Below are 57,406 nucleotides of genomic sequence, written 5' to 3'. Positions count from 1 at the left end.
GCGCGCAGGGCGCGAACACGTCCACATCGAGACGGTAGATCTCATGCTGACCGACCGCAGTAGCGCCCAACTGGCTGACGGCGCGCTGCACGTTGGCCTCGACGATATCCGTCACCCACAGCTGCGCCCCGGCCTCCTTGAGCAGTTTGGCCAGGCCGAAACCGACCTGGCCGACGCCCTGGATAGCCACGCGAATGCCCGTAAGATCCTGGCGACCAAGGCGATGCGCCACGGCCGCCTGAATGCCGATGAACACGCCATAGGCGGTCGAAGGCGACGGATCGCCGTCACGGCTGCCGCCATCGAAGGCTTCACGCTGCCCGGCGCCGGCCACGTGGCGGGTGCGCTCGGCCATGATGCGCATCTCGGCCACGCCGGTGCCTGAATCCGCCGCCGTGACGTAGCGCCCGCCGAGGCTGTCGACGAAATCGCCCATGGCCTGGAACAGCGCTTCGCTCTTGCCGGTGTGTGGGTCGCCGATGATCACTGCCTTGCCGCCACCGAGCGGTAAGCGGGCCAGCGCCGATTTGTAAGTCATGCCGCGCGACAGGCGCAGCACATCGCGCAGCGCCTCCTCGTCACTGGCGTAGTTCCACATGCGGCAGCCGCCCAGCGCCGGGCCGAGGGTGCTGTCATGAATGGCGATGATGGCTTTCAGGCCACTGGCCTTGTCGTGGCCGTAGACCACCTGTTCGTGCTGATCGAAGTCGACGTGATTGAAAACGGACATCGGATTACCTCGGATATAAAAAGCCGCCCCTCCCCCGCACGGGAGAGGGTGGCAAAGGGGATGGGTTTGCGGCCTAGGCAGCCGGCTCGAACAGCTGCACCGCAGCGATCTCGCTGACGGTCAACCGCGCCTTGAGCTGACTCGCCTGCTCGCGCGCCTTGGCCAGCGCCGCTTCCTTGACGTGGCCGTAGCCGCGGATCTGCTCCGGAATCTCGGCCAGCGCCACCGCCGTGCGGTAGTTACCGGCGTTGAGCTCAGCGAGCAGGTAGGCCACGTTGGCCTCGTACTCCTCGATCAGCTCGCGCTCCAGACGACGCTCGGCACTGTGGCCGAACGGATCGAAGGCGCTGCCACGCAGGAACTTGAAGCGCGCCAGCACGCCGAACGCCTTGAGCATCAAGGGGCCGAAGCTGCGCTTGCGTGGCTGGCCAGTGACCGCATCGGGCTTGCTCAACCAGCTCGGCGCCAGGTGGAACTGCAGTCGGTAGTCACCTTCGAACTGCGCTTCGAGCTGCTTGCGGAAGGTGGCATCGCTGTACAGCCGCGCCACTTCGTACTCGTCCTTGTAGGCCAGGAGTTTGAAGTAGTAGCGCGCCACGGCCTTGCTCAGACGCTGTTTGGCATCGGTGTCAGCCTTGCGCACACGCTCGACCAGCTCACGATAGCGCTCGGCATAGGCGGCGTTCTGGTAGTCGGTCAGACGCTGCACACGGTCGGCGACGATCTCCTCCAGCGTGCTGCAATGCGGCGCTTCGACCACCTTGGGCGCGGCGAGTTTTTCCACCGCAGCCAGGTCATGCGCAGCACGACGGCCCCAGAGGAAGGCCTGCTGGTTTAGCTCGATAGCCACGCCGTTGAGTTCGATGGCTTTGTTGATCGCCTCCGCCGAGACCGGTACCAGGCCCAGCTGGTAGGCATAGCCGAGCATGAACAGGTTGGTGGCGATGCTGTCGCCGAGCAGTCGAGTGGCCAGACGGGTAGCGTCGACGAAGCGGGTCTTGCCCTCGCCCACCGCCTCACTGATCGCTTCGCGCATGGCCGCGCCAGGCACCTGGGCATCCGGGTTGCGGGTGAACTCGGCAGTGGCCGCCTCGTGGCTGTTGATCACCGCATGGGCGATCTTGTCGTTGAGTTTGGCCAGCGCCTCTTCACTGGACGACACCACAAGATCGCAGCCCAGCAGCAGGTCGGTTTCCCCGGCGGCGATGCGCACCGCGTAGATGTCGCTTTGCCGCGCGGCGATGCGAATATGGGTGATCACCGGGCCAAACTTCTGCGCCAGGCCAGCCTGGTCGAGCACGGTGCAGCCTTTGCCCTCGATATGCGCCGCCATGCCCAGCAGCGCACCGACGGTGGTCACGCCACTGCCGCCGACGCCGGGCAGGAGGATGTTCCAGGGCCGGCTCAGGGCCGGTTGCTTCGGCTCCGGCAAAGCGATGAACAGCGCGCCCAGGCCAACGGCCTCGGGCTTACGCAGGCTGCCGCCATGCACGGTGACGAAGCTCGGGCAGAAGCCTTCCAGGCAACTGAAATCCTTGTTGCAGGCGCTCTGGTCGATCTCGCGCTTGCGCCCCAGTTCGGTTTCCAGCGGCAGCACCGACAGGCAGTTGGATTTCACGCTGCAGTCGCCACAGCCTTCGCACACGGCCGGGTTGATGAACGCACGCTTGGCCGGGTCAACCATCTTGCCGCGCTTGCGCCGACGCCGTTTCTCGGTGGCGCAGGTCTGGTCGTAGAGGATCACCGACACGCCCTTGAACTCGCGCAACTCGCGCTGCACGGCGTCCAGCTCGCGGCGGTGATGGAAGGTCACACCTGGGGCGAAGGTGGCGCGGGTCGGGTACTTGTCCGGCTCGTCGCTGACCAGGGCAATGCGCTTGACGCCTTCGGCATGCACCTGCTGGCTGAGCTGGTCGATACGCAGTTCGCCGTCGATGGGCTGGCCGCCAGTCATGGCTACCGCGTCGTTGTAGAGGATCTTGTAGGTGATGTTGACCCCGGCGGCCACGGCCGCACGCAGGGCCAGATGGCCGGAGTGGAAGTAGGTGCCATCGCCGAGGTTCTGGAACACGTGCGGCGTATCGGTGAACGGCGCCTGGCCGATCCAGGTGGCGCCCTCGCCGCCCATCTGGGTGAAGGTCTCGGTGCTGCGGTCCATCCACTGGGTCATGTAGTGGCAGCCGATGCCGCCGAGAGCGCGGCTGCCTTCCGGCACCTTGGTCGAGCTGTTGTGCGGGCAACCGGAGCAGAAATGCGGGGTGCGCACGGTCTTATGCTTGGGCGCGGCCAGGGCCTTTTCCTTGGCATCGAGAAAGGCCAGGCGCTCTTCGATGGTCGGGCTGCTGTAGATCGGCGCCAGGCGCTTGGCGATCACCCGGGCGATCATCGCCGGAGTCAGCTCGCCCAGATTCGGCAGCAACGAATTACCCTGCTCGTCGAACTCGCCGACCACCCGCGGACGCTTGCCCACCGGCCAGTTGTAGAGCTGACCGGTGAGCTGGTCTTCGATGATGCTGCGTTTTTCTTCCACCACCAGAATTTCGTCCAGGCCTTCGGCGAACTGGTGCACCGACACCGGCTCCAGCGGCCAGCTCATGCCGACCTTGAGCACGCGCAGGCCGACCTTGGCACACAGCGCCTCGTCCAGACCGAGGTCATCCAGGGCCTGACGCACGTCGAGGTAGGACTTGCCGGTGGTGATGATGCCGAGGCGCGGGTTAGGCGAATCGAGCTTGACCTGATTGAGGTTGTTGGCCAGAGCGAAGGCGCGCGCAGCGTAGATCTTGTAGACGTTGAGGCGCTTTTCCTGCGCCAGGGGCGGATCGGGCCAGCGAATGTGCACGCCGTCTTCCGGCAGTTGGAAATCCTCGGGGATCTTGATCTGGATGCGCAGCGGGTCGACGTCCACCACGGCCGAGGAGTCGACGTTCTCGGCGATGGTCTTCAGCGCCACCCAGCAACCGCTGTAACGCGACAGTTCCCAGCCGATGATGCCGTAGTCCAGCACTTCCTGAATGTTGGCCGGGTTGAGCACCGGCATCGACGCGGCGATGAAGGCATGCTCGCTCTGGTGGGCGATGGTCGAGGACTTGCAGCCATGGTCATCACCGGCCAGCACCAGCACGCCACCATGCTTGGAAACACCGGCCGAGTTGCCATGCTTGAACACGTCACCGCTGCGGTCGACGCCCGGCCCCTTGCCGTACCACATGGCGAACACGCCGTCGTAGCGGGCGCCAGGGAACAGGTTGGCCTGCTGGCTGCCCCACACCGCCGTCGCGCCCAACTCCTCGTTGACACCGGGCTGGAAGTGGATGTGGTTTTCCTTCAGGTACTCGCGCGCATCCCACAGGCTTTTATCCAGGCCGCCCAGGGGCGAGCCGCGATAGCCGGAGATGAAGCAGGCGGTATTGAGTCCGAAGGCGGCGTCACGCTGCTTCTGCAGCATGGGCAGGCGGGTGAGCGCCTGAGTGCCAGTCAGGTAGAGGTGACCCGTGGCGAGGCGGTATTTGTCATCCAGGCGGATTTCGGCCAGTGACATGGAGCGCTCCTTTTATTGTTATGGCGAGCACAGGGAGCGCGACGGTAAACACGCTCCGTTGAGTCCTGCCGCAGGATCACTGCGACGGATTTGCCTAAAGCATGACTGGAGGGTTCCGCTTTTTTCTTTCTATTTTCGAGTAGCGAAGGCGATACTTCGCATGATCCTTCCAACAATCACAATAAATTGGAAACAATCATGCAGGACAAGCTCAACCCCATCGACCGGCGGATTCTCCGCCTGCTGCAGCACAATGCCGACCTATCCGCCGCCGAGGTGGCCGAGAAAGTCGAGCTGTCGCAATCCCCCTGCTGGCGGCGTATTCATCGTATGCAGGAAGACGGGCTGATCGAGCGCAAGGTCGCCCTGCTCAACCACAAGCGCCTGGGCTTCGGCATCACGGTATTCGTCGACATCAAGCTGTCAGCCCACGGGCGCGGCAATCTGGATGAGTTCGAGCAAGCCGTGGTGGGTTACCCGCAAGTGCTGGAGTGCTACAGCATGGCCGGCGGCTCGGACTATCTGCTCAAGGTGGTGGCCAAGGACATCGCCGATTACGAACGCTTCCTGCGCGACCATCTGCTGCAGCGCCCGCACGTGCACGAGGCGCATTCGCATATCGCCATGAGCGAGGTCAAACGCACCACCGAGCTGCCGCTGGATTGAACCCTGCCCTGCAGGGGTGCGCCGCGCGCACCGGGATACCGGCGCAGCGTCACAGGTGCGCATGGCGCACCCTACAAGAGACGCACAGCCTTAAATGATCAGCATCAGGCCTGGCGCCTGGCCTTGCGTGCCCGCATTGCGGCCAACAGCGATGGGCCAAGCGCGGTCAGTGCCGAACCGAGCACGACGACCACCGCGCCAGCGTAGGCGATCCAGTTGACCTGCTCGGGCAGCACGTGATCCGGCCACCAGCTAGAAGCCAGTGCCACGGAGACGAAGGTCACCAACGGGGTCAGCGCCAGGGTCGCGCTGACCCGCGAAGCCTCCCAGTGCGCCAGCGCCTCGGCGAACGCGCCGTAGGCGACCAGGGTGTTCAGGCAGCAGGCCAATAGCAGCCAGCCCTGCAGCGGGCTTAGTTGCAGTGCCTGCCAGGGATGCGCCCAGGGCGTCAGCAGCAGCGCGCACGCCAGGTAGATGACCATCATCACCTGCACCGAATTCCACGAGGTCAGCAGTTGTTTCTGCGCCAGGCCATAGAAGGTCCAAACGAAGGCAGCCGCCAGCACGGTCAGCACGCCGGTGGTATAGGTGGTCAGCGAGGTCAGCAGCTCACCCAGGCGCTGATTGAAGAACAGGCCGAAGCCCAGCAGCATCACCATCAGGCCAATCGCCTGGCCCAGGCTGAAACGTTCGCGAAAGATGAACAGGCTGCTGATCAGCAGCAGGATCGGCGCGACCTGGATCACCAGTTGCGTGGTCCCGGGACTGAGTAGATTGAGCCCGACCAGATACAGCACGTAGTTGGCCGTCAGCCCGCCGATAGCCAGCGCCAGCAGCCAACCGCCCTTGCGTCCCAGCGGCCGAAAACGTGGTAACCGGCGACTCGCAGCGAGATAGGCAAACAGCAGAGAACCGGCCACGGCCAAGCGATACCAGGTGACCGTTACCGGGTCCATCACCTGCAGAACTTCTTTCAACTTGATGGGCAGGATGCCCCAGAGCACGGAAGTGATCAGGGCGAGCAGCAGGCCGTACATCCAACGGCCGGAAGAAATGTGCATGGCAACCTCTGGCAGGCGGCCAACAGAGCATGTCGACCGCAGCGGGTCATTCTAGGAGAGGTATGCACACCTACACAGCAACAGTTCAGCCCGGTTGCCGAGCGAAACTGTACTGCTCAGCATCAGCAGGACGCCAGCCGACCGGCGCCAATAATCCATAAAATCCGCCAACAGACGCTAACAGGCTGCCAAAATCTACCATCTGTCGTTTTGCCAAGCACATCGCATTGGCCACAGTAGACTCAGATTATCCAGAACCTGCAGATGGAGCTCTCACCATGTTCGGCCAACGCGATATCGACCCCCAACCGGGCACGCATTACCGCAGTTCACGTCTGAGCGCCGTCAACGGCCAATACTTCTTCGCCACTCGCGAAGGCACGCTGGAAGGCCCCTTTATCTCCCGCCATGACGCCGAGCAGAGCATCACGCGCTATATCGAGCGCATGACCATGGCCGACAAGCTGCTGCGCCACAGCAGCGAGCACATCGACCATCTGCAGCGACGTGAAGCGCTCAAGCACAATCAGGAGCTGTGAGCGCTCGCCTTACAGATGCGCCAAGCCCAAGTCGCCCCGATGCGCCGCGAGATGCGGCAACACCGCAGCCAGCAAAGGCTCCTTGAAGGCATCCTGAAAGCGATGCGCCAGGCCCGGAATCAACTTGAGCTCTGCACCCTTGATCCAGTGCGCGGCAAACCTCGCCCTTCAGGGCGGGGAAGGATAGCGCGGACGGCGTAGCCGTCCCCGTTTTTGCCTTTAATGAGGCGTCTGCTGCTGTTCGATGTACTGGCGGATGACTTCGATGGGCGCACCTCCGCAGCTGCCGGCAAAGTAGCTGGGCGACCACAGCGCGCCGCCCCACAGCTTTTTGCGGATGCTGGGGTAACTTTTCCTGCGGATCATGCGGCTGGAGACGCCTTTCAGTCTATTCACGAGGTTGGAGATGGCCACCTTCGGCGGATAGTTCACCAGTAGGTGCACATGGTCATCCTCTCCATCTAACTCAACGAGTTCCGCTCCGAAGTCGGCGCATACGCTGGCGAAGACGACGCGAAGGTCGTCGAGAATGGCTTGGGTGAAGACCTCGCGCCGATATTTCGTCACGAAGACCAAATGTACATGCATCAGGAAGACGCAGTGTCTACCGCGTCTAATATCGTTTTCAATGCCCATAGACCAAGAGTATAGTGCTGGGCATGCAGCGACTCCAAGCTTTCAAATACGAACTGATGCCGACCGGCGAACAGCAGCGCCTGATGCACCGCTTCGCCGGCTCCTGTCGGTTCGTGTTCAACCAGGCCTTGGCGTTGCAGCAAGCCAACCGCGAAGCCGGCGGCAAGTTCATCGGCTATGTGGCGATGGCCAGGCAGCTGACCGCCTGGCGCAACAGCACCGAAACGGTCTGGCTGAAAGAAGCGCCCGTTCATCCGCTGCAACATGCCCTCAAAGACCTCGAAAAAGCCTACAGGAACTTCTTCGAGCAGCGCGCCGACTTCCCACGCTTCAAGCGCAAGGGCCAGCGCGACAGCTTCCGTTACCCCGACCCGAAGCAAATCAAGCTGGATCAGGCCAACTGCCGGATCTTTCTGCCCAAGCTGGGCTGGCTGCGCTATCGCAACAGTCGGCCGGTGCTCGGCGAGCTGCGCAACGTCACCGTCAGCCTGAGCGCGGGCAAATGGCATGTCTCGATCCAGACCCGCCGTGAAGTGGAAACCCCGCTGCCGCAGGGCAGAGCCGTTGGCATCGACCTCGGTATTGCCCGCTTCGCCACCCTGAGCGATGGCACGGTCTACGCACCGCTCAATAGCTTCAAACGCCACGAAACCGCGCTGCGCAAGGCGCAGCAGGCCATGAGCCGCAAGGTGAAATTCAGCGCCAACTGGAAGAAGGCCAAGGCCCGAGTCCAGCGCCTTCACGCCCGCATCGGCAACGCCCGGCGCGACTACCTGCACAAGACCTCGACCGCGATCAGCCAAAACCACGCGATGGTGTGTATCGAGGACTTGCAGGTACGGAACATGTCCAAGTCAGCAGCAGGCACGACCGAACAACCGGGTAGAAACGTTCGGGCCAAGTCTGGCCTGAACAAGGCCATCCTCGATCAAGGCTGGTTCGAGTTCCGCCGCCAACTGGACTACAAGCTGGCATGGCGGGGCGGCTGGTTGGTGACGGTGCCGCCACAGAACACGAGCCGCACCTGTCCGTGCTGCGGCCATGTGTCGGCGGACAACCGCCAGACACAGGCCCGGTTCGCGTGTGTGGAATGTGGCTTCGAGGACAACGCCGATGTGGTCGGCGCGATCAATGTGCTAAGGGCGGGACACGCCCGGTTCGCCTGTGAAGTGAGCGGTGAGGTAATGCCGCCAGCAGCAGGAACCCACCGAAGCGACTCAGGGGCGGCTCAATGCCGCGCCTGAGCGCCGTAGGAATCTCCGGCCTTCAGGCCGGGGAGGATGTCAACCTGAGGAGATTGCGGACAATGCGAGCCACGACGCCATTACGATCTACGAAGCGCTTCAAGAAGACTTGGGCAAGATGAGCGAAGGCATGAACCAGGACTGCCTCATGATTTCGCACTTCTCTTTCGAGCCGCCCTACAGAGGTACTACGGCTGAGCTAGGTGCTCTGCGAGCAGCGTTGATTGGGCTGAGCTCTGGCGTCTCTCGCGCGTTCCTTCCCATGGGCGTTGTCGTCCCCGATATCAGACTTGCGACTGCCAAGGATTTGAATGCCACTGCCTTGTACTTCGACAAGATCGGCTTCAAACCGCTGAAGCTAGGTAGCGATATCCTTTGGCTGGACATGGAAGCGGGCAGTTTCTGGAGAAGACAGGCCTCAAGCCAGTGACTTCCCACCCGTCGCCCACCTATCCCCTAGTCGTATAGTCAGATCGACCATCATGGTGGCACTATGCAACCTTTTCAGGCATGGAGGTCGGAATGCATAACTCCCATCAGAACATCGCGTCAATCGCAACCAAGGCCCTTCTGGCGCTGATCGCAGCCATTACGATCACAGGCTGTGCAACCAAGAAAGACTTCTATGCGATGGGCGGTAGCCGCGCCGACGGTACGGTCGACATGGCCTATGACTTCCGCCAGTTCGAATCCCCAGTGGTGAATCCCGCTCAGGCCCAATCGATCGCGAAGTCGAAGTGCCGCGTCTGGGGCTACAGCGACGCCGAGGCGTTCGGCGGCATGACGCAGAACTGCCATCAGCGTGACGGATTCGGGACTTGCGTGGCCGGCCAGGTCGTCCACACCTACCAGTGCATCGGGAACCTCAACGAAGCCGCACAAGCCAAACCCGTTAGCACTCAAGCCCCCGCCTCGCTATCGGGCGCCCTGTCAAAAGACCAATGGCAGCAGCAACAACTCCAGCAGTTGCAGAGCGAAACTGGTCTGTCCTACGAGGAGTACACCCGCCGATATCGGCAGATCATGGGGCAGTGAATTGGTTGCGCTTCTTGAAGGCACAGGCTAGGGGGTGCACGGTGGTCTGTGCGTTGGCTGATGATATGGATAGCTTGCGCCCTGGCATTCCTTGCCTTAGCTGCCACGGTCTATGACGGTTACAAAATTTGATCTACGCGTCATTGACTGTCGTGTTGACTAAGGGATAATCGCCGGCCACAGTTTGTCAAAGGGTTATGCACAATTTGTTAACAGCATACCCGCACAAGGAGGACTCCGAATGAAGCCTATCGAAATTTTGCTCCGATGCTACATGGAGAAAAAGAATGGCTACTGGCAGGCGTTCTGCATCGACCTCAGTCTCGCCGTCCAGGGCGATACGATGGAGGAGGTCAAGGGTAAGCTCCATGAGCAGATCTATGACTACCTCAATGATATTTTTGAGGGCGAAGATCGCCCCTACGCAAGCCAGCTGCTGAACCGCAAGGCCCCGCTGTATCAGCGCGCCAAGTATCATTTCTACAAGCTTCGCCATGATATTTCAGGCCGCTGGGATGGCATTAAGAACAGCTTCACCTTTCAGGACACCTTGCCGGTCAAGCTTGCCTAATGCCGAGGCTTCACCCGCTCACTTGCAAGCAAGTCAAGGATGGTCTGGCCGACCTTGGCTTTGAGGCTAGGCCTCGCACAGGGACATCGCACGAGAAGTGGGTGAAGACAACCGCCAAAGGGCGGTGGATCGTAACCGTAGACTGCCCGAAAGCGCCTTTCAGCAACGACCTGATAGCATCAATGGCGCGCCAAGCAGGTATGAGTACCAGACAGTTTCACGCGCACTGCGCGAAGTTTTAGCCCCGCCCTCGCGGGGCTTCTTCATTTCCACCCTCCCCCAACCTCTCTTCGAAGCCGTTCGCTTCCGTCCTCTCATTTCAAACCTCAAAAACCGTTTTCTAATTTTGACGGCGCGAAAATTTGGCTCCCCCCGTCGTTCGGGCAGTGAAATCGCTCAAGGTTTCGACCCGCCCTCCCCATTATGTCTGCTCGCAGTGCGGCCCGACGTACTCGCCAAGCACTGAGCAACCCTGGGGCGCCGAACCACCTCGCGAACCTTCCTTCACCCTCTCCCCTCAAAGTGAGGAAATCCCACTGTACAGTGGGATTTTCGGGGCAGACCTGGTTACGCAGACGATGGCGCAGATCAGCGCCATCCTGATTGATGAGATTGCCTGCGTTGCAGGAGATCATCCGCGCTGTTCTCCCTAGCGAAAACAAGAAGACCCCGCGCCAGTGTCGCTGGGCGGGGTCTGTACATACCCGGAAAAACGGGAGTGTTAGCGCAATCGAGTACTCCCGAACTTCATCCGTGCGCGCTTCGCTCCCAAAGGGAGTACGAGATCAGCTGCAGAGCGCTCAAGAGGCACCCGGTGCTGAACTCGTTGAGGAAGTCATCACCGGTGCCTGACTCCTTGCGCAGTTGGTCTTCCTGCATCAGTTGGGAAATACCGCAAACAGCGTCACCAGCTTGATTGATGAGCTTGCTGACGGATTCGATGTGGCCCTTCACGGCCGCGTTATAAAGCGGTTCTTTGAGCTGCGTGCGGATTCCACGGTCATCTGGCCACCCATTCCATGAACATCTGACCACCGATTCCACGCTGATCCGGCCACCCATTCCACGCGCATCCGGCCACTGATTCCACGGCCATCCGGCCACTCAACCGGGCAGGCAGCTACGCAGGATTTCTTCACTACCATCGACCTCTTTTTCGAAGCAGAGAGGTCGTCGTGGAGCGTTTATCCATGCGTAAGATTCGCGAAGTACTACGTCTCAAGTTCGAGGTCGGACTATCAGCTCGCCAGATTGCGGTCAGCGTGCAGGTCGGTCGTGTCACCGTCGGCGACTACCTCAATCGTTTTGCCGCCAGTGGTCTCAGTTGGCCCTGTTCGTTGTCCGATGCCGAGTTGGAGCAGCAACTGTTCCCGCCGGCCCCGGCGGTTGCCAGCGAGAAGCGGCCTTTACCCGATTGGGCATGGGTGCATGCCGAACTGCGCCGCCCCGGGGTGACCCTGGCGCTGCTCTGGCAGGAGTACCGCCTGAGCCAGCCGCAGGGCTTTCAGTACAGCTGGTTCTGTGAGCATTACCGAGCCTGGCAGGGCAAGTTGGACGTGGTGATGCGTCAGGAGCACCGCGTCGGCGAGAAGCTGTTCGTCGACTATGCCGGCCAGACGGTGCCGGTTATCGATCGCCACAGCGGCGAGATCCGCCAGGCGCAGGTGTTCGTCGCAGTGCTCGGCGCGTCCAGCTACACCTTCGCCGAAGCCACCTGGTCGCAGCAGCTGCCGGACTGGCTGGGCTCCCATGCCCGCTGCTTTGCCTTCCTCGGCGGCGTGCCCGAGATCGTGGTGCCGGACAACCTGCGCAGCGCGGTGAGTAAGAGCCATCGCTACGAGCCGGACATCAACCCGAGCTACCGCGATCTGGCCGAGCACTATGGCGTGGCGGTGGTGCCGGCGCGGGCGCGTAAGCCGCGCGACAAGGCTAAGGCCGAGGTCGGCGTGCAGGTGGTCGAGCGCTGGATCCTCGCCGCGCTGAGGAACCGCCAGTTCTTCTCCCTGGACGAACTCAACAGCGCCATCTCCGTGTTGCTGGAGCGGCTCAACCAACGCCCGTTCAAGAAGCTGCCGGGCTCGCGCCAGACGGCCTTCGACAGCCTGGATCGTCCGGCGCTGCGCCCCCTGCCGGTGCAACCCTACGTCTACGCCGAGTGGAAGAAGGCGCGGGTGCACATCGACTACCACGTCGAGGTCGATGGGCATTACTACTCGGTGCCGTATCAACTGGTGAAGAAGCAGCTGGAGGTGCGCCTGACGGCGCGCACCGTCGAGTGTTTCCACGCCAACCAGCGAGTGGCCAGCCACCTGCGCTCAATGCACAAGGGCAGGCACAGCACGCAGGCCGAGCACATGCCCAAGAGCCATCGCGAGCATGCCGAGTGGACGCCGCAGCGGCTGATCCGCTGGGCCGAGCAGACCGGGCCGAACACCGCCGGCGTGATCCGGCACATCCTCGAACGGCGCATCCATCCGCAGCAGGGCTACCGGGCCTGCCTGGGCATCCTGCGCCTGGGCAAGACTCATGGCGAAGTGCGCTTGGAGCTGGCCTGCCGACGCGCCCTCAGCCTCGGCGCGTGCAGCTACAAGAGCCTCGAATCGATCCTGTGCCAGGGCCTGGAAAGCCTGCCGCTGGCTCAAGCCAACCTGCCGCTGCTGCCGGACGACCACGCCAACCTGCGCGGCCCCGGCTACTACCACTGAACCCAAGGAAACTCACCATGCTGCCCCATCCGACCCTGGACAAGCTGCAAACCCTGCGCCTGCACGGCATGCTCAAGGCGCTGAACGAACAACTGAAAACCCCGGACATCGACAGCCTGAGCTTCGAGGAACGCCTCGGCCTGCTGGTCGACCGCGAGCTGACTGAACGCGACGACAAGCGCCTCAGCAGCCGCCTGCGCCAGGCCCGGCTCAAGCACAACGCCTGCCTCGAAGACATCGACTACCGCAGCCCGCGCGGGCTGGATAAGGCGCTGATCCTGCAACTGAGCGGCGGCCAGTGGCTACGCGACGGCCTCAACCTGATCATCGGCGGCCCCACCGGCGTGGGCAAAACCTGGCTGGCCTGCGCCCTGGCCCACCAGGCCTGCCGGGACGGCTACAGCGTGCGCTACCTGCGTCTGCCGCGCCTACTGGAAGAGTTGGGCTTGGCTCATGGCGACGGGCGCTTCGCCAAGCTGATGAGCAGCTACGCCAAGACCGACCTGCTGATCCTCGACGACTGGGGCCTGGCGCCGTTCACCGCCGAACAGCGCCGCGACATGCTGGAGCTACTGGACGACCGCTACGGCCAGCGCTCGACCCTCGTGACCAGCCAAATGCCCGTGGACAACTGGCACGAACTGATCGGCGATCCAACCCTGGCCGATGCCATCCTCGACCGCCTGGTGCACAACGCTTATCGGATCAATCTGAAGGGTGAATCAATGCGCAAACGGACGCAGAAATTGACGACGCCAGCCAACCCGGACTAACAATGCCACCCCTGCGTCGCTGCGCTCCGACTGCCCGGCCGGATGGCCGTGGAACAGGTGGCCAGATGGCCCTGGAATGCCTGGCCAGATGAGAGCGGACTGGGTGGCCGGATGGCGTGGAATCCGCAAGCTGCGCGGCCTGGAAGGAGTCAAGGAGGGCTTGGGGGGTGGCTGCGTTCATTTGGCACCTCCTACAGCTTCCAGGGCACGAGCGCGCTGCATGGCTTCGTTGTAGCGAGCCAGGCGGACAGACAGGGAGGAATTGCCGCGCAAAGCAGCGAAGGCACGAGCCTTCCAGGCAGCGGCATGAGATGAAGACGGATTGAGAGCGTGTTTCATGGGTGGAGCTCCTAGAGTTGAGGAGCCATCACCGCTTGCGGCCAAGCAAGAAATGGTGACAGCTGTACGCGGGTTGGCCGACCGGGACTCTAGGCACCCGGCACACCCGAAGGTGTCCCACGCACAGCCGCCATAACACGATGCTGCTGGCACAAAAAAAGCGACTGCAATCGGGTGGTGGGCGCTGTAGCGCCTAGAGGTTGTCGACCGGCCAAGGTCGGTCACGTTATTTACCGTGACCGGCAAACCATAGCCCTGAGTGCGAGGAAGTGCAAGCGCGATCATGCTGCATCCCTCCCGGCCAGCTTGGCTTCCTGATACGCGGCGATTTCCCGGGCCGCGAAGTAAGACCGGGCCGAGCGCGCATGGCCATCCTTGATGGGCTTCGGGAAGTTGGAGTCGCTGGCCATCAGCTTGTACAGCCCGGAGCGCGACTTGCGCAGCAGGCTGCAGACTTCGCTGAAGCTCAGCATCTGCTCTACACCAGAGGCCTGGTGTGTTGGGTTTTGATCCAGTGCGCGGCAAACCTCGCCCTTCAGGGCGGGGAAGGATAGCGCGGACGGCGTAGCCGTCCCCGTTTTTGCCTTTAATGAGGCGTCTGCTGCTGTTCGATGTACTGGCGGATGACTTCGATGGGCGCACCTCCGCAGCTGCCGGCAAAGTAGCTGGGCGACCACAGCGCGCCGCCCCACAGCTTTTTGCGGATGCTGGGGTAATTTTTCCTGCGGATCATGCGGCTGGAGACGCCTTTCAGGCTATTCACGAGGTTGGAGATGGCCACCTTCGGCGGATAGTTCACCAGTAGGTGCACATGGTCATCCTCTCCATCTAACTCAACGAGTTCCGCTCCGAAGTCGGCGCATACGCTGGCGAAGACGACGCGAAGGTCGTCGAGAATGGCTTGGGTGAAGACCTCGCGCCGATATTTCGTCACGAAGACCAAATGTACATGCATCAGGAAGACGCAGTTTCTACCGCGTCTAATATCGTTTTCAATGCCCATAGACCAAGAGTATAGTGCTGGGCATGCAGCGACTCCAAGCTTTCAAATACGAACTGATGCCGACCGGCGAACAGCAGCGCCTGATGCACCGCTTCGCCGGCTCCTGTCGGTTCGTGTTCAACCAGGCCTTGGCGTTGCAGCAAGCCAACCGCGAAGCCGGCGGCAAGTTCATCGGCTATGTGGCCATGGCCAGGCAGCTGACCGCCTGGCGCAACAGCACCGAAACGGTCTGGCTGAAAGAAGCGCCCGTTCATCCGCTGCAACATGCCCTCAAAGACCTCGAAAAAGCCTACAGGAACTTCTTCGAGCAGCGCGCCGACTTCCCACGCTTCAAGCGCAAGGGCCAGCGCGACAGCTTCCGTTACCCCGACCCGAAGCAAATCAAGCTGGATCAGGCCAACTGCCGGATCTTTCTGCCCAAGCTGGGCTGGCTGCGCTATCGCAACAGTCGGCCGGTGCTCGGCGAGCTGCGCAACGTCACCGTCAGCCTGAGCGCGGGCAAATGGCATGTCTCGATCCAGACCCGCCGTGAAGTGGAAACCCCGCTGCCGCAGGGCAGAGCCGTTGGCATCGACCTCGGTATTGCCCGCTTCGCCACCCTGAGCGATGGCACGGTCTACGCACCGCTCAATAGCTTCAAACGCCACGAAACCGCGCTGCGCAAGGCGCAGCAGGCCATGAGCCGCAAGGTGAAATTCAGCGCCAACTGGAAGAAGGCCAAGGCCCGAGTCCAGCGCCTTCACGCCCGCATCGGCAACGCCCGGCGCGACTACCTGCACAAGACCTCGACCGCGATCAGCCAAAACCACGCGATGGTGTGTATCGAGGACTTGCAGGTACGGAACATGTCCAAATCAGCAGCAGGCACGACCGAACAACCGGGTAGAAACGTTCGGGCCAAGTCTGGCCTGAACAAGGCCATCCTCGATCAAGGCTGGTTCGAGTTCCGCCGCCAACTGGACTACAAGCTGGCATGGCGGGGCGGCTGGTTGGTGACGGTGCCGCCACAGAACACGAGCCGCACCTGTCCGTGCTGCGGCCATGTGTCGGCGGACAACCGCCAGACACAGGCCCGGTTCGCGTGTGTGGAATGTGGCTTCGAGGACAACGCCGATGTGGTCGGCGCGATCAATGTGCTAAGGGCGGGACACGCCCGGTTCGCCTGTGAAGTGAGCGGTGAGGTAATGCCGCCAGCAGCAGGAACCCACCGAAGCGACTCAGGGGCGGCTCAATGCCGCGCCTGAGCGCCGTAGGAATCTCCGGCCTTCAGGCCGGGGAGGATGTCAAATGCGCCGCCACGTGTACGCCATGCATCACCGGCAGTAACGGATCGGCCGTGCCGTGCACCACCAGCGTCGGCACGTCTAGGCGATTGAGTAGATCAACCCGGCTGGATTCGGCAAGAATCGCCAGCAGCTGACGCTGCACGCCTTCGGGATTGAAAGCGCGGTCGTAAGCCTGTTCGGCCTGATGCAAGAGCAAGGCACGGTCATCATGCACCGCAGGGCTGCCGAGGGCCGCCAGCAGGTCCGCCTGCTGTTGCAGTGCAGCCTCGCGACTACCGGCCTCACGCCTTGCCAATAGCGCCACCAACTCATCGCTCGGCGCAGGCAACCCTTGCGCGCCCGAACTGGTCATCACCAGCGTCAGACTGAGAACGCGCTGCGGCGCCAGATCGGCCAGATGCTGGGCGATCATGCCGCCCATGCTCGCGCCCAGCACATGGAAGTTGTCGACGCCCAGACGGTCCATCAAGCCCAGGGCATCACCAGCCATGTCGCACAGGTGATACGGCGCACCAAGCGACAGACCCAGGCGATAGCGCAGTACCTCGTAAGGCAGGTTGATGCTCGGCGCCGGCCGCCGCCAGGTGCTCAGCCCGACATCGCGATTATCGAAGCGCACGACGCGAAATCCCTGCTGACAGAGACGCTCGACCACCTCGTCAGGCCAGTGGATCAACTGCCCACCCAGCCCCATCACCAGCAGCAACGCCGGGTCGCGCTCGCTGCCGATACTTTGATAAGCCAGACGCACCTCACCGACATCCGCATAACGGGTCGGCTCGGACAAGTCGCAATGATTGGCTGCAAAAGCCTGCATACCGCACAGCAAAGCGGCCAGAAAAATGAATGCACGCATGAAAACACCAGAAACGCAGAACCCCACTAAAACGCGATTCTGGTGAAAATCGTTCGACGGCGCTGCCATACCAGCGTGACAGTTTGATGAAGGGGGACGAACGGCTGCCCAGGCAGTGACCAAAAGTGCAGCCCAGCGCGTCGCGAACGCCCCCTCTACTTACCGACTGACGGGAAATCAGGCCAACTCGGCGCGCAACTGCCTGGCGGCGGCCACCATGTTGACCAGCGCCGCCTCGGTTTCCGGCCAGGCGCGGGTCTTCAGGCCGCAGTCGGGGTTGACCCACAGGCGCTCGAGCGGGATACGCCGCGCCGCCTTGCGCAACAGCTCGGCCATCTCGACGCTGTCCGGCACCCGTGGCGAGTGAATGTCATACACGCCGGGGCCGATGTCGTTCGGGTAGGCGAACTTTTCAAACGCGGCCAACAGCTCCATATCCGAGCGCGACGTCTCGATGGTGATCACGTCGGCATCCATCGCAGCAATGGACTCGATCACATCGTTGAACTCGCTGTAGCACATGTGGGTGTGGATCTGCGTTTCGTCGCGCACGCCGCTGGCGGTCAGGCGGAAGGCCTCGGTAGCCCAGTCCAGATAGGGCTGCCAGGCCGCCTGGCGCAGCGGCAGCCCTTCGCGAAACGCTGCCTCGTCGATCTGGATGATCCTGATACCAGCTGCCTCCAGATCCACCACCTCGTCACGAATCGCCAGCGCCAGTTGCCGCGCCTGCACTTCGCGGGGCACGTCCTCACGCGGGAACGACCACATCAACATGGTCACCGGGCCGGTGAGCATGCCTTTCATCACCTTGTCGGTCAGGCTCTGGGCGTAGGTGATCCATTCCACGGTCATGGCCTTGGGCCGGCTCAGATCATCGACGATCACCGCCGGTTTGACGCAGCGCGAACCGTAGCTCTGCACCCAACCAAAGCGGGTGAAGGCGTAGCCATCAAGTTGCTCGGCGAAGTATTCGACCATGTCGTTGCGCTCGGCCTCGCCATGCACCAGCACATCCAGGCCCAGGCGTTCCTGTATCTGCACCGCATGGCGGATTTCGCTGTGCATGGCCTCGGTGTACTCGGCCGCGCTGAGCGTGCCCTGCCTGAACGACTGCCGCGCCAGGCGGATAGCCGAGGTTTGCGGGAAGGATCCGATGGTGGTGGTCGGTAGCAAGGGCAGTTGCAGACGCTCACGCTGCTGTTCGATGCGCTCGGCAAACGGCGACTGACGCTGGGCATGACGCGGGCGAATCGCCGCCAGGCGCGCCTGCACCTCAGGCTTGTGAATACGTTTTGAAGCTGCACGAGCGGCCCGTACCGCGCGGCTTGCCTCAAGTGCGGCGTGTACGACGGCATCTTCCGGCGCGGCCAGCGCCTTGCCAAGCAACGCCACCTCCTGGCATTTCTGCACCGCGAAGGCCAGCCAGCTCTTCAGTTCGGCATCGAGCTGATCCTCACGGGCCAGATCCACCGGGCTGTGCAGCAGCGAGCAGGACGGCGCCACCCACAGCCGCTCACCCAGGCGCTCGTGAGCGTGACGCAGCACCTCCAGCGCCTTGTCCAGATCACAGCGCCAGACGTTGCGCCCGTTGACCACGCCCAGCGACAACACTTTATAAGCCGGCAGCCGGTCGAGAATGGTCGGGTACTGCTCCGGCGCACGCACCAGGTCGATATGCAGACCGTCCACCGGCAGGTTGGCAGCCAGACCGAGGTTGTCTTCCAGGCCACCAAAATAGGTGGCGATCAGCTTCTTGCACGGTTCGCGCTGGATCAGGTTGTAGGCGCGCTCGAAGGCGTTCTTCCACTCCTGCGGCAAGTCGAGCACCAGGATCGGCTCATCGATCTGTACCCATTCCACGCCCTGCGCGGCCAGGCGCTGGAAGATTTCGCCATAGACCGGCAGCAGGCTTTCGAGCAGTTCCAGCTTGTCGAAGTCGCTCCCCTTGGCCTTGCCCAGCCACAGGTAGGTCAGTGGGCCGATCAGGACCGGTTTGACCTTGTGCCCAAGGGCATGCGCCTCAGCCACCTCCTCGAACAGCTGCTCCCAGCTCAGGGCGAACGGCTGATCCGCGCTGAATTCCGGCACCAGGTAGTGGTAGTTGGTATCGAACCACTTGGTCATCTCTTGGGCATGAGCACCGCCGCAGCACGTAACGCTGCTCTTGTTTGCAACGGCCCCACGGGCCATGGCGAACAGGGTATCCAGCGTCGGCTTGCCGGCAGCCGGGCGAAAGCGCTCGGGAATCACGCCAAAAGCCAGGGAATGAGCGAGCACCTGGTCGTACCAGGCGAAGTCGCCCACCGGCAGCAGGTCGATACCGGCGTCCTTCTGCAGTTGCCAGTGTTCGGCGCGCAGACGCTGGCCCACGGCGCGCAGGCCGGCTTCGTCCAACTCACCTTTCCAGTGGGCTTCGAGGGCTTTTTTCAGTTCGCGGTCGCGGCCGATGCGCGGGAAGCCGAGGGAATGGGACAGGGCCATGGCGTGAAACTCCAGAATCAATCGAGATGGCGCCATTCTCGGCATCGATACCGAGTGAGACAAACTCAAGATTTTCGTCTTGATCTAAAGATTTACTCATGTAGGCTGTATGAGCCATGTTCATCCAACCATGACATTGGATGAGTGAAACCTTCGCAGAGAACCGCCATGCTCGAGCTACGCCACCTGAAAACCCTGCACGCCCTGCGCGAAACCGACAGCCTGGTGGAGGCCGCCGAGCGCCTGCACCTGACCCAGTCGGCGCTGTCGCATCAGTTCAAGGAGTTGGAAGAACGTCTCGGCCTGCAACTGTTCGTACGCAAGACCAAACCCGTGCGCTTCACCAGCGCCGGCCTGCGTCTACTGCAGCTGGCCGACGCCACCTTGCCCCTGTTGCGTGGCGCCGAGCGTGATTTGGCACGCCTGGCCGGTGGCACCGCTGGCCGCTTGCACATGGCCATCGAGTGCCACAGCTGCTTCCAGTGGCTGATGCCGACCATCGACCAATTCCGCGACGCCTGGCCGGAAGTGGAGCTGGACCTGGCCTCGGGCTTCTCCTTCGCCCCGCTGCCGGCCCTGGCCCGTGGCGACCTGGACCTGGTGGTGACCTCAGATCCGATCGAGCTGGCTGGCATCACCTACGTACCACTGTTCACCTACGAGGCGATGCTCGCCGTGGCCAATCAGCATCGCCTGGCGCACAAGGCCTTTATCCAGCCCCAGGACCTGGCCACGGAAACCCTGATCACCTACCCGGTGGAACGTGATCGCCTGGATATCTTCACCGGTTTTCTCGAACCCAACGACATCGAGCCGGCACAGGTTCGCACCTCCGAGTTGACGGTGATGATGATGCAGCTGGTGGCCAGCGGTCGTGGCGTATGCGGCCTGCCCAACTGGGCGCTGCACGAGTACAGCTCGCGCGGCTACGTCAGTGCCAAGCGCCTCGGAGAAAAGGGCCTGTTCGCCACCCTCTACGCCGCGATCCGCACCGACATGCTCGACTCACCGTTCATGCGCGACTTCCTGCTCACAGCCAAGGACACCTCCTTCGCCAATCTCGAAGGCGTCAGCGTGGCGCGCTGAGCCTGGCCTGGCCTGGCCGAACATCTCCGGCAGGTTCGTACCGATCAAAAGCTTCGCCCCGGGGCGGGGCTCCTACACAAACCCCGCAGGCACCGCATCACTCTGTAGGAGCCGCGCCTCGCGGCGAATGAGGCAGTGAACGACCACCCGCCAATTGCCTTGTTACAACTCCCGCCTTGCCGCACCGTGACCAGCAGTCATAGCATGACCGCCGGTCAAACCTCTCGATGAAACGCCCATGCGCTATCAAGATCAACTTTTCCAGCAACGTGAAAGCGCCCTGCTCGAAGCCGCTCGCCAGCTCTTCCATGAACAATCCTGGGATCGCGTCACCATTGCCGAGGTGGCGCGTCATGCCGGCATCGGCAAAGGCACCGTGTACAAACACTTCACCAGCAAGGAAGCGCTCTACGCGCGCCTGGTGCTGGACTGCTCACGCCAAAACCTGGCCGAACTGCAGGAAATCGCCTGCAGCGCACCCGCTGAACAGGCGATGCGCCGCGTCATTCGTCGTTCTTTCGAGCTGCTGCAGGCCGACCCGCTGCAAGCGCAACTTTGCCTGCTGTGTGACCGCCCGGCTTTTCAGGAGCGCCTGGAACCTCCCTACCGCGAGCAATTCGTCGAGTTGGAAGGCCAGTACATGAATCTGTTCAGCAGCTTGCTGCAGAGCAGCTTCCGTGACCTGCCGCTCTCCCCGGCGCACTGCCAGGATCTGCTGTGGGGCGTGGAGGCCTGCGTCAACGGCGTCATGGCGCGCATCGCATCCGGCGGTTTCGCGCACTGGGCCGAATACATCGAGCTGGACGCGTACTTCGACCGCGTCACCGACTTCATCATCGCCGGCCTGCAGGGCCAGGCCGCCGCGCTGCTGGCAGCGCCCGCCACTCACGAGTAAGCCACCGCCATGTTCGCGCAACTGAGCAAACGCCCCTGGATCATCGCCGTTCTCATCACCGTCGTGCTGCTGCTCTGGCTGCTCAGCGGCGACCGCTTCGTCGCCCGCGACGAAGTACAGGCCGAGCCCGACAAACCGGCTACAAGCGCGGAATTGGCGCGGGTCGAGGTGACCTGGCTGGAAGCCCAGCCAATGCAGCGCCAGCATGTGGTGCAGGGCCAGATCGAGGCCTGGCGCCGCGTGGAACTGCGCGCCCAGGTCAGCGGCAGCGTGCAGAAGCTGGATCAGGACAAGGGCAACCGCGTCGCCGCCGATCAACTGCTGCTGAGCATTTCGCCGGATGACCGCCCGGCGCAGGTCGCACGCAGCGAAGCAGACGTACGCCAGCGCCAGAGCGACGTCACCGCCGCCAAGCGCCTGCGCGAACGCAGCCTGGTATCGGCCAACGAGCTGATGCGCCTGGAGAGCGAGCTGGCCAAGGCCCGCGCCGAACTCGACAGCGCCCGCCTGCAACTGCGCAACACCAAGGTGAAAGCGCCATTCGCCGGCATCTATGACCAGCGCATGGTCGAGCTGGGCGATTTCGTCCAGCCCGGCCAAAGCCTGCTGACCCTGGTGGACATCGACCGCCTCAAGGTCAGCGCACAGATCGCCCAGCAACAGGTGACCCAGCTCGAACTGGGGCAGTTGGTAAACGTTGAACTGCTCGATGGCCGCACACTGCAAGGCGAGCTGCACTTTATCGCCGCAGCCGCCGACCCGGGTTCGCGCAGCTTCCGCATCGAGGTCAAGGTGGACAACCCCAACGGCCTGCGCCTGGCCGGTGCCAGCGCCACCTTGCATATCCAGACCGGCGAGGCCATGGCCCATCGCCTGTCCCCCGCCCTGCTCAGCCTGGATGAAAACGGCCGCCACGGCGTCAAGTGGGTCAATGACACGCAGCGCGTGGAGTTCACCCCAGTCGAGCTGATCAGCGTCGACAACCAGGGCGCCTGGGTCAGCGGCCTGCCGCCGAAAGTGGCGTTGATCACCCTTGGCCAGGGCTTCGTTCAGCCCGGCCAACAGGTGACGGTGCAACTCGCCGCCGAGGGCAGTTGAGATGCATACACTGATTGCCGCCGCACTCGACCGCAGCCGCACCACCATCCTGATCCTGCTGTTCCTGCTCTGTGGCGGGCTGGTGGCCTACATTGCCATGCCCAAGGAGTCCAACCCGGATGTGGCAATTCCCATCATCTACGTCTCGGTGACCCTCGAAGGCATCAGCCCGGAAGACGGTGAGCGTTTGCTGGTGCGCCCGCTGGAACAGGAACTGCGCAGCCTGGAAGGCGTCAAGGAAATGCGCTCGGTGTCCAATGAAGGCCATGCCTCGGTGACCCTGGAATTCGACGCCGGCTTCGACGCCAAGGTGGCGCTGGCCGACGTGCGTGAGAAAGTCGACACCGCGCGCAGCAAGCTGCCTGAAGAGGCTGACGAGCCGACCGTCACCGAAGTCAACGTGGCGCTGTTCCCGGTGCTGTCGGTGGGATTGTCCGGCCCCATCGCCGAAACCGAGTTGGTGTACATCGCAAGGCGCCTGAAAGAGAACATCGAAGGCATTGCCGAGGTGCTGTCGGTGGAAATCGGCGGCGACCGCGAAGACCTGCTGGAAATCGTCGTCGATCCGCAGGTGCTCGACAGCTACGGCATCGACTACAACGAGCTGTTCAACCTGGTCAGCCGCAACAACCGCCTGGTCGCCGCCGGCAGCCTGGATACCGGCGCCGGACGCATGAGCATGAAGGTACCGGGCGTTATCGAAAATCTCGAAGACGTGATGAGCATGCCGATCAAGGTGGTCGGCGACAGCGTGGTCACCTTCGCCGATGTCGCCACCATCCGCCGCACCTTCAAGGACCCGACCGGCTTCGCCCGCATCAATGGCCAGCCCGCCATCGTGCTGGAAGTGGCCAAGCGCAGTGGCGCCAACATCATCGAGACCATCGATCAGGTCAAGGCACTGATGGAGCAGGCCAAACCCCTGCTGCCGCCGGGTGTTGAAGTCAGCTACATCATGGATCAGTCGCAGGAAGTGCAGAACATGCTCAGCGACCTCCTCAACAACGTGCTGGCGGCCATCGTTCTGGTGCTGATCCTGGTAGTGGCGAGCATGGGCATGCGTTCGGCACTGCTGGTCGGCCTGACCATTCCTGGCGCCTTCCTCAGTGGCATCCTGCTGATCTGGTTGCTTGGCTTCACTCTCAATATCGTCGTGTTGTTCAGCCTGATCCTGGTAGCCGGCATGCTGGTCGACGGCGCCATCGTCGTCTCCGAACTGGCCGATCGCTACCTGCAACAGGGCCAAACGCCGCGTCAGGCCTGGGCCAACGCCGCGACACGAATGGCCTGGCCGGTGATCGCCTCCACCGCCACCACATTGGTCGTGTTCCTGCCGCTGCTGTTCTGGCCCGGCGTGGTCGGCCAGTTCATGAAATACCTGCCGGCCACGGTGATTCTCTGCCTGCTGGCCTCGCTGGCCATGGCGCTGGTATTCCTGCCAGTGCTCGGCGCCGTCACGGGTGGCCAGGCTCGACCACAAGCGGCAGCGCCCAACGCCACAGGCAACGCCTATCGCAGCGTACTGATAACGCTGCTCAAGCGCCCCGGCCTGACACTTCTGGGCATGCTGACCCTGGTCGCGTTGATCTATGTCGGCTACGGCCGCTTCAACCATGGCGTGGAGTTCTTCCCAGACGTCGAACCGGAAAGCGCGCAAATCTGGCTGCGTGCCCGCGGCGATCTGTCAGTGCAGGAGAAGGACGCCTTGCTGCGGCAAGTGGAAAAACAGGTGATCGGCATGCCTGAGGTCAAGGCGCTGTATGCGCGCTCCCTGGCGCAGCCGGACGGCCAGCTCGGCGCCGACGTGATCGGCACCCTGCAGTTCCAGTTCGTCGACTGGCACCAGCGCCGCCCGGCCAATGACATCCTGGCCGAAATGAGCCAACGCACCGCCGGCATTCCCGGCGTGGTGCTGGAGTTCCGCAAGCAGGAACAGGGCCCAACCGACGGCAAGCCGGTAAAACTGCAGATCAGCGCGCTGGACCCGGCACTGGGCGAACAGTGGGTCGAGCGTGTGCGCAGTGAGATGCAGAAGCTTGGCGGCTTCGTCGACATCGAGGACGACCGCGCACTGCCCGGCATCGAATGGCGCATCAAGGTCGACCGCGAGGCTGCCGCGCGCTTCGGCGCAGACGTACTCAGCGTCGGCAATGCGGTGCAGATGATCACCAACGGCCTGAAACTGGCGACCTACCGCCCCGAAGATGCCACTGACGAAGTGGACATCCGCGTGCGCCTGCCCGGCAACTGGCGCTCGCTCGACCAACTCGGCCGCCTGACCCTCAACACACCGGCCGGCCAGGTGCCGCTGAGCAACTTCGTCGACCTGCAGCCGGCGCCCAAGGTCGGCACCCTGCGCCGCGTCGACGGTGACCGCACCATCACCCTGCAGGCCGACCTGGCCGAAGGCGCGCGCCTGGACGAACGCCTCAGAGCATTGCGTGAAGCGCTTGGCGAAGTGCCGGCCGAGGTCAAGGTACAGTTCGCCGGCGAAGATGCCGACCAGCGCGAGGCGGCCACCTTCCTGATGAGCGCCTTCGTGGTCGCCATCTTCCTCATGGCGATCATCCTGGTGACCCAGTTCAACAGCCTGTACCAGGCTGCATTGGTGCTGTCGGCCATCGTCCTGTCCACCGCCGGCGTGCTGATGGGCCTGCTCATCAACGGCCAGTCGTTCGGCATCGTCATGGTCGGCATGGGCCTGATCGCCCTGGCCGGCATCGTGGTGAACAACAACATCATCCTCATCGACACCTACAACCAACTGCGCAGCCAGGGTCTGCAACCCCGCGAAGCGGCGCTGGAAACCGGCTGCCTGCGTTTGCGCCCGGTATTACTGACGGCCGTCACCACGATCCTTGGGCTGATGCCCATGGTGCTCAGCGTCAACGTCGACCTAGTCACGCCGAGCCTCGGCTTCGGCGCACCCTCGACCCAATGGTGGACGCAACTCTCCAGTGCCATCGCCGGTGGCCTGGCCTTCGCCACGGTGCTGACCTTGCTGCTCACCCCCTGCCTGCTGGTACTCGGCGCCCGCTTCGAGCGCCGCCCGCCACCGCTGGAGACTTACGACACCGACCTGCTCGACCTGCCTGAACACCTGATCGCCCCTCGCCCGGCCAAGGAGCAACTGCTGCGCACCGACTGATGCAGCGATACAGGCCAATGGCAGAACGCCGGAGATCGACAGATCTGACCAGCCACAATGCTGAGGGTGGAAATGGCAAGGCAGCAGGGATAGTGTCGATCATCGGCCTTTCTTTGGAGCCCCGCCCCGGGGCGAAGCTTTGCAATTGCTCGTCACCCTGCTTCGCGACGGGGCGCCTCTCCACACGCTGCGCACCCTGCAGAATCGGGTAGGAGGCGGGGTCGCCCCCGCCGTCCTCCCACACCACCGTACATACGGTTCCGTATACGGCGGTTCCTGCCTACTGACAGACTGCGTCAGCGAGCTTGGTTCCGTTGATGTGTCGCCTGTGGTAACTAAGCGCCCAGACCGGCCCTCGGAGTTTCCGACTCCTACCTCATGATGGTCTCGACCGCCGCTGTTCATGACGTTTCTGCTTTACGCTCCAACAGAGAGCACACCTGACTATCCACTCATGACAGGTTCAGCCCTTCATCGCTCCGGTTCCGAGCAACTACTACGGCCTCTGCTGACTTCTGTTCGCCCATCCCGCCACCTCTCGGTGCCGGTAGCACGTGGCAGGCCAAACAGATCTCCCAGGGTAATTCGCGCGACCTTCCTGCTTATGCCTGTCGGATTTACGTCGTAGCGTTCCGTGCAAGTATCGGACTTTGGCAATCGTTGCTACCTCACCCAGCTACGCCGCCTCTATCCGCTTCCTGTACGTCAGACCAGCATTTTGCCTCGGGCTTCCTTCAGATTCGCGGTCACCCGCGACACCCTTGCCTTCAGCTAACACTTCCCCTTGCCGGGTGTGTAGAGGACTTTCACCTCCAAATCGTCCGACTCACCACCACAGTGAGCCGAACAGCGCCAGTCACGGCACTACGCGCCATGCCTGGCGCACAACAACAAAGCCCTCTTTCGAGGGCTTTACTTTCCGCTCGCCTCACCTCGGCCAACGGAAGAAAAATACCGAGCTAACGAAGTGTATGGGGTCGGCATCCTGCCTGTTGGCCACTTCGTTAGCCCGATAACCCGAGAGTAGTCCAGGCGCTGGCGCTGTGCCAAGCCCGACGTTCAAATTTAGCGCTTGTTAACACTGGCACGTTGCCAACCCCCGGCCAAGGCGCCACAGCCAGACCAACCATCGGTTCGGGGCATCGCAGCCAACCACCTGATAGCACACGAAAAAATTTCAAAATAAGCTTCGCCAAAGCCGATTCTGCTGTTATCATTCGCGCCGCTTGGGAAGATGCCGGAGTGGTCGAACGGGACGGATTCGAAATCCGTTGTGTCAGCAATGGCACCTAGGGTTCAAATCCCTATCTTCCCGCCATATATCAAGCTTGAGCCCCTGAAATTCCTAGAGTTTCGGGGGCTTTTGCTATCTGCGGCATGCAAGGTGTCGAAGAAGTGTCGAAAGCGGCTGAAGACTAAAGCTAGCTCTGGATCGGCGGCCACATCCTGGCGACGTGCACCAGGGCGAGAATCCAGACGGCGTCACGCTCAGCCTGATAGACAAGACGGTAGTTCTCGTGAGGGATCAGCTCGCGAGTACCGGCCACTGCTCCCAGCCTGCCCTTGTCGGGGAAGTCAGCCAGACTGGCGGCCGCAGCACTGAATAGCTCGTCCATATGCATAGCAGCACGTGGGTTGTCGCTTGCGATGTATTCCCAGATATCCAGACGGTCCTGCAGTGCCTCAGGTGTCCAAATGACCTGCATCAGTGCCCCAAGGCCTTAGCACGGCGAGCGGCAAATTCCGCCTCGACATCATCATTGGAGCGGCCACGACCAGCCTCTAACGATGCCCTGGCAGCAGCGACCTTGCGTTGCACGAATTCCTCATGCTCTTTGGCCTGTTGCTGCTGGCGAATGAAGTCGCGCATAAGGTCGCGCATGATCTGAGAGGCCGGCCGGTGTGCAGCTTGAGCGGCTGCCATGAAGCCTTCGCGCAACTCGGGCTCAAGCTTCAGATTGAAAACGGCTTCTTTGGCCATGGTCGTCACCTCATATCTTGGCTGTATCTACAACGTAGATACATTGTGTGCATCTTAAGCCAAGCACCTCACACAGGAAAGCACACAGCCGGCTGGGGTGATGATCGCCAGGAAACGTTGGTGATCACTAGCCGGGACGAATCTGATGGCATCCTGCAGGTGATCCGGGGCAAGATGAAGGTGCGAGGAAGGGACGGATTTATTTTTTGGCTGGCGACTATGCACTGTAAATAAATCCGTCCCCATTTTTCCATTATTTGTATCGCCTGGCAGGTATGGAAGGTATGCCACCACTTCGACAGAATGAAGTATTTACAGTTCTGATTAAGTCAATAACTTGATCCTCAACTTCATTAAAGTCAATCCTTGGAAGTCTTTCTAGGTAGAAGCCTTCTTCAGACAAGAGAAGAATCATCGCCTGCTGATGTTCCTTGTATCGATAGATGCTTCCATTTTTTTTCTTTGCTTGAATAGATTTTGCTAGATGATGAGATTTGTGCGCTAAGTCTAGTTATAAAGTCCGCATAAGTAGAAGAGATATCGAGGCTTCCGTTTATTGAGTCGGAATATATCAAGTTATACCACTTGAGGGCTTCAATCGTGAATCTTGATATTTTTGTTCGCCTCAAGGTTTCTGCATGCACATAGTTGGAGAACAAAGAAATATGAGAAAGGTGGTTTGAAATTGCGGATGAGCGAACAGAGCTTTGATAGCTCAAAAGAGCAATAATAATACCGCTTATCGTGACAAGACCAATAACGGCACCGCCAGTTAGCGAGAGAATAGCTATAGGATACTCGTTAACGGAAGACCAGTATTCAGTGCAACTCGGGGCTTTTGCTTTTCAGGGGCAGCTGGCTGCCCACCTGTTGATCCAGTGCGCGGCAAACCTCGCCCTTCAGGGCGGGGAAGGATAGCGCGGACGGCGTAGCCGTCCCCGTTTTTGCCTTTAATGAGGCGTCTGCTGCTGTTCGATGTACTGGCGGATGACTTCGATGGGCGCACCTCCGCAGCTGCCGGCAAAGTAGCTGGGCGACCACAGCGCGCCGCCCCACAGCTTTTTGCGGATGCTGGGGTAATTTTTCCTGCGGATCATGCGGCTGGAGACGCCTTTCAGGCTATTCACGAGGTTGGAGATGGCCACCTTCGGCGGATAGTTCACCAGTAGGTGCACATGGTCATCCTCTCCATCTAACTCAACGAGTTCCGCTCCGAAGTCGGCGCATACGCTGGCGAAGACGACGCGAAGGTCGTCGAGAATGGCTTGGGTGAAGACCTCGCGCCGATATTTCGTCACGAAGACCAAATGTACATGCATCAGGAAGACGCAGTTTCTACCGCGTCTAATATCGTTTTCAATGCCCATAGACCAAGAGTATAGTGCTGGGCATGCAGCGACTCCAAGCTTTCAAATACGAACTGATGCCGACCGGCGAACAGCAGCGCCTGATGCACCGCTTCGCCGGCTCCTGTCGGTTCGTGTTCAACCAGGCCTTGGCGTTGCAGCAAGCCAACCGCGAAGCCGGCGGCAAGTTCATCGGCTATGTGGCCATGGCCAGGCAGCTGACCGCCTGGCGCAACAGCACCGAAACGGTCTGGCTGAAAGAAGCGCCCGTTCATCCGCTGCAACATGCCCTCAAAGACCTCGAAAAAGCCTACAGGAACTTCTTCGAGCAGCGCGCCGACTTCCCACGCTTCAAGCGCAAGGGCCAGCGCGACAGCTTCCGTTACCCCGACCCGAAGCAAATCAAGCTGGATCAGGCCAACTGCCGGATCTTTCTGCCCAAGCTGGGCTGGCTGCGCTATCGCAACAGTCGGCCGGTGCTCGGCGAGCTGCGCAACGTCACCGTCAGCCTGAGCGCGGGCAAATGGCATGTCTCGATCCAGACCCGCCGTGAAGTGGAAACCCCGCTGCCGCAGGGCAGAGCCGTTGGCATCGACCTCGGTATTGCCCGCTTCGCCACCCTGAGCGATGGCACGGTCTACGCACCGCTCAATAGCTTCAAACGCCACGAAACCGCGCTGCGCAAGGCGCAGCAGGCCATGAGCCGCAAGGTGAAATTCAGCGCCAACTGGAAGAAGGCCAAGGCCCGAGTCCAGCGCCTTCACGCCCGCATCGGCAACGCCCGGCGCGACTACCTGCACAAGACCTCGACCGCGATCAGCCAAAACCACGCGATGGTGTGTATCGAGGACTTGCAGGTACGGAACATGTCCAAATCAGCAGCAGGCACGACCGAACAACCGGGTAGAAACGTTCGGGCCAAGTCTGGCCTGAACAAGGCCATCCTCGATCAAGGCTGGTTCGAGTTCCGCCGCCAACTGGACTACAAGCTGGCATGGCGGGGCGGCTGGTTGGTGACGGTGCCGCCACAGAATACGAGCCGCACCTGTCCGTGCTGCGGCCATGTGTCGGCGGACAACCGCCAGACACAGGCCCGGTTCGCGTGTGTGGAATGTGGCTTCGAGGACAACGCCGATGTGGTCGGCGCGATCAATGTGCTAAGGGCGGGACACGCCCGGTTCGCCTGTGAAGTGAGCGGTGAGGTAATGCCGCCAGCAGCAGGAACCCACCGAAGCGACTCAGGGGCGGCTCAATGCCGCGCCTGAGCGCCGTAGGAATCTCCGGCCTTCAGGCCGGGGAGGATGTCAAGCCAGGTGTTATTCGGTCAGACGCGTCAGCGCTTCGCGGTATTTGTCCGCTGTCTTCTGCGCCACGTCTGCCGGTACAGCCGGGGCCGGGGGTTGTTTGTTCCAGCCGGTGGATTCCAGCCAGTCACGCACGAACTGTTTGTCGAAGCTCGGCGGGTTGCTGCCTTCGGCGTAGCTGTCGGCTGGCCAGAAGCGGCTGGAGTCAGGGGTGAGCACTTCGTCCATGAGGGTCAGGGTGCCGTCTTCGTCCAGGCCGAATTCGAACTTGGTGTCGGCGATGATGATGCCGCGAGTAGCGGCGTACTCGACAGCCGTGGTGTACAGCTTGATTGCAGTGTCGCGCACCTGGGCGGCCAGTTCGGCGCCGATGATGGCTTCGCACTGCGCGAAGCTAATGTTCTCGTCATGGTCGCCCACGGCGGCCTTGGTCGAGGGCGTGAAGATCGGTTGCGGCAGCTTGGCTGCTTCTTTCAGGCCGGCCGGCAGGGCGATGCCGCAGACGGTGCCGCTCTTCTGGTATTCCTTCCAGCCGGAGCCGACGATGTAGCCACGAACGATGGCTTCGACAGCGACGGGTTTGAGGCGCTTGGCAACGACCGCACGGCCTTCGACCAGCGGCAGCTCGGCGGCAGAGACAACGTCCTCGACCTTGTCACCGGTGAAGTGGTTGGGCACCACATCAGCAAGCTTGTCGAACCAGAAGTTGGAAATGGCGGTGAGGATCTTGCCCTTCTCCGGAATCGGCTGTTCGAGGATGACGTCGAAAGCCGACAGACGATCGGTGGCCACCATCAGCATGCGCTTGTCGTCGATTTCGTAGAGGTCGCGAACCTTGCCCGAGTAGATCTTCTTCAGGCTCAGGGTGGTGGGTGTACTCATGTCGGCATTTCCGTTTCTGGCAAACGGGTATGCCGCGAGAGGCATCCCGAATGATGAAAGCCTTCGCGGCATACCCTCTCCCATCCGGCGCCTCGCGCCACCTTCTCCCGGAGGGAGAAGGACTGAAGGAAGACGTCGCTGCGCGACTTTCACACTAACAAAACAGGCGAAACCTTTGCGGGTTTCGCCCATCGATTAACGGCTGGAGCGCGCTGCAGGTCGCTTTTCAACGGCCTGCTGGCGCGGGTCAGCCGAGGTTATCCTGGATCAGGCTCAGTACGCGGCGCGACACATCGGCCGGAGCAACGGTGTTGAGGTCTTTTTCCACGGTGACCTGTACGCCATCGCCAACCGGGGTCAGGCGCACCTGATAGCGCTCGGCGCGGGCTTCGATCTCTTCCTTGCTCGGCGCACTGCCGAACATGCGACCGAAGAAGCCGGGCTTCTCTTCATTGACCTGAGCGCCTTCGGCCAGGTTGATGTAGTACAGGCCGAGGCTGCGGTTGAGGTCATCGACACGAACGTCGCCCAGTTCGAGCGAGCGGCCAACGCCGGACCAGGCGCGGTCGAAGTCGGCGCCAAGGTTGAGTACCGGGTTGCCGTTGCCGTCCTCGCTCAGGCTGACGCGGCTGGGGGCATCGAAGTCGCGCGCGGCGAGCAGCGATACGGAACCGCCCTGCTCCACGCCACGGGCCATGCTCACCAGCATTTCGTCGAGCAGTGCAGCTTCAAGATTGGCGTTACCACCGCCGGCCACGAAGTCGACATCGGCGCTGCTGCCGGCGTTACGCACGGCGCTGGTGACGAACACTTCACTGGTATTGCGCTGTACGCCCGGCTCGATGCGCACACGCACGCGGGTTTCGGTATCCGCTGCAACATCGCTGACGCGGCTACTCAGGCTGCGGGCCATGCCAGCCGACAGCTCGTCGAAACGCTGCCAGGTGGTGGTGAACTCACCGACCTGCGGGCGCTCGCTGGCGATACGGAAACCGTTGTCTTCGAAGAACTGGCGCGCCAGCGGCCAGACTTCGGCCGGCACACGCTGAGCCACGACCCAACGCGAATCACCGCTGCGCTGCAGGCTGAACTCGCGCTCATCGGCACGTACCTGCAGCCCCTGCGGACGTGGCACTTCGAACTCGGCCGGAGTCGCGGTGCTGCTGACCACTTGAGCCGGCACCGGCAGCAGCGGATCGAGGCGTTTGGCCTGGACGTCAGCCGGCAATTGCATCGGTGCAGCCTGGCGCGCTTCCAGGTAGTCGCTGCCGCGATCACGGAAGTAGCCATTTTCACCCCAGAGCCAGCCGCAACCGCTGGTGCTGGAGACGATCAGAGCAAGGGCGGAGAATCCGGCCAGTCGCTTCATGCGTAGAATCCTTGAGTTAAGCCAATACACCGCACTGGCGCATGGCCTGGCGCAGCGGTTCGTGACAGCGCGGGCTGAGCCAGGTCAGCGGCAGGCGAATACCATCGCCCATCAAGCCCATTTCGTGCAGCGCCCATTTCACCGGAATCGGGTTGGATTCGAGGAACAGCGCCTTGTGCAGCGGCATCAGACGGTCATTGATCGCACGCGCAATGGCCGCATCGCCACGCATGGCGGCAGCACAGAGATCGCTCATGGCGCGCGGAGCAACGTTGGCGGTCACCGAGATGTTGCCCTTGCCGCCCAGCAGCATCAGCTCGACAGCGGTGGCGTCGTCACCGGAATAAACGAGGAAATCCTTGCTGACGCGATCCAGCACGTCCTGGGCGCGCTGCAGGTCGCCGGTGGCTTCCTTGATGCCGATGATGTTGTCGATCTTCGACAGGCGCTCGACGGTCTCCGGCAGCATGTCGCACACGGTACGGCCCGGCACGTTGTAGAGGATCTGCGGGATGGAGACGGCTTCGGCGATGTGGCGGAAGTGCAGGTACAGGCCTTCCTGAGTAGGCTTGTTGTAGTACGGAGTGACCAGCAGGGCGGCGTCGGCACCGACTTCCTGGGCGGCACGGGTCAGCTCGACCGACTCACGGGTGGAGTTGCCACCGGTGCCGGCGATCACCGGGATACGACCGGCAACCTGCTTGACCACGCGCTTGATCACTTCGATGTGCTCGGGCACTTCCAGCGTGGCGGACTCACCCGTGGTGCCGACCGCGACGATGGCATTGGTGCCCTCCTGCAGGTGGAAATCCACCAATTTGCTCAGGGCCTCCCAATCAAGACCACCCTGCGCATCCATGGGCGTGACCAGTGCCACCATACTGCCCGCAATCATGCAACCGCTCCTGCCGGAAAATTTGAGCCGTAATGGTACTGGTGCCACCTGTCCGGCACAAGCAACGGACAAGGGCTATCAGGGCGTTTAACAGGCTGTTGAAGGCAACCGCCTTCTTTTGATGGCCCACCGTCGTCCGATGTAGCCGGCTGCGCCATTCCCCTCGGCGGTGCTTTTCGCTAACCTGCTGCCTTTGGTTCGTGGCTGCTCATGTGCGAACCGTTCATCGCTTTAGGAAGGCTGCATGTCCACCCCCCCCGTTCGCGAACAATTCCTCGTTATCAGTGCGCTTGGCCGCGATGCCATGGCCCTGACCAACCTGCTCAGCCGCACCAGCCATGAGAACCGTTGCGCGGTCATCAGCACGCGCCTGAGCCGCCATGGCGAGTACAGCGCACTGGTGCTGCAGGTATCCGGTAGCTGGGACGCCCTGGCGCGCCTGGAGTCGAGCCTGCCGCTGCTGGCCAAGAAACACGATTTCAGCGTAGACCTGGCGCGCAGCGCGGCTGCCGAGGTACGTGCGCAGGCGCTGCCTTACGTGGCTTACGTCAGCGCCGTATACCGCCCGGATATTCTCAACGAACTGTGCCAGTTCTTCATCGACCACCGCGTCGAATTGGAAGCCCTGACCTGTGATACCTACCAGGCGCCGCAGACTGGCGGCACCATGCTCAACGCCACGCTGACCGTAACGCTGCCAGCCGGTACGCAGATCAGCTGGTTGCGTGACCAGTTCCTCGATTTTGCCGATGCCCTGAATCTGGATGCGCTGATCGAACCCTGGCGCCCACAGAACCCCTGACAGCCGTAAGCAAGGAGTTTCCATGTCCGTTGAACTCGACAAAGCCGTTGCCGACTTCCAGGCCGTGGCCACCAGTGGCCAGCAGGTCAAGCTGTCCGCGCTCAAGGGCCAGCAGGTCGTGCTGTATTTCTACCCCAAGGATGCCACGCCAGGTTGCACCACCGAGGGCATGGACTTCAGTGCCCGCTTCGAGCAGTTCAAGGCCGCCAACACCTTGATCTTCGGTGTGTCGATGGACAGCCTGAAGAAACACGAAAGCTTCAAGTGCAAGCAGGCCTTCCCCTTCGAGCTGATCAGCGACGAAGAGCACCAGCTGTGCGACCAGTTTGGCGTGTATCAGGTGAAGAAGAACTACGGCAAGGAATACATGGGTATCGTGCGCAGCACCTTTCTGATCGACAAGGATGGCGTGTTGCGTGAAGAGTGGCGCAACGTCAAGGTCGCCGGCCATGTCGACAAGGTACTGGCGGCTGCCGAAGCCCTGAACAAGGGCTGAGCCCTGCCCTGCACGTGAAACGCCGCGACGGCCATTAGCCGTCGCGGCGTTTTTGTTCGGGGTGCCTGGTTTGACCTCGACACACCGAATGCGTGGAGGCTGCGCCCCGGAATATAGCCCTTGAAAACTTCGCCCAGGGCCGGGGCCGGCCACGCTGAAAGCCTTCAGCTATCCAGATACGGTCTTGCTAGCAATGCCTGGAGCTGCCTCAGTCCGAACCGCGCAGCCAGCGGGCGTCAGCCGCACGGCAATACCCAATGCCGGCAGATACGGCCTGCTCGTAGGAGAAATAGCGACACAGCCGGTCACGAAGAACCTTAGGCAACAACGAGCATTGATCCGCAAGACGCCCGGCTCTTTTGGGCCTGCCTCAGCGGCGCGGCTCAGGCCTTACGCAACCAGTAACGATAAATACCCGCATCGACCTCTTCATGCAGCAGCGCATGGCCGGCCAGGGTAGCGAAGGCGCGAAAATCGCGCTGCGAGCCAGCATCGGTCGCGCTGACCTTGAGTACGGCGCCACTGGCCAGGCGATTGAGCTCGAGCTTGGCTTTGAGCAACGGCAGCGGGCAGTTCAGTCCGCAGGCGTCGAGTTCGGCATCAAAGGCCGGTACGTCTGTCATCATCAACTCCTGAATGGTCGACTAGGATACCCAAGCCGCCGCAACCCTGGCCAGTGCGGTAGCAGGCCGGCTACAGTATCGCCTTTGCCGCCCCGAGAGCCCGAGTGCATGACTTTTCTGCGCCCCACCCTGCTGACGCTGGCCTGCCTGTTCGCTGCCCACACGGGTGCCAGTGATCTGCCATCGCTTGGCGACGCCAGCTCGTCGATCGTCTCGCCGCAACAGGAGCATCAGCTCGGCCGTGCCTGGCTCGGCCTGCTGCGTGGCCAGGTTTCGCAACTGGACGACCCGCAACTCAAGGACTTCGTCGAGTCCAGCGTCTACAGCCTGGCGGAAACCAGCCAGCTGCAGGATCGCCGCCTGGAGTTCGTCCTGCTCAACAGCCCGCAACTCAACGCCTTTGCCGCACCGGGCGGAATCGTCGGGGTCAACGGCGGCCTGTTCCTCTATGCACAGACCGAAGCCGAATACGCCTCGGTCATGGCGCACGAACTGGCGCACTTGTCGCAGCGTCACTTCGCCCGGGGCGTCGAGGCGCAACAACGCATGCAGGTGCCACTGATGGCCGCCATGCTCGCCGGTATCGTCGCGGCAGCAGCAGGTGCGGGCGATGCCGGTATTGCCGCGATCATGTCGACCCAGGCAGCCGCCATTCAGGAACAGCGGCGCTTCTCCCGGCAGAACGAGCAGGAGGCCGACCGTATCGGCCTGGTCAATCTGGAAAAGGCCGGCTATGACCCGCGCGCCATGCCGATGATGTTCGAACGGCTGATGCGTCAGTACCGCTACGACGCCAAGCCGCCGGAATTTCTGCTCACACACCCGGTATCCGAGTCACGTATCGCCGATACCCGCAACCGTGCCGAGCAGTTCCCAGTCCGGGGCCGCGAGGACAGCCTGCGTTACCAGTTGATGCGCGCCCGTGTACAGCTGACCTACGAAGAGACCCCCGGCGTCGCCGCCAAGCGCTTTCGCGCCATGCTCGACGAGAATCCACGCCTCGACGCCGCGCGCTACGGCTTGGTGCTGGCGCAGATGAAAACCGGCCAGCTCGCCGAGGCCGGTGAAACCCTGGCGCCACTGCTGAGCAAGAGCCCGGACGATATCACCTACAACCTGGCGCAGATCGAACTGGACATGGCCGCCAATCGCCTGGATGCCGCCGAGCGCCGCCAGCAGCGCATGTTCACCCTCTACCCGAGCAACTACCCGCTGCTGCAGACGCAAGTCGACCTGCTGCTGAAACAGCAACGCATCGCCGAAGCCGAGCGCGCCCTGGACAACCTGCTCAAGACCCGCGCCAAGGACCCGGACGTGTGGTATCAGGTCGCCGAGGTACGTGGCCTGAGCGGCAACACCATCGGCCTGCACCAGGCGCGCGCGGAGTTCTTCGCCCTGGTCGGTGACTACAACCAGGCCATCGAGCAACTGGACTTCGCCAAGCGCCGTGCCAGCAACAACTTCCAGCTGGCCTCGCGCATCGATGCGCGGCAACGCGAACTGGCCGAGGAAAAACGCCTGGTCGAGCAGATGCTGCGCTGAACTGGGCTGCGTAGCCCAGAGAAATCCGCGAAGCGTTCTTGAGCCTGCCCCCGGATTGCTTCCGGGCTACGGGTTTCCGTTTAGTGAGACAGGCGGATTATTCGCGGGGCTACCGCCCTCTCCCCCTGCCCCTCTCCCATGAATGGGAGAGGGGAGCACATTGCGTAGAACATGGCTGCGTAGCCCGGATGAAATCCGGGGCGTTCTTGTGCCTGCCCCCGGATTGCATCCGGGCTACGTAAGCCAGTGAATACAACCCGCAAAAGAAAGAGCCCCGCACATGGCGGGGCTCTTTCATTTCAGCAGACAGCTCAGGCGCTTTGCGCCAGGTCCATCAGCTCGCGGTTGGCCACTGCGTACATGGCGTAGTCGGTGCCGGTGGCCGAACGAAGCTCGACCAGCATCGCCTTCCAGCGGTCTACCAGACGTTGATGCTGATCAAGCCACAGGGCCACGCGCGCTTCGATCTCCTGCGGGCCATCGGCCATTTGCAGCACCGACACGGTGATCGCACGCTGCTGCCAATCGAGATCGTCACGGAAAGCCTCGCGGGCCAGCGCCTGCCAGTTGGTTTCCACCGGCAGGCTGGTGATCTGCTGCAGGTACCAGGACAGATCCAGCGCACCGCCAACGGCAAAGTAGGCGGTGGCCACCTCACTGGCATCCTTGCCGGTGACGTCCGCCGCTTCGATGATCGGCAGCAGGGTGTACAGGTGGCTGGTGCCGGCAACGACGCGGGCCAACTCCTCCGGCGTGCCGGCTTCGACGAAGCTCTGGTAACGCGCCAGCCATTGCTCGCGGGCCGGGCCTTCGAGCAGCTCGTCCAGACGACCAACCAGCGCTTCGATGCGCGGTGCGAAATGCGCCACGTCGCGCACCGCATCCAGCTCGTTGCGGCGGCTGCGCAGGAACCAGCGAGTGGCACGACGGCCCAGACGCATCAGTTCGTCCATCAGCTGCAACTGCAGGTCGGCCGACACCTTGTAATCCAGCGCCTCGATCTGCGCCCACCAGTGCGGCAGGCGGAACAGGTCACGCACGATCACATAGGCACCGGCGACGTTGGCCGCACTCATGCCGGTAGACTCCTTCAGGCGTTGCACGAAGGTGATGCCCATGTGGTTGACCAGGTCGTTGGCAATCTGCGTGCTGACAATCTCGCGCTTGAGGCGATGACGGCGCATGGCGTCACCGAACTTCTCGGTGAGGATCGCCGGGAAGGCGGTTTCCATCTCGCGCGCCAGGTAGTCGTCATCCGGTACCTGGGATTTGAGCAGCGACTCCTTGAGGTCGATCTTGCTGTAGGAGATCAATACCGACAGTTCCGGACGAGTCAGGCCACGGCCACTGGCCGCACGCTCGTTGAGTTCTTCATCAGACGGCAGAAACTCCAGCGCACGATCCAGCTTGCCGGCAGCCTCCAGCGCATTCATCAGGCGCTTGTACTCGCTGATACGCTCGCGGGCACGACGCTCGGCCAGCGACAACGCCTGGGTCTGCTTGTAGTTGTTGCCAAGTACCAGCTCGGACACATCGTCAGTCATCTCGGCCAGCAGCTTGTTGCGCTGTTTGCCGGTCATATCGCCGGCTGCGACGATTTCGCCGAGCAGGATCTTGATGTTGACCTCATGGTCGGAGCAGTCCACGCCACCGGCGTTGTCGATGAAGTCGGTGTTGCTGGCGCCGCCGTGCAGGCCGAACTCGACGCGGCCAAGCTGGGTCATGCCCAGGTTGCCGCCCTCGCCCACCACCTTGGCGCGCAGTTCACGGCCGTCCACACGCAGCGCATCGTTGGCCTTGTCACCGACGTCGGCATGGCTTTCCTGGCTGGATTTGACGTAGGTGCCGATGCCACCGTTCCACAGCAGGTCGACCGGTGCCTTGAGCAGCGCGTTGAGCAGCTCGGTAGGCGCCAGCTTGTCGGCGGCGATGTCGAAGCGCGCCTTCATCTGCGGGCTGATGGTGATGCTCTTGGCGCTGCGCAGGAAGATGCCGCCACCTTCGGAGATCAGCTTGCTGTCGTAGTCGGCCCAGCTCGAACGCGGCAGCTCGAACAGGCGCTTGCGCTCAGCGAAGCTCTTGGCGGCGTCCGGGTTCGGGTCGATGAAGATGTGCATATGGTTGAAGGCAGCCACCAGCTGCAGGCTTTGCGACAGCAGCAGGCCGTTGCCAAATACGTCGCCGGCCATGTCGCCGATGCCGATCACGCTGACGTTGTCCTTCTGCACATCGATGCCGCGCTCGCGGAAGTGACGCTGCACCGACACCCAGGCGCCCTTGGCGGTGATGCCCATGCCCTTGTGGTCGTAACCGGCCGAGCCGCCGGAGGCAAAGGCGTCGCCCAGCCAGAAGCCATATTCGGCGGCAATGCCGTTGGCGATGTCGGAGAAGGTCGCGGTGCCCTTGTCCGCCGCCGCCACCAGATAGGGGTCATCGGCGTCGTGACGCACCACGTTCACAGGCGGCACCACCTCGCCTTCCTTGAGGTTGTCGGTGATGTCCAGCAGGCCGCTGATGAAGATGCGGTAGCAGGCGATGCCCTCGGCCATCACCTCGTCACGCGAACCGCCAAGCGGCATACGGCGCGGCACGAAACCACCCTTGGCGCCCATCGGCACGATCACCGCGTTCTTCACCTGTTGCGCCTTGACCAGGCCCAGCACTTCGGTGCGGAAGTCCTCTTCGCGATCCGACCAGCGCAGGCCACCACGGGCCACGTCGCCGAAGCGCAGATGCACGCCCTCGACGCGCGGGCTGTAGACGAAGATCTCGAACTTCGGCACCGGCCGTGGAATTTCCGGAATCAGGCGCGGGCTGAGCTTGAAGCTGAAATAGGATTTGGCCGCGCCATTGGCGTCGGTCTGGAAGAAGTTGGTACGCAGGGTGGCCTTGATCAGGTCCAGGTAGCGACGCAGGATGCGGTCTTCGTTGAGCACGGCGACGTTGTCCAGCGCAGCCAGGATGGCCTGTTCGAGTTTCTGCTGCTTGTCTTCCAGGTCTTCGGCAGTGAGCTTGCGCGCGAGGTAGAAACGGGTGCGGAACAGGCGCACCAGCTCCTTGGCGATATCGGCATGGTTGATCAGGGTCGCGGCGATGTAGCTGAGGTCGAAGCCCAGGCGAATCTGCTTGAGATAACGCGCATAGGCGCGCAGCAAAGCAACGTCGCGCCAGGGCATGGCAGCGGTCAGCACCAGGCGGTTGAAGGCATCATTCTCGGCTTCGCCACGGACGATATGTATGAAGGCGTCCTGCAGGGTGTCGTTGAGCTGCTGGATGTCGACGTCCAGACCTTCGGCATAGGTGAAGGCGAAGTCGTGAATCCAGAATTCGCGGCCGTCATTGCGGCGCAGCTTGTAGGGGAACTCGCCGAGCACGCGCAGGCCGAGGTTCTCCAGAATCGGCAGCACGTCGGACAGCGGCAGCGGCGTATCGGCGTGGTACAGCTTGCAGTGCAGTTGCTGGTCGCCCTGCGCCAGCGGCTGGTAGAAGCTCATTACCAGCGGCTTGTCATTGCTCAGGCTGAGCAGGTGCTGCATGTCCACCACCGCCGAATGCGGGGCGAAACGCTCGCGATAGCCAGCCGGGAAGCCATCGGGAAACTCGGCCAGGACGTTGGTACCCTGGGCTTCGCCGAGGCTTTCGACCATCAGCCCGATGTAGTCGTCCTTCCACGAACGGCAGGCCTGGATGACTTCTTTCTCCAGACGCAACGGGTCGATCTGGGTCTTGTTCTTCGGATCGACCCGCAGGATAAACTGCACGCGCGCCAGCACCGATTCGGAGAAGAAGGTCCAGAACTCGCAATCGGTGGCCTGCAGACGCTCCATCAGCACCTGCTGGATCTTCATGCGGGTTTCGGTGGAGTAGACGTCGCGCGGCACGTAGGCTAGGCAGTAGCAGAAACGGCCGTAGGGATCGCGGCGCAGGAACACACGGATCTTGTTGCGCTCCTGAATCTGCACGATGGCCAGAGCGGTGTTGAACAAGTCCTCGACCGGGGTCTGGAACAGATCGTCACGCGGCAGCACTTCCAGCACCTGGGCCAGTTCCTTGCCCAGGTGGGCGCTGCTGTCGAAGCCCGAACGCTGCTTGATCACGTCCACCTTGCGGCGGATGTAGGGGATGTTCCACACGCTCTCGGCGTACACCGCCGAAGTGTACAGGCCCATGAAGCGGCATTCCTTGACCACGTTGCCCTTGGCATCGAGCTCACGGATGGAAACAAAATCCGGGTAGGCCGGACGGTGCACACGGCTCGGCACTGCGGCCTTGGCGAAGGACAGCAACTGCGGTTCGCGCAGATAGGCCACCGCCTCCGGCTCGATATGCAGCTCCTCGGCGGATAAGCCGGTGCGCAGGCGCTTGGACAGACCCAGCAGAGATTTCTCGTCATAGACCATGCTGCCGCCATCGGCAGTCGGCGCAACGGTGAACTCCTCGTAGCCGAGGAAGGTGAAATGGTTGTCCAGCAACCAGTTCAGGTAGACCTTGATTTCATCCAGCTCGGTCTTGTCCACCTTGAGCTTGGCGCGATCCAGCCAGGCCAGCAGCTCACGCGCCTTGGCCTTCATCGGCTGGAAGTCGGCAACGCTCATGCGCACGTCACCGAAGACTTCGTGAATGGCTTTTTCCAGGGTCTTCAGCTCGGCGGAACTGGAGCAGCGATCGATTTCCAGGAACATCAACGCTTCCTGCTGCACACCCTCCCCCTGGGTGCCACGCGGCAGGATTTCCAGCAACTGGCCGCTCTTGTCACGGCGCACGCTGAACACGCTGTTCTGCAGGGTGTGGATGCTGTAACCATGGCGGTTCAGCTCCATGCGCACCGAGTCGACCAGGAACGGGATATCGCCATGGAGGATTTCCACCGCCGTGTGGGTGGACTGCCAGCCGTGCTTCTCGTAGTCAGGGTTGAAGGTGCGTACTTGCGGCTTGGCGGGGTCGAACTGCTCCAGCATGCGCCAGGCCGACAGGGTGCAGCCGACCAGATCGGACAAACGTCGCTGAGTCAACTCTTCGAGGGCGATGATGCCGAAGAACTGTTCGGCGAACAGGGCTACTTGTGGCAGTACCTGCTCACTCACGTGCTGAGCCAGGGCCGCTTGCAGTTGGTGCTGGAAGTCGGCTTTGCTGGCCGCCGTAAAGAACGCCATGGTTGTGCTCCATTGGGCTGATTATTGGACAGGAGGTCTGGATCGCTGCCGTTGGGTGTTAGTTCAACGTTAGTCCATGAAGCGACGATGACACTGACGAGTCGCATGCGGACCGGCGTGAAAAGCGCGACCAATGAGTCACGCATAGCCATTGAGCTTAACGAGGGTTGGCCTGCAACCGCTTGCGGCGCTGCGACATTTTCTTTCAAGGCCGCACCGATACGGTGCATGACAAGCTGTCAGCCCCAGAAACTGGCTAGCCGCCGGGGCGAACAAAGGGCCACGACGGCGGCAAAAGCACCTCTGATTTCTGTTGCCAGACTGTTCACGACCCGCGCCGCCGATAGCGGCTCAAGCGGCAAATGCAGTAAAGTCGGCGGTCTGCACGCGTGACTGTAATCAGCCGCGCCCATCCGCCAGAAGAGCCCGACGATGGAACACCGTGAAGCGCTGGTCGCGTTACGCCAATTTCTCTCCACCCAGATTCTCGGCCAGGAAAAGCTTATCGAGCGCCTGCTGATCGCCCTGCTCGCCGACGGCCATCTGCTGGTCGAAGGCGCCCCCGGCCTGGCCAAGACCAAGGCGATCAAGGAACTGGCCGAAGGCATAGAAGGCGAGTTCCATCGCATCCAGTTCACCCCGGATCTGCTCCCGGCGGATATCACCGGCACCGAGATCTACCGTCCGGAAACCGGCAGCTTCGTGTTCCAGCAGGGGCCGATCTTCCACAACCTGGTGCTGGCCGACGAGATCAACCGCGCCCCGGCCAAGGTGCAGTCGGCACTGCTCGAGGCCATGGCCGAGCGCCAGGTCTCGGTGGGCCGCTCGACTTACGACCTGTCGCCGCTGTTTCTGGTCATGGCAACGCAGAACCCCATCGAGCAGGAAGGCACCTACCCACTGCCGGAAGCGCAGCTCGACCGTTTTCTGATGCATGTGAAAATCGGTTTCCCTGACGCGGCGGTGGAACGCAAGATCCTTGCCCAGGCCCGTGGTGATGCGCTCAATGGCGAGGCCAAGCCCGAGCATCGGGTCAGCCAGCAGGCGGTATTCGCCGCGCGCAAGGAAATTCTCGGCCTGTACATGGCCGATGCCGTGGAGGAGTACCTGGTGCAACTGGTGATGGCCAGCCGCACCCCGGCCAAGTTCGATGCCGAGTTGGCTGACTGGATCGCCTATGGCGCCAGCCCGCGCGGCTCCATCGCCCTCGACCGCTGCGCGCGCGCCCACGCCTGGCTGGCCGGGCGTGACTTCGTCAGCCCGGAAGATATCCAGGCGGTGCTGTTCGACGCGCTGCGCCACCGCATCATCCTGTCCTTCGAGGCGGAAGCCTCGGGCGTCGATCAGGACCGCGTGATCCAGCGCATCCTCGACGTGGTGGCGGTGGCTTGATGCAGCCGCGCCCCATGCGCCTGTCCCATGTAGCCCGGATGCAATCCGGGGCTGATCACGCAGCCTCCCCGGATTGCATCCGGGCTACGGGCTGAAGCCCATGCAGATCCCGGCCAGCCAACCCGGCATCCATATCGCCCTCGGCGAACTGATCGACATGCGCCATAAAGTGCATGAAGTGCCGCTGTTCTCCACCCCGACCCGACGCAGCCCACTGATCGGCCTGCACCATTCCAAACTGCGCGGGCGGGGGGTGGACTTCGATCAGGTGCGCGTCTATCAGGCCGGCGACGATGTGCGCACCATCGACTGGCGCGTCACCGCGCGTACCCAGGAGCCGCACACCAAGCTGTTTCACGAAGAGCGCGAGCGGCCCATCTTCATCATCGCCGAACAGAGCCAGCGGCTGTTCTTCGGCTCCGGCCTGTGCTTCAAGTCGGTGCTGGCTGCACGCGCTGCGGCGTTGATCGGCTGGGCCGCGCTGGGCCATAACGACCGCATCGGCGGCCTGGTGTTCGCCGACAACGAGCACCATGAAGTCAAACCCCGACGCAGCAAACAGAGCCTGCTGCAACTGCTCAATCTGCTGGCCCGCGCCAACCAGGCGCTTGGCCCGGAGAGCCAAACCAGTGCCGGCCGCGACAATTTCGGCCTGGCCCTGCGCCGCGCCCGTGAGGTACTGCGACCGGGCAGCCTGGTGATCGTGCTCTGCGACGAACGAGCACTGAGCGACAACGCCGAGCAGCAACTCACCTTGCTCGCACGCCACACCGATCTGTTGTTGCTGCCGCTGTCCGATCCACTCGATCGCGCCCTGCCGGCGGCCGGGCTGCTGCGCTTTACCCAGGGCGGTGCGCAACTGGAGCTGGACAGCCACAACGGCGACCTGCGCCAGACTTATCGCGCCCTGGCCCAGGCGCGCGAGGCGCGTTGGCAGCGTCTGGCACAGAAGCTTGGCGTGCCGCTGCTACCCTTGAGCACGCAGCTCGAACTGGTCGAGCAGTTGCAGGAGCAGCTCAGCGGTCTGCAGGCGAGAAAATCCCTATGAATCCCCTCGACCAGTTGCAGCCGCTGATCGACCCGCCGCCGGTGCCCTGGTGGCCACCGGCACCGGGCTGGTGGTTGCTCGCCGTGCTCCTGCCACTGCTGGCTTGGGGCCTGTGGCGCCTGCTGCGTAACTGGCAGCAACGCCCGCGCAAGGTGACAACGGAGCAGGCGCTCGACCCACTGCGCCAGGCAGCGCTCGATGAGCTGTCGCGCCTGAGCAAACCCTACGATGGCGCTCCGGCGGGCCCCTGGCTGCAGCAGCTCAACGCCCTGCTCAAACGCCTGTGCCGCGAACGCTACCCGGACAGCGCCAGCCATACCCTGAGCAACCGCGCCTGGTTGGCGTTTCTCGACAACCGCTGCCCGGCAGCCGGCCTGACCCGCTGGATGATCCTTGTCGACGGCAGTTACAAACCGCAGTGCCCCCTGAGCGACAAGGCCATTGCGGAGCTTGATCAGGCCATCGCCATCTGGATTCGCAAACATGTTTGAGTTCGCCTGGCCCTGGGTCTTTCTGCTGGCGCCGCTGCCCTGGCTGCTGCGTTTGCTGCTACCGCCCGCCGACAGTGGCGATGCGGCGTTGCGCGTCAGCTTTCTTGACGAGCTGCAAGCCATGAGCGGTCGCCGCGCCCGCGCCGCCCTGCCCAGCTGGCGTCAGCAAGCACCGCTGGTACTGCTCTGGGCGCTGCTGCTATGTGCCGCCGCACGGCCGCAATGGGTCGGTGAGCCGCTGCCATTGCCAGCCAGTGGCCGCGACCTGCTGCTGGCGGTGGACGTCTCCGGCTCGATGGATTACGCCGACATGCAGTGGGACGAAGAACCGATCAGCCGCCTGGAACTGGTCAAGCGCCTGCTCGGCGACTTCATCGAAGGCCGCAGGGGTGATCGCGTCGGCCTGATCCTGTTCGGCAGCCAGGCCTATCTGCAGGCACCACTGACCTTCGACCGCCACACGGTACGCACCTGGCTGGACGAAGCCGTGATCGGCATCGCCGGCAAGAATACCGCCATCGGCGATGCCATCGGCCTGGCGGTCAAACGCCTGCGCCAGCGCCCGGCGCAGAGCCGCGTGCTTGTGCTGATCACCGATGGCGCCAACAACGGCGGCGAGATCGATCCGATGGTCGCCGCGCAACTGGCCGCCGATGAAGGCGTGCGCATCTATGCCATCGGCATCGGTGCCGATCCGCAGCAAAGCGCTGCACTCGGCAACTTCGGCTTCAGCGCCCTGGATCTGGACGAAACCAGCCTGCGCGCGATTACCGACGTCACCGGTGGCGAGTATTTCCGTGCACGCAATCAGGCCGAGCTGGAGCAGATCGAACGAACCCTCGATCGCCTCGAACCGGTCGCCCAGCAACCCACCCTGGCCCGCCCGGCCCAGGCGCTCTATGCCTGGCCGCTGGCGCTGGCGCTACTCGGCTCACTGCTGCTGGTGGGCCAGGTACTCTGGCCCGACTTGCTACAGCGGCTGCGGAGGCGCGCATGAGCCTGCTCTGGACGGAGTGGCTGCGCCCACTGTGGCTGCTGGCACTGCCTGTATTGGCTTGGTTGCTCTGGCGCCTGTGGCATCGCGAGCGGCAAAGCGGGCGCTGGCAACTGTTGCTGCCGGCAGCGTTTCATCAGGCGCTGCTCAAGGGCGGCAGCGGCCGCTCCAGCAAGCTGCCCTGGCTGGCGCTCGGTCTGGCCTGGCTACTGGCTGTGCTGGCGCTGCTCGGCCCCAGCTGGCAGCGCGTCGAGCAGAGCAACCAGAAGCCCGCCGACCCGCTGGTGGTGCTGCTCGAACTGACACCGCAGATGCTCGCCACCGACGGCCGCCCGAACCGTCTCGAGCAGGCGCTACGCAAGTTGCTCGATCTGCTCGAAGCGCGGCGCGATGCGCAGACAGCGATCATCGTTTACGCAGGCAGCGCGCACAGCCTGGTGCCGCTGTCCGATGACCTGGCCACCAGCCGTAATTTGCTCGAAGCGCTGAAGCCCTCGCTGATGCCCGAGCCGGGTCGCCGTGCCGACCTGGCCGTGGCGCGTGCACTGCAACTGCTCGATCAGGCACAACTGGGCCAGGGTCGCCTGCTGTTGATCAGCAGCGCCCTCGATGCCGAGGAGCGCAGCGGCATCCAACTCGCGCTGGAGAAACGCTCGCTGCCGCTGCTGATTCTCGGCGTGGGCAGTCGCGAAGGCGCACCGGTGGCACAGGAAGATGGCAGCTTCCTCAAGGATTCGCGCGGCGCCATTCTGATTCCCCGCCTCGATGCACGCGGCCTGCAGGAGGCCGCAGAGAACCACGGTGGCCGCTACGCCTCCATGCGCCTGGACGATGAAGACCTGCGTCGCCTGGGCCTGCTCGATAGCCCGCAGACCATGCGCGCTGCCGGCGAGCCAACGCAGCTCGACAGCCATGTCGACCAGGGCTACTGGCTGTTGCTGCCCCTGCTGTTGCTCGCCGCCTGTGCCGGACGTCGCGGCTGGCTGTTCTGCCTGCCCCTGCTGCTGCTGCTGCCACCGCAAAGCAGCCACGCCTTCGGACTCGACGACCTCTGGCTGCGCCCCGACCAACAGGGCCAGCGCCTGCTGCAGGCACAACGCCCGGCCGAGGCCGCGCAGCGCTTCGTCGATCCACAGTGGCAGGGCAAGGCACTCTATGAGGCCGGGGACTATTCCGCCGCCGCCGAGCGCTTCGCCACCGGCGACAGCGCCGCCGATCACTACAATCGCGGCAATGCCCTGGCCAAGGCGGGCGAACTGGAAGCCGCGCTGGACGCTTATGACCAGGCGCTGGAGCGTCAACCGGAACTGGCCGCCGCGCAGCACAACAAGGCACTGGTGGAAGATGCCCTGCGCCAGCGCGAAAATCAGCAGCAACCCGACAATGGCGCCGCTGACGAGCCGCAGGAAGCTTCCGACGAGCAACAGCAGGCGGATGAGTCATCACCCGGCCAGCCTGCCGAAAACCCTGCAGCACAACCTGCCAAGCCAGGTAGCCTGGGCGAGAACGGCGACACTAACGAGGCACCGGGCAACGCCAGCGGCGCCGGCCAAGATGATGTCCAGTCTGGCAGTGGCCGTGAAACACCGGATGCTGCCGAGCCCGTCGAGCCACCCCGCACGGCAGCCGATCTGGGCACTGCGGCCGAACGCCAGCAAGCGCTGGAACAATGGCTGCGGCAAATACCGGATGACCCGGCCGAATTGCTGCGGCGCAAATTCTGGTATGAACAGCAACAGCGTCAGGACTCCAACCGATGAAGCCTCTGCTCTTCCTGTTTCTTCTACTGCTCGCCGGACAGGCCAGCGCCGAGGCTTTTTTTGCCAGCGTCGACCGTACCCGCCTGAGCGAAGGTGAGACGGTGGTATTGACGCTGGAGTCGACCGATCCGACCCGCTTCGGCCGCCCCGACCTGAGCCCACTGGAGCAGGATTTCGAGATTCTCGGCAGCCGTCAGGTCAATCGCCTGAGCAGCATCGGTGATACGCCACGCGCCAGCACGCGCTGGATCCTCACCCTGCAGCCACGGCGCAGCGGGGAAGTGATCATCCCGGCGATCCGCCTGGAAAACGCCGAAACCCTGCCGATCACGCTGAACGTCGAAGCAGCCGTCAGCGCCGGCAACGGCGAACAGCTGGCACCGGTATTCATCGATGCCAGCCTCGATCAGGAGAACGTCTACGTCCAGGCCCAGGCCGTGCTGACCCTGCGCATCTACCACTCGGTGTCCATGTACGACGACAGCAGCCTGACGCCGCTGCGTATCGCCGATGCCCGGGTCGAACAACTGGGCGAACCGCGCACCTACGAAAAAAGCATCGGCGGCGTGCTGCATGGCGTGATCGAACTGCAATACGCCATCTATCCGCAACGAAGCGGACAACTGGTGATCCCCGGACAGACCTTCAGCGCCACCCTGGTCGACCGCTCGCGCAGCAACGACTTCCTGCCTTTCGGGCCGCGTGCCGGCAAGGTCTCGCGGGTCAAGTCGCCGGACATTCCGCTGCAGGTCAAACCCAAGCCGGCCGACTACCCGGCTGACGTGCCCTGGCTACCGGCGCGCGCCCTGGGCCTGGCGGAAACCTGGAGCCCGCAACCGGAAACCAGCCAGGTCGGCGACTCACTGACTCGCCGTCTGATTCTCAAGGTCGACGGTCTGTCCAGCGCGCAACTGCCGCCACTGCCGGCGACCCAGGTCGACGGCCTGCGGCGTTACCCGGATCAGCCGCAGATGAACGATCAGAAAAGCGAGAACGGCATCGTCGGCACCCGCGAGGAGCGCGAAGCGCTGGTACCCAATCGCAGCGGCAGTTTCGATCTGCCGCCCTTGGAAGTGTTGTGGTGGAACACCCAGACCGACACGCTGGAACGCACCACCCTCTCCGCCCGTACGCTGCAGGTCGCGGAAAATCCGCAACTGCAGAACGATGAACAACCCAATACGCCGATGGTGACGACCCAGGTGATCGAGGGGCCGGAATTGTGGCCCTGGCAGTTGGCCTGCGCAGTGCTGAGCCTGACCACGCTGCTCGGCTTCGGCTTGTGGTGGCATGCCCGCCGGCAACCGGCGATCCAGCGCGCGGCGCAGAGTGGCCCGAGCCCGCGCACGCTGCTCGACGACATCAAGCGCGCCTGCCAGGCCGGCGATGCCCAGGCCACTCGTCACGCACTCGACGCCTGGGCTCGCCAACAACCGGAAACCCTCGCCGATATGGCCGCACGCTACGTGCCGCTGTCGGACGCCCTGGACGGTCTCAACGGCGCGCTGTACAGCGAAGTTGGCCAGCAATGGCAAGGCGAGGAGCTGTGGAAGGCGATTCGCAACCTGCCCGCCGCACAGGAGCCAAGCGCAGCGCCGCAGGAAAGCAGCGCGCTGCCGCCGCTGTATCCTCGCTAGGCGCACGATGGGCTTGCAGGACACGTGGTAGGGTGCGCCGCGCGCACCGGCTCCCGGCAACGGTGCATCGGGCCTACCCTGACGGCTGACGAGCGATTTCTCCTGATAATGATCGAGGCATGCATCTCGACAATCCGCGACGCGCACGGCGCACCCTACGTGAACGTAGACACGCTTCGCTAAGTGTCCTTTCCAAGAGCCCATAACAAAAAAACCGCGGCCCAAGCAGACTGTGTGAAAACCTAGCAGTCTGAGTGCAAGGTGAAGACAATGCCTCTATCGGTCGATAGGGGCATTGTCGTTTATGGGCTATATCCAAGGTGAAGATCGGCAACAAAGCAGCCTGTTTCCGCCGACATTGGAAGAGCTGGTTCCTGAGGATCATCTAGTTCGAGTCATCGAGGCCTATGTGGCTCGTCTGGATCTGAAGGTACTGGGGTTCAGCAAGGCTGAGCCGCTCAAGACTGGGCGCCCTGGCTACGATCCAGCTGATTTGCTCAAGCTATACCTATATGGCTACTTCCAGCGCATTCGCTCCTCTCGTCGATTGGAGGCGGAGTGCCAGCGCAATATCGAGGTGATGTGGTTGCTGGGTCGTCTGGCGCCGGACTTCAAGACCATCGCGGATTTTCGCAAAGACAACAGCATGGCCTTTCAGGCGACTTGCAAGGCTTTCGTCCAGTTCTGTCGCCAGGCGAGCTTGATCAGTGGGGAGCTGGTGGCCATCGATGGCAGCAAGTTCCAAGCGGTAGCTTCGCTGCGCAAGCACCTGAGCGTGGAGAAGCTCAAGCGTCAACAAGCGAAGCTGGAAAAACACATTGCCCAGTACCTGGCCCAGCTTGATGAGGGTGATGCACAAGACGCGCAAGAGACGATTGACCGGGCAGCGGTGAAACAGGCGCTACGCCAGCTACAGGATCGCCATGCCGATAACTTGACCGTAAAAGCGCTGATGGAGGCGCAGGGCCTGGAACAGTTCGTCGAAGGCGAAGCGGATGCCAAGAAGATGCGCTGCTCAGGCAAGAGCCCTTGCGTGGCCTACAACGTGCAGAGCGCTGTCGATGCCGAGCATGGCCTGATCGTGCATCACGAAGTGACCAGTGACTGCACCGACAACCAGCAGTTGGAGCCGATGGCCAAAGCGACTCAGGCGGTTCTGCAGCAGCCTGAGCTGACGGTCACGGCTGATGCTGGTTATTCCAACGGGGCGCAGTTTCAGGCCTGCGAAGAAGCGGGCATTACGGCTTTCGTCCCCGTGAATCGCGCGCCCAACAACCAGGGCGGCGGCACGCTGTTTGTGCGTCAGGACTTCACTTACGATCCTGCGACCGACAGTTTCCAATGTCCTGCGGGTAAGACCCTGTCGCTCAAACAGCTCAATCGTGGCACTCGCCTTTACGCAGCCCGTGCCGAGGACTGCGGGAACTGCCCATTAAAAGCCAAGTGCACACAGGCCCAACGGCGTCATATCAGCCGCCATCCCAACGAAGAGGCGTTCGCGCGGATGGAGAAACGACTCGAAACTCACCCTGAGATGATGGGACGGCGACGAGCAATCGTCGAGCACCCTTTTGGCAATCTCAAACAATGGATTCTGGGCAACGGTCGTTTTCTAGTGCGCCATTTCAGCGGGGTGAGAGCTGAGATGGCGATGGCCGTGCAAGCCTACAACCTCAAACGTGCTATTTCGGTACTCGGGGCGCGCCGCATGATCGAGCTACTGACCTGAACGCTGCACTTTGCATCATTGCATCAGTAAAAACACAGACGCCCCGAATCAATCGAGGCGTTTGTATTGAACCGGTTCAGTTCAGAGCGTTTTCACACAGCCTGCAAGGGCCGCGGTTTTTCGTTAAACACTACCTGTCTTAGTGAGCCAGCAGCGAACCACCCTTCTTGCCCACCAGCTTCTCGGGCTTGATCAGGAAGCGCGCCAGCGCCGGCAGCAGCAGCATGGCACCGAACATGTTGACGATGAACATGAAGGTCAGCATCAGCCCCATATCGGCCTGGAACTTGATCGCCGAGAACATCCAGGTCGCTACGCCGATGGCCAGGCACAGACCGGTGAACAATACCGCCTTACCGGTGGATTTCAGCGTCTGATAATAGGCCTCCTGCAGCGGCAGACCGGCACGCAGGAAGCTTTCCAGGCGGCTGTAGATATAGATGCCGTAGTCCACACCGATACCCACGCCCAGTGCGATCACCGGCAGGGTTGCGACCTTCATGCCGATGCCGAGGAAAGCCATCAGCGCATTACCGAGGATCGAGGTGAGGATCAGCGGCAGCACGATACAGATCATCGCCGGGATCGAGCGGAAGGTGATCAGACACATGATCGCTACCCACAGGTAGACCAGCGTCAGCATCAGCAGCTCGGAGCTGGAAATGACTTCATTGGTGGCCGCCTCGATACCGGCGTTACCGGCAGCCAGGAGGAACTCCAGGCCTTCGCGATTATGCTCGTCGGCAAACTCCTGCACGGCGGCAACGGTACGCTTGAGCGTCTCGGCCTTGTGATCCTCGAGGAACAGCAATACCGGGGCCAGCGAGCAGTCGGCGTTGTACAGACCATCGGCACGGGCGATGGAGTTGTTCAGTACGTCCTGGTTACGCGACAGGGTTTCCCATTTCAGGTTGCCCTCGTTCATGCCCTTGATCAGTTGCTTGGACACCGTGACCATGGAAATGGCGGACTGCACACCTGCAGTGTTCTCCATCTTCCACATCAGCTCGTCCATGGCGGACATCGCTTCGTAGGTCGAGCAGCCTTCCGGCGCACTCTTGACCATCACCACCAGCACGTCGGAGCTGGTCGAGTAGTTCTGGATGATGAAGTCATTGTCCAGGTTGTAGCGCGAATCGGGTCGCAGCTCCGGCGCGCCCTGATCGAGGTCACCGATCTGCAGGTTGGCCTTCTGATAGAAGAAGCAGCTAACCCCGGCCAGCAGCCCCAGCACCACCATGAACGGTGCAATGTTGGGGTGAGCGACCTTGGCCAGCACTCGCCACATCGGCTTCTCGGTCACTTCATCCTTCTTGCTGCGCTCGATCGCCTTCTTGCTGATGCCCAGATAGGAGATCGCCACTGGCAACAGAATCAGGTTGGTGAACACGATCACCAATACGCCGATCGAAGCACCGATGGCCAGCTCATGAATCACACCGATATCGATGATCAACAACGCGATGAAGCCCACGGCATCAGCCAGAATGGCGATCATGCCGGGCAGGAACAACTGGCGGAAGGTGCGCCGCGCAGCCATCAGCGAGTTCTCGGCGCCACTGGATTGCAGAGCGATACCGTTGATCTTCTGCACGCCGTGGGACACACCAATGGCGAAGATCAGGAACGGCACCAGCATCGAGTAGGGATCGAGACCGAAACCGACCAGGTTCATCAGGCCCAACTGCCAGACCACCGCGATCAGGGTGGTGACCAGCACGCCGATGGTGCTGCGGATACACCAGCTGAACCAGTACAGCAGCACGAAAGTGATCAGCAAGACGATGGCGAAGAAGCCAACCACCATGATCAGGCCATCGATCAGGTCACCCACCTTCTTGGCAAAACCGACGATGTGGATCTGAACATTGGGATCCTGCAACTGGTACTTGTCGCGAATCTTCTCTTCCAGCTCGTGGGAAAACTTCTGGTAATCGAGCTTGATCAGGCTGCCCTGGTCGTTCGGATCCGGATAGGACTCCAGCAGCGGCACGTCGATGATGCTGGATTTGAAGTTATTGGCCACCAGGCGGCCGATCTGCCCGGACTTGAGTATGTTGTTACGCAGCTCTTCGAGGCTCTGCGGGCTACCGTCATAGCTTTGCGGAATCACTTCGCCGCCGGCGAAACCTTCCTCGGTCACTTCGGTCCAGCGTACGCTGGGGCTCCACAGTGACTTCAGGTTAGAGCGGTCCACACCGTTGATGTAGAAGACCTCGTCATGGATCTGCCGCAGCGTTTCCATGTACTCCTTGGAGAAGATGTCACCTTCCTTGGCCTCCACCGAGATGCGCACGGTGTTGCCCAGGTTGGCCAGGTCATTGCGGTGCTCCATCATTTTTTCGATGAAGGGGTGCGACAACGGAATCATTTTCTCGAAGCTGGTCGAGGGGCGAATCTGCGTTGCCTGGTACAGCAGGAAGATGGTGGTCAGCAGGCAGAGCAGAATGACCGCCGGCCGATTGTTGAAGATCAGGCGCTCGAGAAAGCTCGCCTTGTCCTGGTGATGATCGGTCATCGAAGACTACCCCTTATTATTGTGCGGTCGGCGTGGCGCCAGTCGGTGTGGCCAGACGAACGCCACCCTGCCCGACCAGTACCAGTTGGCCCTGGTCACTTGCAGCCACCGCTGCCAGCGACTGACGATCCGGACGATTGAACAGGCTGAAACTGCGCCCTGCGTCCTCACTTCTCAGAACCGTGCCACCATGACCCACGACCACGATGGAGCCGTCAGCCAGCATCACTGCACCGGACAAACCGAATTCGAGCGAGCCATTGTTGGCCGTATCGAGCTGGATTTGCTGCCAGCTATCACCGAAATCGTCGGAGCGGAACAGGTGACCGCGCAAACCATAGGCCAACACAACGCCGGACTGATCGGTACCGGTCACACCGAACAGCGACCCCTCATAGGGAGGCTCGGCGATGGTTTCCCAGCTCTGGCCCCAGTCAGCCGAGCGGAACATCACGCCCATTTCGCCAACGATTAACAGGCCGCTGTCCTTGACGGCCGCAATACCGTTGAGGTGGTAGGCATCCTCGTTATCGAGCCGGTCACTGATATCTTCCCAGTTCTCGCCACCATCGGTGGTTTCCAGCAGTGCACCGTAGGCACCTACCGCGTAACCGGTCTGCAGATCCTTGAACCAGACATCCAGCAGCGGCGCTTCGAGTTCTAGATCTTCGTACTGCTTGGTCCATGTCAGGCCACCATCAGTGGTGGCAAGAATCTGTGCATCGTGCCCCACCACCCAGCCATGCTGGGCATCGACGAAGAACAGCGAAGTCAGCATCTGCCGCGTAGGCACCTTGGCCTGCTGCCAGCTTTGTCCCTGATCGTTGGAATAGAGAATGTGACCACGGTCGCCCACGGCGACCAGACGCTCGCCGGTGTTGACCACATCGAGCATCAGACTGTGCACCGCACGAGGCGATTCAATTGAATAACTGACCTCTGCTGCAGCTGAACTGTCAGCCTGCGCAGGCAAATGGGCAATAGCCAGAACGGAAAGCACACTGCATAGCGAGAGCGCTTTAGCCAGCGGCGAATGGACACGGAGCGCCGGTTTGCGCGACAACTTGGACGCTGGACCGGACTGGGTGCGCCGCATGACGGGCTCACTCATATACCTTCCCCCTTTCTTGTTATAGGCGGTGCTGCCGATTAGCAGGCCACTCATCCTATCGGGCTTAGGAAAGCCCTGACAATTGGCGCGACGTTATGTTTTGTTAAGGCAGAACCCGCGTTATAGAAGCCCATTCGCCACACTGATAGAAAAAGGCCGCTACTACTGTAGCGGCCTTGGCGCGAGACTACACGACTATTATCGAGTGCCGCGACGACGCAGGGCGGCCGGTTTGAAATAACCGTCGTCCGGAACCGCCTGGGTGAAGTCGATGGTGTTGTTCTCTTCGTTGTCCAGGTTCTGCACGTGGTAACGGCGAGCCTGCAGATCGTGGAACACATCGAGTGCAGACCAGGTGGTCGGCAGATCGTAGTAGTTCTTCAGATAGGCGATGGACACGCGCCACAGCTCACCACGACCGTCGTACTGATCCACTACCGCAGCCTGCCAGCTGTCCTCATCGAGGAACAGGGTACGCTTGGAGTAGATATGGCGGGCGCCGGATTTCAGCGTACCTTCCACCACCCAGACGCGGTGCAGCTCGTTACGGGTCAGTGCCGGGTTGAGGTGGCCGACCTGCAGCAGGTCCTTGTACTTAACCTCAGGGCTGGTGACCTGGTAGTTGTTGTACGGGATGTAGATTTCCTTCTTGCCCACCAGCTTCCAGTCATAGCGATCCGGAGCACCGTTGAACATGTCGGTATCGTCGGCGGTACGCAGGCCATCGGCTGCGGCGATCGGCGTGTCGTAGGCCAGGTTCGGCGCACGACGCACGCGGCGCTGTCCGGCGTTGTAGCCCCAGGCCTGACGCGGCTCTTTCACCTGATCGAGGGTTTCATGAACCAGGGTCGCGCCACCGGCCAGACGCGCCGGGCTGGTGGTGAACGACAGGTAATAGAACATGATGTTGTTCAGATCGGCGAACGAGCCGTTCTGCAGGTAGTACTTGAACAGCGCTTCTTGCTGCGAGGTCACCAGCGAATAGGCGCCGTTACGCTGCACGGCCACTTCCGAGGCACGGCGCACGATGTAGGTGCCACGGTAACGGGCGATGTGGTTCCACAGCGCCTCGACACCGCTCTGCGGAATCGGGAACGGAATACCGCCGTAAGCGTCGGTGAAGCCGTTACCACCATCGACCAGCTTGGCGCTGGTGGCGTTCTTGATGCTGTTGTCATAGACCCACTGCGGCGCGGAGCCGGAGCGACGGGTCTGGTAAACCGGCATCTGATAGGTTTCCGGGTAAGCCTTGAACATGGCGATCTGACCGGGGGTCAGGTTGGCCTCGTACTGGCTCAGGTTGGCTGCGGTGATGGTGAACAGCGGCTTGTCTTCCGGGAACGGATTGACATGGTGCTGGCCCGAACGGGTGTAACCAGCAGGCGCCTGGGTGATGCCACCGGTCCAGGCCGGAATGGTGCCGGCAGCGTTGCCAGCTTTTTCGGCGCCGAAGGGGGTCAGGGTATCGCCAAGTTTTGCGGCTTCCTGCGAGGAAACGGCAGCCAGCGCGGAGCCGGCGGAAAATGCCAGCGCAACGGCTACGGCCATCAGCCTGTGCTTGTTCAGCATGGGTAATTCTCCATAAAGAGTCGTAACGGGCGCCCGCAAGCGCCCGGCGTTCTTTCCGATTTTGGTTATTAGAAGGAGTACTTGACGTTGACGCCGATATTGTCGCGATCACGCGCACCGTTGTTCTGGCCAGCGCCGTAGAACTCGGTGTACTGGATCTCGGCTTCCAGGCTGTTCAGGTAGCTGGCACGCATACCGACGGTGTAAGCCTTACGACCTTCGATAAAGTTACCGGTCTGGTGCGAGTTGCCTTCGAAGTCGTGCTTGAACACGGCGAACGGCGACAGGTTTACGCCAGCGTAAACGTCGTTCCAGGTGCCGGAGAGCACCAGGGTGTAGCCGTAGGCGTTCTTGTTGACCTGGTCGTCACGGTCGTAGCCGCTTGCATAAGCGCCATTGCCTCTACCTGCGTAGTAACGAGTATTTCCTTCGTAGTCGGTGTACTTCAGGTCGCTACCGCGCAGGTGCTCGGACGCTAGCTCAGCGACCCCGAATAGCGAATCGAAGCCAAGCACCGGACCGAAGTTCTGGATAGCGCCCAACGAAGTATTGAATGCCTCAACTCGTTCGTAATTGTGCAGTTGGCCGCCCATCATCAAGTCCTGGCCCGCGATATCGATGCCCTGTCCCAGGGCAAACTGAGTGGCCTGACCGAGCAATTGCTGCAACGCATCGTTGGTCGCCGCCATACCAATCGGCATATTCGGACGATAGGCAACTTCCCCAAACACCGACGTTTCATTGATGACGGTGTTGAAACTAAAGCCGTACACACGAATATCTTCAACATACTCGCGACGGGCTTGCACCTGATTACCCAGGTCTACCGCAAGCAACCCACCTACTATTTGCTGGGTGCTGCTACCACTAGCTGCTGCTGCACCAGCCACAGCACCGTTACCCAGCAACGCAAGGTACTGAGCGGCCGAAATCCCGGTGTAAGCACTGTTTACATCGGCATAGATGTACGGCTCTTTGGAGTGATAATTGATGAAGTACGCCCCAAACTCGGTGGAATTCAGTCCTTCAGCGATGTACTTGAAGTTGACACCGAACTGGCCGTCGTTTTTG

General features: G+C 62.1%; 45 protein-coding genes, 1 tRNA gene and 3 pseudogenes (2 of these 49 cut by a window edge). 25 read left to right on the top strand and 24 right to left on the bottom strand.

The window, feature by feature from the left end:
* Positions 1-730: the 5' portion of a Leu/Phe/Val dehydrogenase gene (locus J7655_RS08110; RefSeq protein WP_230927327.1), read on the bottom strand. 383 nt of this gene lie to the left of the window's left edge; 730 of the gene's 1,113 nt are visible here — the first part of the coding sequence; its start codon is at positions 728-730; the stop codon falls past the left edge of the window.
* 73 nt (positions 731-803) lie between these two features.
* Positions 804-4,271 (bottom strand): indolepyruvate ferredoxin oxidoreductase family protein, encoded by a 3,468-nt coding sequence (locus J7655_RS08105; RefSeq protein WP_230927326.1) that lies wholly within the window; start codon positions 4,269-4,271, stop codon positions 804-806.
* A gap of 198 nt (positions 4,272-4,469) precedes the next feature.
* On the opposite strand from J7655_RS08105, the gene J7655_RS08100 reads away from it, so the two are divergent.
* Positions 4,470-4,937: an Lrp/AsnC family transcriptional regulator gene (locus J7655_RS08100; RefSeq protein WP_206418205.1), complete on the top strand. Its 468-nt coding sequence runs from the start codon at positions 4,470-4,472 to the stop codon at positions 4,935-4,937.
* A 104-nt stretch (positions 4,938-5,041) separates the two neighbouring features.
* On the opposite strand, the gene J7655_RS08095 is transcribed toward J7655_RS08100, so the two are convergent.
* On the bottom strand, positions 5,042-5,998 hold the full coding sequence (locus J7655_RS08095; protein ID WP_230927325.1) for a DMT family transporter: 957 nt from the start codon (positions 5,996-5,998) through the stop codon (positions 5,042-5,044).
* A 278-nt stretch (positions 5,999-6,276) separates the two neighbouring features.
* Here J7655_RS08095 and J7655_RS08090 point away from each other — a divergent pair, with 278 nt between their 5' ends.
* On the top strand, positions 6,277-6,537 hold the full coding sequence (locus J7655_RS08090) for a DUF6316 family protein (RefSeq protein WP_017679108.1): 261 nt from the start codon (positions 6,277-6,279) through the stop codon (positions 6,535-6,537).
* Positions 6,538-6,546: 9 nt separating this feature from the next.
* On the opposite strand, the pseudogene J7655_RS08085 reads toward J7655_RS08090, so the two are convergent.
* Positions 6,547-6,693 (bottom strand): annotated as a pseudogene (locus J7655_RS08085) (alpha/beta fold hydrolase); the annotation flags it as partial.
* A 63-nt stretch (positions 6,694-6,756) separates the two neighbouring features.
* On the bottom strand, positions 6,757-7,173 hold the full coding sequence (tnpA, locus tag J7655_RS08080; RefSeq protein WP_230927324.1) for an IS200/IS605 family transposase: 417 nt from the start codon (positions 7,171-7,173) through the stop codon (positions 6,757-6,759).
* 23 nt (positions 7,174-7,196) lie between these two features.
* On the opposite strand from tnpA (J7655_RS08080), the gene J7655_RS08075 reads away from it, so the two are divergent.
* The 4 genes from J7655_RS08075 (at position 7,197) to J7655_RS08060 (ending at position 10,023) form a co-directional block, all read left to right on the top strand.
* Positions 7,197-8,417 carry an RNA-guided endonuclease InsQ/TnpB family protein gene (locus J7655_RS08075; protein WP_230927308.1) on the top strand — a complete coding sequence of 407 codons (1,221 nt, stop codon included), beginning with the start codon at positions 7,197-7,199 and terminating at the stop codon, positions 8,415-8,417.
* Between the two features lie 118 nt (positions 8,418-8,535).
* On the top strand, positions 8,536-8,847 hold the full coding sequence (locus J7655_RS08070; RefSeq protein WP_230927323.1) for a hypothetical protein: 312 nt from the start codon (positions 8,536-8,538) through the stop codon (positions 8,845-8,847).
* Between the two features lie 92 nt (positions 8,848-8,939).
* Positions 8,940-9,452 (top strand): YecR family lipoprotein, encoded by a 513-nt coding sequence (gene yecR / locus J7655_RS08065; protein WP_096826533.1) that lies wholly within the window; start codon positions 8,940-8,942, stop codon positions 9,450-9,452.
* Between the two features lie 241 nt (positions 9,453-9,693).
* On the top strand, positions 9,694-10,023 hold the full coding sequence (locus tag J7655_RS08060; protein ID WP_230927322.1) for a hypothetical protein: 330 nt from the start codon (positions 9,694-9,696) through the stop codon (positions 10,021-10,023).
* Between the two features lie 747 nt (positions 10,024-10,770).
* Here the strand turns inward: J7655_RS08060 and J7655_RS08055 are convergent.
* Positions 10,771-11,085, bottom strand: a complete 315-nt coding sequence (locus tag J7655_RS08055; protein ID WP_230927321.1) for a hypothetical protein — start codon at positions 11,083-11,085, stop codon at positions 10,771-10,773.
* A 128-nt stretch (positions 11,086-11,213) separates the two neighbouring features.
* Between J7655_RS08055 and istA the strand changes: the two genes are divergently transcribed.
* Together istA and istB are read left to right on the top strand one after the other, a co-directional pair.
* The gene (gene istA, locus J7655_RS08050; RefSeq protein ID WP_230927320.1) at positions 11,214-12,728 is read left to right on the top strand and encodes an IS21-like element IS1491 family transposase; all 1,515 of its coding nucleotides are present in this window, start codon (positions 11,214-11,216) and stop codon (positions 12,726-12,728) included.
* Between the two features lie 17 nt (positions 12,729-12,745).
* The gene (gene istB / locus J7655_RS08045) at positions 12,746-13,501 is read left to right on the top strand and encodes an IS21-like element ISPpu7 family helper ATPase IstB (RefSeq protein WP_230927319.1); all 756 of its coding nucleotides are present in this window, start codon (positions 12,746-12,748) and stop codon (positions 13,499-13,501) included.
* A 177-nt stretch (positions 13,502-13,678) separates the two neighbouring features.
* Here istB and J7655_RS08040 read toward each other — a convergent pair whose 3' ends face one another.
* The 3 genes from J7655_RS08040 to tnpA (J7655_RS08030) all read right to left on the bottom strand — a co-directional run bounded on the left by J7655_RS08040 (position 13,679) and on the right by tnpA (J7655_RS08030) (position 14,843).
* Positions 13,679-13,840, bottom strand: coding sequence for a hypothetical protein (locus tag J7655_RS08040; RefSeq protein WP_230927318.1), 162 nt, complete (start codon positions 13,838-13,840; stop codon positions 13,679-13,681).
* Positions 13,841-14,121: 281 nt separating this feature from the next.
* Positions 14,122-14,313, bottom strand: coding sequence for a helix-turn-helix transcriptional regulator (locus J7655_RS08035; RefSeq protein WP_230927317.1), 192 nt, complete (start codon positions 14,311-14,313; stop codon positions 14,122-14,124).
* A 113-nt stretch (positions 14,314-14,426) separates the two neighbouring features.
* The gene (gene tnpA / locus J7655_RS08030; RefSeq protein WP_230927309.1) at positions 14,427-14,843 is read right to left on the bottom strand and encodes an IS200/IS605 family transposase; all 417 of its coding nucleotides are present in this window, start codon (positions 14,841-14,843) and stop codon (positions 14,427-14,429) included.
* A 23-nt stretch (positions 14,844-14,866) separates the two neighbouring features.
* Between tnpA (J7655_RS08030) and J7655_RS08025 the strand changes: the two genes are divergently transcribed.
* Positions 14,867-16,087 (top strand): RNA-guided endonuclease InsQ/TnpB family protein, encoded by a 1,221-nt coding sequence (locus J7655_RS08025; protein WP_230927308.1) that lies wholly within the window; start codon positions 14,867-14,869, stop codon positions 16,085-16,087.
* A gap of 31 nt (positions 16,088-16,118) precedes the next feature.
* On the opposite strand, the pseudogene J7655_RS08020 reads toward J7655_RS08025, so the two are convergent.
* Positions 16,119-16,985: pseudogene (locus J7655_RS08020) on the bottom strand (alpha/beta fold hydrolase); the annotation flags it as partial.
* Between the two features lie 177 nt (positions 16,986-17,162).
* Positions 17,163-19,466, bottom strand: coding sequence for a 5-methyltetrahydropteroyltriglutamate--homocysteine S-methyltransferase (metE, locus tag J7655_RS08015; RefSeq protein ID WP_230927316.1), 2,304 nt, complete (start codon positions 19,464-19,466; stop codon positions 17,163-17,165).
* Positions 19,467-19,634: 168 nt separating this feature from the next.
* Between metE and metR the strand changes: the two genes are divergently transcribed.
* The 5 genes from metR to J7655_RS07990 all read left to right on the top strand — a co-directional run bounded on the left by metR (position 19,635) and on the right by J7655_RS07990 (position 27,011).
* Positions 19,635-20,552 carry a transcriptional regulator MetR gene (gene metR / locus J7655_RS08010; RefSeq protein ID WP_230927315.1) on the top strand — a complete coding sequence of 306 codons (918 nt, stop codon included), beginning with the start codon at positions 19,635-19,637 and terminating at the stop codon, positions 20,550-20,552.
* A 238-nt stretch (positions 20,553-20,790) separates the two neighbouring features.
* On the top strand, positions 20,791-21,447 hold the full coding sequence (locus J7655_RS08005) for a TetR/AcrR family transcriptional regulator (protein WP_230927314.1): 657 nt from the start codon (positions 20,791-20,793) through the stop codon (positions 21,445-21,447).
* Between the two features lie 9 nt (positions 21,448-21,456).
* Positions 21,457-22,545 carry an efflux RND transporter periplasmic adaptor subunit gene (locus J7655_RS08000; RefSeq protein ID WP_230927313.1) on the top strand — a complete coding sequence of 363 codons (1,089 nt, stop codon included), beginning with the start codon at positions 21,457-21,459 and terminating at the stop codon, positions 22,543-22,545.
* A gap of 1 nt (position 22,546) precedes the next feature.
* The gene (locus J7655_RS07995) at positions 22,547-25,693 is read left to right on the top strand and encodes an efflux RND transporter permease subunit (protein WP_230927312.1); all 3,147 of its coding nucleotides are present in this window, start codon (positions 22,547-22,549) and stop codon (positions 25,691-25,693) included.
* Positions 25,694-26,921: 1,228 nt separating this feature from the next.
* Positions 26,922-27,011 (top strand) — tRNA-Ser (locus tag J7655_RS07990).
* 103 nt (positions 27,012-27,114) lie between these two features.
* Here J7655_RS07990 and J7655_RS07985 read toward each other — a convergent pair.
* The 4 genes and pseudogenes from J7655_RS07985 to tnpA (J7655_RS07975) all read right to left on the bottom strand — a co-directional run bounded on the left by J7655_RS07985 (position 27,115) and on the right by tnpA (J7655_RS07975) (position 29,041).
* Complete coding sequence (locus tag J7655_RS07985; protein WP_230927311.1) at positions 27,115-27,399, bottom strand: type II toxin-antitoxin system RelE/ParE family toxin; 285 nt, start codon at positions 27,397-27,399, stop codon at positions 27,115-27,117.
* Positions 27,399-27,674: an antitoxin of toxin-antitoxin stability system gene (locus tag J7655_RS07980; RefSeq protein WP_230927310.1), complete on the bottom strand. Its 276-nt coding sequence runs from the start codon at positions 27,672-27,674 to the stop codon at positions 27,399-27,401. The genes J7655_RS07985 and J7655_RS07980 overlap by 1 nt, the downstream gene beginning before the upstream one ends.
* 395 nt (positions 27,675-28,069) lie before the next feature.
* Positions 28,070-28,492 (bottom strand): annotated as a pseudogene (locus J7655_RS20975) (retron Ec48 family effector membrane protein); the annotation flags it as partial.
* A gap of 132 nt (positions 28,493-28,624) precedes the next feature.
* Positions 28,625-29,041, bottom strand: a complete 417-nt coding sequence (gene tnpA, locus J7655_RS07975) for an IS200/IS605 family transposase (protein ID WP_230927309.1) — start codon at positions 29,039-29,041, stop codon at positions 28,625-28,627.
* Between the two features lie 23 nt (positions 29,042-29,064).
* Here tnpA (J7655_RS07975) and J7655_RS07970 point away from each other — a divergent pair, with 23 nt between their 5' ends.
* Positions 29,065-30,285: an RNA-guided endonuclease InsQ/TnpB family protein gene (locus J7655_RS07970; protein WP_230927308.1), complete on the top strand. Its 1,221-nt coding sequence runs from the start codon at positions 29,065-29,067 to the stop codon at positions 30,283-30,285.
* A 51-nt stretch (positions 30,286-30,336) separates the two neighbouring features.
* Here J7655_RS07970 and J7655_RS07965 read toward each other — a convergent pair whose 3' ends face one another.
* From J7655_RS07965 to dapA, 3 genes are all read right to left on the bottom strand, one after another.
* Complete coding sequence (locus tag J7655_RS07965; RefSeq protein WP_230927307.1) at positions 30,337-31,206, bottom strand: phosphoribosylaminoimidazolesuccinocarboxamide synthase; 870 nt, start codon at positions 31,204-31,206, stop codon at positions 30,337-30,339.
* A gap of 247 nt (positions 31,207-31,453) precedes the next feature.
* Positions 31,454-32,575 carry an outer membrane protein assembly factor BamC gene (gene bamC, locus J7655_RS07960; RefSeq protein WP_230927306.1) on the bottom strand — a complete coding sequence of 374 codons (1,122 nt, stop codon included), beginning with the start codon at positions 32,573-32,575 and terminating at the stop codon, positions 31,454-31,456.
* 16 nt (positions 32,576-32,591) lie between these two features.
* Entirely contained in the window at positions 32,592-33,470 is an 879-nt protein-coding gene (gene dapA, locus J7655_RS07955; protein WP_230927305.1) for a 4-hydroxy-tetrahydrodipicolinate synthase, read from the bottom strand.
* 244 nt (positions 33,471-33,714) lie between these two features.
* Between dapA and J7655_RS07950 the strand changes: the two genes are divergently transcribed.
* Both J7655_RS07950 and J7655_RS07945 read left to right on the top strand, forming a co-directional pair.
* Positions 33,715-34,272 (top strand): glycine cleavage system transcriptional repressor, encoded by a 558-nt coding sequence (locus J7655_RS07950; RefSeq protein WP_230927304.1) that lies wholly within the window; start codon positions 33,715-33,717, stop codon positions 34,270-34,272.
* Positions 34,273-34,294: 22 nt separating this feature from the next.
* Positions 34,295-34,768 (top strand): peroxiredoxin, encoded by a 474-nt coding sequence (locus J7655_RS07945; RefSeq protein WP_230927303.1) that lies wholly within the window; start codon positions 34,295-34,297, stop codon positions 34,766-34,768.
* A 383-nt stretch (positions 34,769-35,151) separates the two neighbouring features.
* Here the strand turns inward: J7655_RS07945 and J7655_RS07940 are convergent, their stop codons facing one another.
* Entirely contained in the window at positions 35,152-35,391 is a 240-nt protein-coding gene (locus J7655_RS07940; RefSeq protein ID WP_230927302.1) for a sulfurtransferase TusA family protein, read from the bottom strand.
* A 108-nt stretch (positions 35,392-35,499) separates the two neighbouring features.
* Between J7655_RS07940 and J7655_RS07935 the strand changes: the two genes are divergently transcribed.
* On the top strand, positions 35,500-36,933 hold the full coding sequence (locus J7655_RS07935; RefSeq protein ID WP_230927301.1) for a M48 family metalloprotease: 1,434 nt from the start codon (positions 35,500-35,502) through the stop codon (positions 36,931-36,933).
* Positions 36,934-37,244: 311 nt separating this feature from the next.
* On the opposite strand, the gene J7655_RS07930 is transcribed toward J7655_RS07935, so the two are convergent.
* A complete protein-coding gene (locus tag J7655_RS07930) occupies positions 37,245-42,086 on the bottom strand; it encodes an NAD-glutamate dehydrogenase (protein ID WP_230927300.1) in 4,842 nt (1,613 codons plus the stop codon).
* 432 nt (positions 42,087-42,518) lie between these two features.
* On the opposite strand from J7655_RS07930, the gene J7655_RS07925 reads away from it, so the two are divergent.
* From J7655_RS07925 to J7655_RS07895, 7 genes are all read left to right on the top strand, one after another.
* Complete coding sequence (locus J7655_RS07925) at positions 42,519-43,478, top strand: AAA family ATPase (protein ID WP_230927299.1); 960 nt, start codon at positions 42,519-42,521, stop codon at positions 43,476-43,478.
* Positions 43,479-43,578: 100 nt separating this feature from the next.
* Positions 43,579-44,526, top strand: coding sequence for a DUF58 domain-containing protein (locus tag J7655_RS07920; protein WP_230927298.1), 948 nt, complete (start codon positions 43,579-43,581; stop codon positions 44,524-44,526).
* On the top strand, positions 44,523-45,017 hold the full coding sequence (locus J7655_RS07915; protein WP_230927297.1) for a DUF4381 domain-containing protein: 495 nt from the start codon (positions 44,523-44,525) through the stop codon (positions 45,015-45,017). Before J7655_RS07920 ends, J7655_RS07915 begins: the two co-directional genes overlap by 4 nt.
* Positions 45,010-46,014 carry a vWA domain-containing protein gene (locus tag J7655_RS07910; RefSeq protein ID WP_230927296.1) on the top strand — a complete coding sequence of 335 codons (1,005 nt, stop codon included), beginning with the start codon at positions 45,010-45,012 and terminating at the stop codon, positions 46,012-46,014. The genes J7655_RS07915 and J7655_RS07910 overlap by 8 nt, the downstream gene beginning before the upstream one ends.
* A complete protein-coding gene (locus J7655_RS07905; protein WP_230927295.1) occupies positions 46,011-47,771 on the top strand; it encodes a VWA domain-containing protein in 1,761 nt (586 codons plus the stop codon). The genes J7655_RS07910 and J7655_RS07905 overlap by 4 nt, the downstream gene beginning before the upstream one ends.
* Positions 47,768-49,408, top strand: coding sequence for a BatD family protein (locus J7655_RS07900; protein WP_230927294.1), 1,641 nt, complete (start codon positions 47,768-47,770; stop codon positions 49,406-49,408). The genes J7655_RS07905 and J7655_RS07900 overlap by 4 nt, the downstream gene beginning before the upstream one ends.
* A gap of 304 nt (positions 49,409-49,712) precedes the next feature.
* Complete coding sequence (locus tag J7655_RS07895) at positions 49,713-51,137, top strand: IS1182 family transposase (RefSeq protein WP_230927293.1); 1,425 nt, start codon at positions 49,713-49,715, stop codon at positions 51,135-51,137.
* Positions 51,138-51,276: 139 nt separating this feature from the next.
* On the opposite strand, the gene J7655_RS07890 is transcribed toward J7655_RS07895, so the two are convergent.
* The 4 genes from J7655_RS07890 to J7655_RS07875 all read right to left on the bottom strand — a co-directional run.
* Positions 51,277-53,655: an efflux RND transporter permease subunit gene (locus J7655_RS07890; RefSeq protein ID WP_230927292.1), complete on the bottom strand. Its 2,379-nt coding sequence runs from the start codon at positions 53,653-53,655 to the stop codon at positions 51,277-51,279.
* Positions 53,656-53,671: 16 nt separating this feature from the next.
* Entirely contained in the window at positions 53,672-54,751 is a 1,080-nt protein-coding gene (locus tag J7655_RS07885; protein WP_230927695.1) for a WD40/YVTN/BNR-like repeat-containing protein, read from the bottom strand.
* 213 nt (positions 54,752-54,964) lie between these two features.
* Positions 54,965-56,335, bottom strand: coding sequence for a DUF1329 domain-containing protein (locus tag J7655_RS07880; RefSeq protein ID WP_230927291.1), 1,371 nt, complete (start codon positions 56,333-56,335; stop codon positions 54,965-54,967).
* 68 nt (positions 56,336-56,403) lie between these two features.
* Positions 56,404-57,406: the 3' portion of a DUF1302 domain-containing protein gene (locus tag J7655_RS07875; RefSeq protein WP_230927290.1), read on the bottom strand. The gene runs 965 nt beyond the window's last position; only the last 1,003 of its 1,968 coding nucleotides appear in the window; its start codon lies off the right edge, out of view; the stop codon is at positions 56,404-56,406.

Origin of the sequence: Pseudomonas wenzhouensis (assembly GCF_021029445.1) — a bacterium.
Lineage (GTDB): Bacteria > Pseudomonadota > Gammaproteobacteria > Pseudomonadales > Pseudomonadaceae > Aquipseudomonas > Aquipseudomonas wenzhouensis.
This window is presented reverse-complemented; position numbering and strand designations above follow the sequence as displayed.

What these genes read in the sequence shown, in the direction of transcription:
- tnpA (WP_230927309.1), bottom strand. Translation starts at nt 29,041, where the DNA reads ATGGGCATTGAAAACGATATTAGACGCGGTAGAAACTGCGTCTTCCTG.
- J7655_RS08040 (WP_230927318.1), bottom strand. Translation starts at nt 13,840, where the DNA reads ATGAAACACGCTCTCAATCCGTCTTCATCTCATGCCGCTGCCTGGAAG.
- J7655_RS08005 (WP_230927314.1), top strand. Translation starts at nt 20,791, where the DNA reads ATGCGCTATCAAGATCAACTTTTCCAGCAACGTGAAAGCGCCCTGCTC.
- dapA (WP_230927305.1), bottom strand. Translation starts at nt 33,470, where the DNA reads ATGATTGCGGGCAGTATGGTGGCACTGGTCACGCCCATGGATGCGCAG.
- J7655_RS08070 (WP_230927323.1), top strand. Translation starts at nt 8,536, where the DNA reads ATGAGCGAAGGCATGAACCAGGACTGCCTCATGATTTCGCACTTCTCT.
- J7655_RS07940 (WP_230927302.1), bottom strand. Translation starts at nt 35,391, where the DNA reads ATGACAGACGTACCGGCCTTTGATGCCGAACTCGACGCCTGCGGACTG.
- J7655_RS07995 (WP_230927312.1), top strand. Translation starts at nt 22,547, where the DNA reads ATGCATACACTGATTGCCGCCGCACTCGACCGCAGCCGCACCACCATC.
- J7655_RS08090 (WP_017679108.1), top strand. Translation starts at nt 6,277, where the DNA reads ATGTTCGGCCAACGCGATATCGACCCCCAACCGGGCACGCATTACCGC.
- J7655_RS07910 (WP_230927296.1), top strand. Translation starts at nt 45,010, where the DNA reads ATGTTTGAGTTCGCCTGGCCCTGGGTCTTTCTGCTGGCGCCGCTGCCC.
- bamC (WP_230927306.1), bottom strand. Translation starts at nt 32,575, where the DNA reads ATGAAGCGACTGGCCGGATTCTCCGCCCTTGCTCTGATCGTCTCCAGC.
- J7655_RS08025 (WP_230927308.1), top strand. Translation starts at nt 14,867, where the DNA reads ATGCAGCGACTCCAAGCTTTCAAATACGAACTGATGCCGACCGGCGAA.
- J7655_RS07915 (WP_230927297.1), top strand. Translation starts at nt 44,523, where the DNA reads ATGAATCCCCTCGACCAGTTGCAGCCGCTGATCGACCCGCCGCCGGTG.
- J7655_RS08000 (WP_230927313.1), top strand. Translation starts at nt 21,457, where the DNA reads ATGTTCGCGCAACTGAGCAAACGCCCCTGGATCATCGCCGTTCTCATC.
- tnpA (WP_230927309.1), bottom strand. Translation starts at nt 14,843, where the DNA reads ATGGGCATTGAAAACGATATTAGACGCGGTAGAAACTGCGTCTTCCTG.
- J7655_RS08105 (WP_230927326.1), bottom strand. Translation starts at nt 4,271, where the DNA reads ATGTCACTGGCCGAAATCCGCCTGGATGACAAATACCGCCTCGCCACG.
- istA (WP_230927320.1), top strand. Translation starts at nt 11,214, where the DNA reads ATGCGTAAGATTCGCGAAGTACTACGTCTCAAGTTCGAGGTCGGACTA.
- J7655_RS08060 (WP_230927322.1), top strand. Translation starts at nt 9,694, where the DNA reads ATGAAGCCTATCGAAATTTTGCTCCGATGCTACATGGAGAAAAAGAAT.
- J7655_RS07935 (WP_230927301.1), top strand. Translation starts at nt 35,500, where the DNA reads ATGACTTTTCTGCGCCCCACCCTGCTGACGCTGGCCTGCCTGTTCGCT.
- J7655_RS07970 (WP_230927308.1), top strand. Translation starts at nt 29,065, where the DNA reads ATGCAGCGACTCCAAGCTTTCAAATACGAACTGATGCCGACCGGCGAA.
- J7655_RS07985 (WP_230927311.1), bottom strand. Translation starts at nt 27,399, where the DNA reads ATGCAGGTCATTTGGACACCTGAGGCACTGCAGGACCGTCTGGATATC.
- J7655_RS08100 (WP_206418205.1), top strand. Translation starts at nt 4,470, where the DNA reads ATGCAGGACAAGCTCAACCCCATCGACCGGCGGATTCTCCGCCTGCTG.
- metR (WP_230927315.1), top strand. Translation starts at nt 19,635, where the DNA reads ATGCTCGAGCTACGCCACCTGAAAACCCTGCACGCCCTGCGCGAAACC.
- J7655_RS07890 (WP_230927292.1), bottom strand. Translation starts at nt 53,655, where the DNA reads ATGACCGATCATCACCAGGACAAGGCGAGCTTTCTCGAGCGCCTGATC.
- J7655_RS07925 (WP_230927299.1), top strand. Translation starts at nt 42,519, where the DNA reads ATGGAACACCGTGAAGCGCTGGTCGCGTTACGCCAATTTCTCTCCACC.
- tnpA (WP_230927324.1), bottom strand. Translation starts at nt 7,173, where the DNA reads ATGGGCATTGAAAACGATATTAGACGCGGTAGACACTGCGTCTTCCTG.
- J7655_RS07900 (WP_230927294.1), top strand. Translation starts at nt 47,768, where the DNA reads ATGAAGCCTCTGCTCTTCCTGTTTCTTCTACTGCTCGCCGGACAGGCC.
- J7655_RS07905 (WP_230927295.1), top strand. Translation starts at nt 46,011, where the DNA reads ATGAGCCTGCTCTGGACGGAGTGGCTGCGCCCACTGTGGCTGCTGGCA.
- J7655_RS07965 (WP_230927307.1), bottom strand. Translation starts at nt 31,206, where the DNA reads ATGAGTACACCCACCACCCTGAGCCTGAAGAAGATCTACTCGGGCAAG.
- J7655_RS07920 (WP_230927298.1), top strand. Translation starts at nt 43,579, where the DNA reads ATGCAGATCCCGGCCAGCCAACCCGGCATCCATATCGCCCTCGGCGAA.
- J7655_RS07950 (WP_230927304.1), top strand. Translation starts at nt 33,715, where the DNA reads ATGTCCACCCCCCCCGTTCGCGAACAATTCCTCGTTATCAGTGCGCTT.
- yecR (WP_096826533.1), top strand. Translation starts at nt 8,940, where the DNA reads ATGCATAACTCCCATCAGAACATCGCGTCAATCGCAACCAAGGCCCTT.
- metE (WP_230927316.1), bottom strand. Translation starts at nt 19,466, where the DNA reads ATGGCCCTGTCCCATTCCCTCGGCTTCCCGCGCATCGGCCGCGACCGC.
- J7655_RS08035 (WP_230927317.1), bottom strand. Translation starts at nt 14,313, where the DNA reads ATGCTGAGCTTCAGCGAAGTCTGCAGCCTGCTGCGCAAGTCGCGCTCC.
- J7655_RS07980 (WP_230927310.1), bottom strand. Translation starts at nt 27,674, where the DNA reads ATGGCCAAAGAAGCCGTTTTCAATCTGAAGCTTGAGCCCGAGTTGCGC.
- J7655_RS07930 (WP_230927300.1), bottom strand. Translation starts at nt 42,086, where the DNA reads ATGGCGTTCTTTACGGCGGCCAGCAAAGCCGACTTCCAGCACCAACTG.
- J7655_RS07885 (WP_230927695.1), bottom strand. Translation starts at nt 54,751, where the DNA reads ATGCGGCGCACCCAGTCCGGTCCAGCGTCCAAGTTGTCGCGCAAACCG.
- J7655_RS07895 (WP_230927293.1), top strand. Translation starts at nt 49,713, where the DNA reads ATGGGCTATATCCAAGGTGAAGATCGGCAACAAAGCAGCCTGTTTCCG.
- J7655_RS07945 (WP_230927303.1), top strand. Translation starts at nt 34,295, where the DNA reads ATGTCCGTTGAACTCGACAAAGCCGTTGCCGACTTCCAGGCCGTGGCC.
- J7655_RS07880 (WP_230927291.1), bottom strand. Translation starts at nt 56,335, where the DNA reads ATGCTGAACAAGCACAGGCTGATGGCCGTAGCCGTTGCGCTGGCATTT.
- J7655_RS08075 (WP_230927308.1), top strand. Translation starts at nt 7,197, where the DNA reads ATGCAGCGACTCCAAGCTTTCAAATACGAACTGATGCCGACCGGCGAA.
- J7655_RS08055 (WP_230927321.1), bottom strand. Translation starts at nt 11,085, where the DNA reads ATGGGTGGCCGGATCAGCGTGGAATCGGTGGTCAGATGTTCATGGAAT.
- J7655_RS08095 (WP_230927325.1), bottom strand. Translation starts at nt 5,998, where the DNA reads ATGCACATTTCTTCCGGCCGTTGGATGTACGGCCTGCTGCTCGCCCTG.
- istB (WP_230927319.1), top strand. Translation starts at nt 12,746, where the DNA reads ATGCTGCCCCATCCGACCCTGGACAAGCTGCAAACCCTGCGCCTGCAC.